The sequence below is a fragment of the Candidatus Cloacimonadota bacterium genome (assembly GCA_012522635.1).
Taxonomy (GTDB): domain Bacteria; phylum Cloacimonadota; class Cloacimonadia; order Cloacimonadales; family Cloacimonadaceae; genus Syntrophosphaera.
This window is the reverse complement of the sequence record JAAYKA010000036.1, coordinates 1-50,964: the sequence shown is the minus strand read 5'-3', so window position 1 is coordinate 50,964 and position 50,964 is coordinate 1. Positions and strand designations below refer to the sequence as shown.

43 protein-coding genes are annotated in these 50,964 nt (G+C 49.4%); 25 read left to right on the top strand and 18 right to left on the bottom strand.

Annotated features, from left to right (window positions below; genetic code table 11):
- Positions 1-493: 493 nt before the first annotated feature.
- The 10 genes from GX135_02275 to GX135_02230 form a co-directional block, all read right to left on the bottom strand.
- The gene (locus GX135_02275; GenBank protein NLN84915.1) at positions 494-1,291 is read right to left on the bottom strand and encodes a ZIP family metal transporter; all 798 of its coding nucleotides are present in this window, start codon (positions 1,289-1,291) and stop codon (positions 494-496) included.
- Positions 1,288-1,485 (bottom strand): hypothetical protein, encoded by a 198-nt coding sequence (locus GX135_02270; GenBank protein ID NLN84914.1) that lies wholly within the window; start codon positions 1,483-1,485, stop codon positions 1,288-1,290. The genes GX135_02275 and GX135_02270 overlap by 4 nt, the downstream gene beginning before the upstream one ends.
- A 168-nt stretch (positions 1,486-1,653) precedes the next feature.
- A complete protein-coding gene (locus tag GX135_02265) occupies positions 1,654-2,472 on the bottom strand; it encodes a peptidylprolyl isomerase (protein NLN84913.1) in 819 nt (272 codons plus the stop codon).
- 35 nt (positions 2,473-2,507) lie between these two features.
- Positions 2,508-3,248, bottom strand: a complete 741-nt coding sequence (locus GX135_02260) for a UDP-2,3-diacylglucosamine diphosphatase (GenBank protein ID NLN84912.1) — start codon at positions 3,246-3,248, stop codon at positions 2,508-2,510.
- 13 nt (positions 3,249-3,261) lie between these two features.
- Positions 3,262-3,933, bottom strand: a complete 672-nt coding sequence (locus GX135_02255) for a DUF4159 domain-containing protein (protein ID NLN84911.1) — start codon at positions 3,931-3,933, stop codon at positions 3,262-3,264.
- A complete protein-coding gene (locus tag GX135_02250) occupies positions 3,933-5,312 on the bottom strand; it encodes a PQQ-binding-like beta-propeller repeat protein (GenBank protein NLN84910.1) in 1,380 nt (459 codons plus the stop codon). The genes GX135_02255 and GX135_02250 overlap by 1 nt, the downstream gene beginning before the upstream one ends.
- A gap of 4 nt (positions 5,313-5,316) precedes the next feature.
- Positions 5,317-6,399 (bottom strand): radical SAM protein, encoded by a 1,083-nt coding sequence (locus GX135_02245; GenBank protein NLN84909.1) that lies wholly within the window; start codon positions 6,397-6,399, stop codon positions 5,317-5,319.
- Between the two features lie 16 nt (positions 6,400-6,415).
- Positions 6,416-7,294 (bottom strand): glycosyltransferase, encoded by an 879-nt coding sequence (locus GX135_02240; GenBank protein ID NLN84908.1) that lies wholly within the window; start codon positions 7,292-7,294, stop codon positions 6,416-6,418.
- Between the two features lie 27 nt (positions 7,295-7,321).
- Complete coding sequence (gene nusB, locus GX135_02235; protein NLN84907.1) at positions 7,322-7,792, bottom strand: transcription antitermination factor NusB; 471 nt, start codon at positions 7,790-7,792, stop codon at positions 7,322-7,324.
- A 2-nt stretch (positions 7,793-7,794) separates the two neighbouring features.
- A complete protein-coding gene (locus tag GX135_02230) occupies positions 7,795-8,256 on the bottom strand; it encodes a 6,7-dimethyl-8-ribityllumazine synthase (GenBank protein NLN84906.1) in 462 nt (153 codons plus the stop codon).
- 186 nt (positions 8,257-8,442) lie between these two features.
- Here GX135_02230 and GX135_02225 point away from each other — a divergent pair, with 186 nt between their 5' ends.
- The 16 genes from GX135_02225 to GX135_02150 all read left to right on the top strand — a co-directional run bounded on the left by GX135_02225 (position 8,443) and on the right by GX135_02150 (position 30,538).
- A complete protein-coding gene (locus tag GX135_02225) occupies positions 8,443-8,916 on the top strand; it encodes a PTS sugar transporter subunit IIA (protein ID NLN84905.1) in 474 nt (157 codons plus the stop codon).
- Positions 8,867-9,829, top strand: coding sequence for a PorV/PorQ family protein (locus GX135_02220; protein NLN84904.1), 963 nt, complete (start codon positions 8,867-8,869; stop codon positions 9,827-9,829). The genes GX135_02225 and GX135_02220 overlap by 50 nt, the downstream gene beginning before the upstream one ends.
- A 17-nt stretch (positions 9,830-9,846) precedes the next feature.
- Positions 9,847-11,976 (top strand): glycine--tRNA ligase subunit beta, encoded by a 2,130-nt coding sequence (locus GX135_02215; GenBank protein ID NLN84903.1) that lies wholly within the window; start codon positions 9,847-9,849, stop codon positions 11,974-11,976.
- Positions 11,954-12,955 carry a phosphate acetyltransferase gene (gene pta, locus GX135_02210; protein ID NLN84902.1) on the top strand — a complete coding sequence of 334 codons (1,002 nt, stop codon included), beginning with the start codon at positions 11,954-11,956 and terminating at the stop codon, positions 12,953-12,955. The genes GX135_02215 and pta overlap by 23 nt, the downstream gene beginning before the upstream one ends.
- 24 nt (positions 12,956-12,979) lie before the next feature.
- On the top strand, positions 12,980-14,182 hold the full coding sequence (locus GX135_02205; protein NLN84901.1) for a pyridoxal phosphate-dependent aminotransferase: 1,203 nt from the start codon (positions 12,980-12,982) through the stop codon (positions 14,180-14,182).
- 18 nt (positions 14,183-14,200) lie between these two features.
- Positions 14,201-14,416: a hypothetical protein gene (locus GX135_02200; protein NLN84900.1), complete on the top strand. Its 216-nt coding sequence runs from the start codon at positions 14,201-14,203 to the stop codon at positions 14,414-14,416.
- A 99-nt stretch (positions 14,417-14,515) separates the two neighbouring features.
- Complete coding sequence (locus GX135_02195) at positions 14,516-15,550, top strand: phosphoribosylformylglycinamidine cyclo-ligase (protein NLN84899.1); 1,035 nt, start codon at positions 14,516-14,518, stop codon at positions 15,548-15,550.
- Between the two features lie 669 nt (positions 15,551-16,219).
- The gene (locus GX135_02190) at positions 16,220-19,273 is read left to right on the top strand and encodes a TonB-dependent receptor (GenBank protein ID NLN84898.1); all 3,054 of its coding nucleotides are present in this window, start codon (positions 16,220-16,222) and stop codon (positions 19,271-19,273) included.
- A 65-nt stretch (positions 19,274-19,338) separates the two neighbouring features.
- Positions 19,339-20,139, top strand: coding sequence for a MotA/TolQ/ExbB proton channel family protein (locus GX135_02185; GenBank protein ID NLN84897.1), 801 nt, complete (start codon positions 19,339-19,341; stop codon positions 20,137-20,139).
- Positions 20,140-20,150: 11 nt separating this feature from the next.
- On the top strand, positions 20,151-20,624 hold the full coding sequence (locus tag GX135_02180) for a biopolymer transporter ExbD (protein NLN84896.1): 474 nt from the start codon (positions 20,151-20,153) through the stop codon (positions 20,622-20,624).
- Positions 20,625-20,633: 9 nt separating this feature from the next.
- Complete coding sequence (locus GX135_02175; protein NLN84895.1) at positions 20,634-21,059, top strand: biopolymer transporter ExbD; 426 nt, start codon at positions 20,634-20,636, stop codon at positions 21,057-21,059.
- A 13-nt stretch (positions 21,060-21,072) separates the two neighbouring features.
- Positions 21,073-21,723, top strand: a complete 651-nt coding sequence (locus tag GX135_02170; protein NLN84894.1) for an energy transducer TonB — start codon at positions 21,073-21,075, stop codon at positions 21,721-21,723.
- Between the two features lie 19 nt (positions 21,724-21,742).
- On the top strand, positions 21,743-24,838 hold the full coding sequence (locus GX135_02165; GenBank protein ID NLN84893.1) for a hypothetical protein: 3,096 nt from the start codon (positions 21,743-21,745) through the stop codon (positions 24,836-24,838).
- A gap of 10 nt (positions 24,839-24,848) precedes the next feature.
- Entirely contained in the window at positions 24,849-25,880 is a 1,032-nt protein-coding gene (locus tag GX135_02160) for a PorV/PorQ family protein (GenBank protein NLN84892.1), read from the top strand.
- Positions 25,881-25,916: 36 nt separating this feature from the next.
- On the top strand, positions 25,917-28,124 hold the full coding sequence (locus GX135_02155; GenBank protein ID NLN84891.1) for a T9SS type A sorting domain-containing protein: 2,208 nt from the start codon (positions 25,917-25,919) through the stop codon (positions 28,122-28,124).
- Positions 28,125-28,357: 233 nt separating this feature from the next.
- Positions 28,358-30,538: a T9SS type A sorting domain-containing protein gene (locus GX135_02150; GenBank protein ID NLN84890.1), complete on the top strand. Its 2,181-nt coding sequence runs from the start codon at positions 28,358-28,360 to the stop codon at positions 30,536-30,538.
- A 397-nt stretch (positions 30,539-30,935) separates the two neighbouring features.
- Here the strand turns inward: GX135_02150 and GX135_02145 are convergent, their stop codons facing one another.
- Genes GX135_02145 through GX135_02135 form a run of 3 tightly spaced genes read right to left on the bottom strand, consistent with a single transcriptional unit; the run spans position 30,936 to position 33,339 of the window.
- The gene (locus tag GX135_02145; GenBank protein ID NLN84889.1) at positions 30,936-31,856 is read right to left on the bottom strand and encodes an iron ABC transporter permease; all 921 of its coding nucleotides are present in this window, start codon (positions 31,854-31,856) and stop codon (positions 30,936-30,938) included.
- 11 nt (positions 31,857-31,867) lie between these two features.
- Positions 31,868-32,704 carry a cobalamin-binding protein gene (locus GX135_02140; GenBank protein ID NLN84888.1) on the bottom strand — a complete coding sequence of 279 codons (837 nt, stop codon included), beginning with the start codon at positions 32,702-32,704 and terminating at the stop codon, positions 31,868-31,870.
- The gene (locus tag GX135_02135) at positions 32,701-33,339 is read right to left on the bottom strand and encodes a L,D-transpeptidase (protein NLN84887.1); all 639 of its coding nucleotides are present in this window, start codon (positions 33,337-33,339) and stop codon (positions 32,701-32,703) included. Before GX135_02135 ends, GX135_02140 begins: the two co-directional genes overlap by 4 nt.
- A gap of 264 nt (positions 33,340-33,603) precedes the next feature.
- Between GX135_02135 and GX135_02130 the strand changes: the two genes are divergently transcribed.
- The gene (locus GX135_02130; GenBank protein ID NLN84886.1) at positions 33,604-35,376 is read left to right on the top strand and encodes a hypothetical protein; all 1,773 of its coding nucleotides are present in this window, start codon (positions 33,604-33,606) and stop codon (positions 35,374-35,376) included.
- Between the two features lie 55 nt (positions 35,377-35,431).
- On the opposite strand, the gene GX135_02125 is transcribed toward GX135_02130, so the two are convergent.
- The 5 genes from GX135_02125 to GX135_02105 all read right to left on the bottom strand — a co-directional run bounded on the left by GX135_02125 (position 35,432) and on the right by GX135_02105 (position 40,295).
- The gene (locus GX135_02125) at positions 35,432-36,319 is read right to left on the bottom strand and encodes a cation transporter (GenBank protein ID NLN84885.1); all 888 of its coding nucleotides are present in this window, start codon (positions 36,317-36,319) and stop codon (positions 35,432-35,434) included.
- Positions 36,316-37,296: a hypothetical protein gene (locus tag GX135_02120; GenBank protein NLN84884.1), complete on the bottom strand. Its 981-nt coding sequence runs from the start codon at positions 37,294-37,296 to the stop codon at positions 36,316-36,318. The genes GX135_02125 and GX135_02120 overlap by 4 nt, the downstream gene beginning before the upstream one ends.
- 65 nt (positions 37,297-37,361) lie before the next feature.
- Positions 37,362-38,609 (bottom strand): lysine 2,3-aminomutase, encoded by a 1,248-nt coding sequence (gene ablA, locus GX135_02115; GenBank protein ID NLN84883.1) that lies wholly within the window; start codon positions 38,607-38,609, stop codon positions 37,362-37,364.
- 8 nt (positions 38,610-38,617) lie between these two features.
- Positions 38,618-39,679 (bottom strand): L-erythro-3,5-diaminohexanoate dehydrogenase, encoded by a 1,062-nt coding sequence (locus GX135_02110; protein NLN84882.1) that lies wholly within the window; start codon positions 39,677-39,679, stop codon positions 38,618-38,620.
- A gap of 145 nt (positions 39,680-39,824) precedes the next feature.
- Entirely contained in the window at positions 39,825-40,295 is a 471-nt protein-coding gene (locus tag GX135_02105; GenBank protein NLN84881.1) for a hypothetical protein, read from the bottom strand.
- 160 nt (positions 40,296-40,455) lie between these two features.
- On the opposite strand from GX135_02105, the gene GX135_02100 reads away from it, so the two are divergent.
- The 8 genes from GX135_02100 to GX135_02065 all read left to right on the top strand — a co-directional run.
- Positions 40,456-41,646, top strand: coding sequence for an electron transfer flavoprotein subunit alpha (locus GX135_02100; GenBank protein ID NLN84880.1), 1,191 nt, complete (start codon positions 40,456-40,458; stop codon positions 41,644-41,646).
- Positions 41,643-42,287 (top strand): radical SAM protein, encoded by a 645-nt coding sequence (locus tag GX135_02095; GenBank protein ID NLN84879.1) that lies wholly within the window; start codon positions 41,643-41,645, stop codon positions 42,285-42,287. The genes GX135_02100 and GX135_02095 overlap by 4 nt, the downstream gene beginning before the upstream one ends.
- Before the next feature lie 119 nt (positions 42,288-42,406).
- Positions 42,407-44,677, top strand: coding sequence for an outer membrane protein assembly factor BamA (gene bamA, locus GX135_02090; GenBank protein ID NLN84878.1), 2,271 nt, complete (start codon positions 42,407-42,409; stop codon positions 44,675-44,677).
- On the top strand, positions 44,678-45,625 hold the full coding sequence (locus GX135_02085; GenBank protein ID NLN84877.1) for a radical SAM protein: 948 nt from the start codon (positions 44,678-44,680) through the stop codon (positions 45,623-45,625). It abuts the gene before it with no gap.
- Positions 45,613-46,311 carry a 2-C-methyl-D-erythritol 4-phosphate cytidylyltransferase gene (gene ispD, locus GX135_02080; GenBank protein NLN84876.1) on the top strand — a complete coding sequence of 233 codons (699 nt, stop codon included), beginning with the start codon at positions 45,613-45,615 and terminating at the stop codon, positions 46,309-46,311. Before GX135_02085 ends, ispD begins: the two co-directional genes overlap by 13 nt.
- A gap of 14 nt (positions 46,312-46,325) precedes the next feature.
- Positions 46,326-49,073, top strand: a complete 2,748-nt coding sequence (locus tag GX135_02075) for an SIS domain-containing protein (protein NLN84875.1) — start codon at positions 46,326-46,328, stop codon at positions 49,071-49,073.
- 5 nt (positions 49,074-49,078) lie between these two features.
- Positions 49,079-49,549 (top strand): 2-C-methyl-D-erythritol 2,4-cyclodiphosphate synthase, encoded by a 471-nt coding sequence (locus tag GX135_02070; GenBank protein ID NLN84874.1) that lies wholly within the window; start codon positions 49,079-49,081, stop codon positions 49,547-49,549.
- Positions 49,550-49,831: 282 nt separating this feature from the next.
- Positions 49,832-50,964, top strand: a 1,133-nt coding sequence (locus tag GX135_02065; protein ID NLN84873.1) for a hypothetical protein, incomplete at its 3' end; no start/stop codon positions are given.

Sequence of the window (50,964 nt, the reverse complement as noted above, 5' to 3'; positions counted from 1 at the left end):
TTTAATCATAAAGAGTTCAAACGATTATCGCTTTGGCCGCTTTAAAACTTTTAGCTGCGTTTCTTTGAAGTCAATCCGGCAGGTTTTGCCATGAGCACCACGGCGTAATGCTTATGGCTTTTTTCACCTAAACTCATATAAACAAAACAAACACTTTTTTGTCAAGTAATTTTATGCATGGATGACCCCATTTACAAAGATGTGAATGATTAGCTCAGCAAAAAAACTCAACTTCCGGAGACCATTTTGAAGTCTTTTTCAGGAATGATACAGAAATGAAGGAAATGTTTGCTCAATTCACCGAACACCTTGGTAGGGAAATCCCGGACTCCAACCCCTTTCCTGCTTCCTTCTTGATTTCAGCTCTGCTCTTCCTTTACTGATCCTGCTGACCCTCCCGAGCTTTTATCGGGGGGCTTTTGGGAGGGACACGTGTGGCTGCTCTGTTGGAATCAAGAAGGAGGCGGGCAGGATGGCGCGGAAAAGGGAAAAATTAACCCAGAGCCACATCCAAGAGCATCATCACGGCAAAGCCCAGCATCACGCCCAGCGTGGCAAGATGTGAGTGTTCACCGCTTTGGGATTGGGGGATAACTTCTTCCGCAACCACAAAAATCATGGCGCCAGCGGCGAAGGCAAGTGTATATGGCATAACGGGTTGAGCCACCATTACCATGGCAGCGCCCAAAAGGCCGCCCAAGGGTTCCACCATGCCGGAGAATTGACCCCAGAAAAAGCTTTTCCCGCGCGACATACCTTCACGGCGAAGCGGGATGGAAAGCGCCGCTCCTTCGGGCAGATTTTGAATGCCTATGCCCAAGGTGAGCGCAAGCGCTCCAGCCATCGAGGCTGAAGGCATTTCGGAAGCCGCCGCTCCAAAAGCCACACCCACAGCCAGACCTTCAGGGAAATTGTGAAGAGTGACCGCCAAAAACATGAGGGTGGATTTTCCCCAGGGGGTTTTCAAACCTTCGGGGTGGTCTTCGCCGTCCTTTTTGTGAATGTGAGGCAACAAAACATCAATCAAACGCAGAAAAGCGCCGCCCAAAAGAAAGCCGATTACAGCCGGGAGGGGATTGCCACCGCTCAGTTCGATGGCTGGAGCCAACAAAGACCAAAAACTTGCCGCAATCATCACACCGGCGGCAAAACCCAACATGGTGTCCATCACGGAGGGTTTGATGGATTTGAAAAAGAACACAAAAGCGGCGCCCACCGCGGTTAAAAACCAGGTGAAGCCTGTGCCCAGCAGAGCCAGCAGGATGGGATTTGATTCTGGAAGCCAGCTCACGCGTAGAATTTCTCGATAACTTCCAACATTTGTTGGATTACGGCGTTGGCGTCATCCACATCCAGAGTGCGTTTGTCACCATTGTCGAAAGTTAACACCACATTGCCCAAAACCTTGCTTATTTCACGGATTTTGGGAATCACAATATAGCTCTTGCCAAGTTGTTCATCATCATAAGTAAAAACGGCTTTCATCATGTCTCCAGTGTTTTATAGGACTTGACCCGCCCATCCGGATTTCCCGGGTTAATTCGGAAAAATCCGGATAGGAGGTCAGATGGAATGACGCTTCAGCGATTGCCAAAAAAAGAGATTATTATAAGTCTCCAAGCTATTGGCGTGGAGCGTATTCCGGGAAAAGGTTTATTTTTTATCCAACTGGATGGAATTGATAAAGGCTTGGTTTCCAACCTGGGGATTGTCGTTTTTATCGCGGGGCAGGCTTTCGATTTCATGCACCACATCCATGCCTGAAAGAACCTTGCCAAAAACGGTGTGTTTTCCGTCCAGCCAAGGGGTTCCGGGCTTTTTGGTAACGATGAAAAACTGGCTGCCATTGGTGTTGGGGCCGGAATTTGCCATGCAGATGTAGGAATAGAGCACGGGTGCCAGGAGAATCTGCTTGTATAAAGGTTCGCGGCGGCCGGTGCGCTGCAAATACCATTCAACGGTTTTGCCATAAATGGGCTCGGGGCCGTTTTGGATTTGCACCTGTTGGACGATGTCGAAGATATCCTTTTGGGGGTCTTTGGCGGTCTGCATGTAGGGAATGATGACCTCGGTCCAAATCAAGATGGCGGTTTCTTCGTCTTTCACCTCTCCGGTAACCTGCTCGCCGGCGCCATAGCATTCGTCTTCAAATTTGTAGCCGGGGCCTCCCTGACCGTCGTTGCTGCGGTCATCATCCTTGGTGTTGGGGTCACCGCCCTGAATCATGAAATCCGGGATAACGCGGTGGAAATAGGTTTTATCGTAGAAGCCTTCCCCGGCAAGTTTGAGGAAGTTTTCCACGGTTTTGGGAGCCAGGTTTGGCCAGAGTTCCAGCTCGATTTCTCCCAGGTTTGTAACAATGGTGGCAAATTTGGGTGGTACTTCAGGTTTCACTTTAATCTCCTCTTTGACCTCTCCGGCGCGCTTGAATCCATTGGTTTGGCAATTCAGCAGACTGAGACTGAAAGCCATCATCAGCATCACCAGAGCAATCTTCTGATAGGTTTTTAACATGGTTTATCTCCTTGTTCATGATAATATTTGAGGCTGATTTCGCCATCGATTATTTCCAGGTAGCTGCGGTGGCGGGTCCAGTCTCCGCTGTTGGCGTAAACTCCGCTGTCCATCCGCATTATTTCGGGTTTGTGGGAATGTCCCATGCAGACGATGTCATAACCTTTACGCTTGACCTTATAACTCGCGTGATGCTCCAAGCCTTCACTCTTTTTTCTTTGCATGAGGGCAGGAACCTGTCGGAAGCGACTGGAACGAGAGAGTTTGGCGCCCAGACGCAAAGCAAATTCCGGGTGGAATAAAGAAAAAATCCCCTTGCTGATGCGGAGGCGGATTAAGCCGCGTAAGATTTTGTAGCGTATATCGTTATATGTGTAAAGGTCGCCATGCGTGAAATACATCTTTTTTCCATCCGCGTTTATCACGTGGGATTGGTCGCGGACGATGGCGTTCAGGTGTTTACTGAAAAAGTCGTTGAACCAAAAATCGTGGTTTCCGCTAATCATCACGAGTTTGCAGCCGTTTTCGCTCAGTTCCGCCAAGCGGTGTAAAACGGGAAAATATTCCTTGATGATGAGGGATTTCCAATCGAACCAGAGGTCGAAAATATCGCCGTTCAGCACCAGCAAATCGTATTTACCCACAGATTCTTTCAGGAAAGATTGGAAAGCGCGGGCGTTTTCCCGGTCGGCGGCGTCCCAGGGCGCGTATTTTAGATGTACATCCGAAACCACACAAATGCGCATCTCAACCCCGGGTCAGCAGATAGTAGATGATGTTGCAGCCAAAGCGCAGCGCGGTTTCACGCAGCTCGGGCGGGTCCTTGTGGGTGTCGGGGTCTGCCCAGCCGTCGCTGATGTTGGTTTCGTAGGTGTAAAAACACATGAGGCGGCCATTTTCGTCGAAAATCCCAAAAGCTTGGGGCGGTTTTTCGTCGTGCTGGTGTATTTTGGGAAGGCCGGCGCCAAAATCGAAAAAACAGGTGAACAGAGGGAAAGTGCCGTCGAGTTCCACCAGTTCATATTCAGGAAAGACGCGTTTGATTTCACGCCGGAAGGAAGCATCCATGCCATAATCGTCATCAGCATATAAAAATCCACCGCGCAACATCCATTGGCGTAGATTTTCGATTTCACGGTCGTCCCAGCGGATATTTCCATGACCCGTGAGATAAACAAAGGGATATTCGAAAAGCTTTGCGTCGCTTGCTTTTACCACGCCCTGGTCGAGGGGAAAATTCGTGTTCAGAGTGGAATTTACAAAGCGCGACAGGTTTGGCAAAACTTCGGGGTCGTTATACCAGTCTCCCCCACCATCATATTGCAGCCGTGCAAATCCAGTGCGGGACACATTTCCCGTCACGGCAACAAGCGTGGCTGCAAAAAACAGCAGTAACAGAGCTAATATCTTGCGTTTCATCAATTTGTGATATTCAAATCCAATCGGATGAGTGAGTTTCCACTTGCCAAGTAAAGACAGCGGTTTTGGAGGTCGTAGCTGGAGATGAATTCAAGCTCTTTTGCCAGCGCAAACTCATCCATGATGCTGCCGCTGTGATTGTCCAGCACGGCAATACCGTGTTTTTGCGGGATGAGAGTAACGCTTTTATCCAGGCGCATATCCTGGCTTTGGGTAATCTCGATGGGTTTGAGTCCGGTGCTGTCCATCATCTTGGCTTGGATTTCTTTTTCCCAGATGATGCTGCCCTGTTGGTCCAAACCCAAGACTTTGCCATTTTCCAAGCCCGCCTGAAGGCTGTAAACCGTTTTTAAAAGGCTGGTGACTTGGGCATCAAAATTGGCTTCCCAAAGCGGGTCATTGTTGCCGGATTTGTAGGCGCGAAGAGTGTTTCCGCTTGCCACGTACACTGTATTTTTGTTGAAAGCGGGGGCGGCGGTAATCTTTTGCGGTAAATCCACACTCCAAGCCACATTCAGCTCGATGGAGCGGGCGGGAGTATTGACCGCTTTTCCGATGTTTTCGAAAATTTGGGCGGTTTTGGGCTGAGTCTTTCCGGTTACCCAAAAACGGACGCGCATGAAGGCGTGTTCCACAACACCCCTGCCTCCGAGCGCCATATATAAAATTGCCACAACCGTGCCCAAAAGCAGGATGAGGGTGCTGATTTCCAGCTTTGTGAAACGGCGTTTGCGGGGTTTTTCCAAAGCGGTTGAATGTTTGAGAATCAGCCACAGAGCGGGGCTGGCGTTTTGGAAGGATTCAATCAAAGGTCTCAGGCTGGAGGCGTCGGCATTGCCGCCACAGACGTTTTCCGCAATTCTGCCCGGAAGAACTGTCAGGATTTCGTTTTCGTCCAAACGGAATTTTTGGGGTTTGACCTGGATATCCTCATCCAGCAAACCTAAAAGATTCAATCCGCGCAGAGGTTGAATGTGGTGGTTTTTCCAGTTTTTGCCGATGCTTTTCAGCTTTTTCCCTTCGGTGTGAACGCAGAAAATACGGCCGAATTGGACAAAATAGATGTCGTGATCAAAGCTCACGGCAAAAAAGAGGGAGAGTCCTTTTTCGCGGAGTTCTGTGCGGCGCAGGCTGGCATGAAGCTTCCAATGGAAATCGTGGAAAAAGGTTTTCAGCCAGGATTCGATTTCCATCTTTCCTATTTCCAACACTTTGGCTGCCATTATTTCCAGTTTTACCATCGCCATGATTTCTTCGAGAGCCACGTCGTTTTCTTCATGCGCGGCGCAGAGAAACCAGCCATAACGACCATCCTTGGAGGTTTGAAGCTCGCAAATGCTCTGCGGAGGCCGGGAAAACTTACTTTGCAGGGTAATCATTATTTTAATTCCACCATTTTATCATGCTGCGCCAAAAGACGCGAGTGAGCGTGGGTAAATCCATCAGCATATTTGTGTAGGCAGCGTTTGCCAGAGGACACCAACACTCCTTTTTGTGGATGCTGCGGCGCTCCAATACCGCTTCGCGGTCAAACCAGATTTTGCGGAAATTATAGTTGTTTTTGCGCAGGTTTCCCAAGGGATTTGCCTTCACGCAACAGCTCCAGAGGTCTCCATCAGGCGATATCTGCGCTGAGGCAACTCCGGAATAGCAGGGCAAAACCTGGCGCTCGTCCCTCATGATGCGCTTCACGAGGTTGTAATATTCAATCCGAAACGCCATGGTAATCTTGTTCATGCCCTTGTAGCGCGTGTTTTTGATGCTGTGAATCAGGTAGTCGATGGCGGATTTGTATTCCACCAGACTGGGCGTGATTTGCAGCCCCATGGTATCCAGTTCCACCCGTTCCTCAGCGATTTCAGTGATGTAGGAATCCGGTTCCAAACGCATCAAACCGCTGGCGATGGCGGGAAAACTGTGCACGTTGAAGCGCGAAATCACAGTGTGGATGCCCACGGCGAGATTTTTGATGCGCAAGGCTTTCAAACGCTTGAGAGTGGAAAGGGCTTTTTTGTAGTTGCCGGGAACGTTGCGAATTTCGTCGTGCTGGCTTTCCAAGCCGTCCAAGGAAATGTTAATAATTATCTGGCTTTTGGGGCAGGCACGCGCGATGGCAGCGGTTTTTTCCACAATGGTGGAGGTGAGAATTCCATTTGTGGGAATATTAATGATGCGCGGGCGCGAGGCTTGATAAATCGCGGTCACAATTTCGGTGATGTCACGTCGTAAAAAAGGCTCACCGCCGCTGAAGGTTATCCAATATGGAGCGCGTCCTATTTTTTTGAAGGTTTTGGCATATTCTTCAACGCTGAAATTGCGCGCTTTCTTTTTCCAAACATTGCAGGTGCTGCAGCGGGAATTGCAGCTATAAAGCAAGCTGACAGTATAGCTTACGGGTAAAATACGCGGGAAGCCGATGTGTTTCATCAGCCAAAAACCTATCATTTTGAAAAGCAGTGAAACCATCAGGGAAGCCACTCCATCATTTTTTCAAATCCTTTGTGGAGCGAGCGATGTCCCAAGCGAAGGGGTTCTTTCCTTTAACGTGGAAATCCCAGGAGCCCAGTAGGCGACAATACATCTCCAAAGCCATGACGGCAAATACTTTGGGCGCTGAGGCGGGAAATTCCAACAATTCCGCCAGCAGAATCCTGAAAAGGGTGCCGCCATCCTGGGAAATCACGCTGTAATCCTGATGACGCTTCAGCCAGAGATGTCCGTTTTGGATGCGGCGGCGCTGTTTGATGAAATCCCTCAGGTTCAGCGGTCCCTTGTTATTGATGATGGCGTCTGGAACGTATCGCAGTTCAAGACCTTCGGAACGAACAATCGCCTCGATGCTGGCTTCATCCACAGCGGATTCGGCAGGGATGGAATCCATCAATTTGCGAAAAGCTATCATTTCCCCCAGTTTGGGCGAGATTAGAGCCATGCGATGATGCAAACGCCAGAGCAGATGCACCGCGAAGCCCATGAAAGTGTTTTGCGGGTTAACAGGCAAAGGCCTGCCACCACTGGCGCCCACTTTAGGGTCCAAAAAGGTGAGAGCAAGCTTTTCAATCGTTGTGGCTGCGGGAATTACATCACCGGAAATCACAATCAGGATGGGCGATGAAGCCTGCGCGATAAAGAGATTAATGGCGCTGGATTTGCCTTCGCGCTTGGCTTGACGGATAAGTTTTACCCGGGGTTCGCTTTGGGCAAAGGTTTCCACCAGTTCGTCCGTGCCATCTGTGCTGGCACTGGAAACCACGATGATTTCCGCTATTTCGGCACGGTTCAGCTTTTGGGCACAGAGTGCCTTGAGCAGCGGAATGATGTTCGCCGCTTCGTTGTGGGCAAAAACTCCCAGTGAACAAATTAGCTCGTCTTTTTTCAAAATACCGCCTCAGCCTGACAGGCCGTTGATTTTTTCCCGAGCGCGCATTTCTTTGTTAACAGAATCCAGCACGCCGTTTAGAAAAGCCACGGAACCCTCGCCACAAAATTTTTTGGCAATCTCGAGGGCTTCGTTAATCACCACCGGCGGTGGTGTGCCAGTGAACATAAGTTCGTAAACCGCTATATTCAGAATACTTAAATCCATTTTGGAAATGGCTTCCAGACTCCAGTTTTCGCTGTGTTTTTCAATTTCAGCCTGGATTTGCTCCAAGTTTATCACCGTGTTTTTAACCAAATCGTCGGCAAAATCCACCGCTCTCGCCTGGTTTTCAAGCTTGTCCAATTCTGCCACCTGAGCCATCAAATCTGGATAGCAGCTCAGCATCTGATATTCACGAAATTGCGGGTCAATCTCTTGAAAATCCAGAGCGTAAAGGGTTTTGGCCGCAAGTTCGCGGGCTTTGCGCCGCAGTCCCAAGGTTAAAATTCCGCCATCAGGTTCAGCATTTCCAAAGCCGCGCTGGCAGCAGCGAAGCCCTTGTTCCCAGCTTTGGTGCCGGCACGTTCCAGCGCCTGCTCGATGGTGTCAGTGGTTAAAACACCAAAAATCACGGGTTTGCCTTGGCTCAGCGCGACATGCGCCACACCTTTGCTGACTTCGGCGGCGACATAATCAAAATGTGGGGTTCCGCCCCTGATGACAGCGCCCAGGCAGATGACGGCATCGAATTCTTCCTTGGAGGCGGCTAATTTTGCCACCTGCGGAATCTCGAAGGCACCTGGCACCCAGATGGTGGTGATTTCCTCTTCCTTCACTTCGTGCCGGCGGAGGCAATCAAGCGCTCCTTCCAGCAGTTTTGTGCTAATCAGCTCGTTGAAACGGCTCACCACCAGGGCGAACCTGTAACCTTTTGAGGTAAGCTTACCTTCTATAGCTTTCATTATGTTAGCTCCTTTTTACAAGGATTTTTTTCAAGATATGCCAGATTATTATAAGCCCGGAATCAATCAAGGAAAATCTTTGCCGGGAACCCGAAAATCCATTTTTGAAAAGCGGGCGGCAAAATTTGGTTGACACAATGCCGCCGCCCAAAAAGCATGCCAATCACTATGGAAAATGCTGTGAAAATTAACGGACTCTTTGAGCCCGAGCTTGTGGAAATCATTGATGGCTTCCCCTCCAAGGCGGAATGCCTCGAATATCTGTGTTCCATTTTGGCGAAGAGCGGGTGCCTGAACAGCCCAAAACGCTTTTTGGACGCCGTGAACGGCAGGGAAGACATTATGAGCACAGGCATCGGCAAAGGTGTGGCCATCCCCCACGCCCGCGACCTCAGTGTAAGCTGCCTGAAAGCGGCAGTCTGCCTGTTGCGTAACCCCTTGGATTTTCAAAGTGTTGACGACCTTCCCGTGCATTTGGTTTTCATGATAGCCGTCCCTCAAAACTCGGGCAAGGAATATATGAAAGTTCTGCGCGCCATTTCCGAACATTTGCGCGAAGATGCAAACCGCCAAGCCCTGATAAACACAAATAACCCAGCGGAGCTCCACCATGAAGTTCTTAAAATTCAAGACCTTATTTCTGGCAGTCTGGACGCTTAGCGCCTGCCTCCTTTTCGCGGGAGTGAATGAAAACGCTGGCACCACAGGCTTTGCCAGCCTTAAAAATGTTCATTCCGCCCGCGCCATTGCGATGGGACAATCCCTCACCGGAGAAGCTGGCAGTCCCGACGGGCTGCATTTCAACCCCGCTTCCATCCTAAAAATGCAAGCCAACGAGGTTGGCAGCACCTTCACCAGTTCCTTTGTGGGTTCCCAGGGTGGTCAAATCCAATTTCTCTGGCCCAAAAACCGTTTCACAGCCTGGGGTTTTGCCCTCAAATATATGAATATGGGCTCCATCGAACGCACCGAAATGGATCAACATGGAAACCTTGTTTCAACCGGAGAATACTTCGGCGCCAACGACATCGTGGCTTCTGCTTCCCTGGCAAAATACATTTCCGACATGGTGGATGTGGGCGGCACATTGAAGGTGGTTTACGATCAAATTGATGATAAAAACGCGGCGGCGGCGATGATGGACTTGGGGCTCATGCACCATCCTGCAAATGAAAAACTGAAGGTTGGTGTCAGCGTGCGCAATCTGGGTTTTCAGCTTAAAAAATATTCCGAAACAAGTGGCAGAGAAGATTTGCCCCTCACTTTTGCAGCGGGACTCAGCTTCCAATTCAACCCTCAAGCCAAGGGAAATTTTGAAATTGGCAAAGCCACCGGAGAAAACATCGTGGCAAAGCTGGGCGTTGAATACGAGCCGCATCCAGCCTTGGATATCCGAGCCGGATTCCGTTCCAGCGCTTCAGACGGCTATACCGGCGGCACATTTGCCCTGCTTTCAGGATTTTCCCTGGGAGCCGGCTGGAAATGGAAAAACTACCGCGTGGATTATGGAGTTGCTTCCTACGGAGGCCTTGGATTGTTGAACCAACTTAGTCTGAGCATGACGCTGCCTTAAAAACAGGGAAAACAAAGATGCGGGATTTTTTGCTTGAAATTGGAATGGAGGAAGTGCCTGCCACTCAGCTCCGACCTGCGGTGGACTATATCCTCTCCTCCTTCGAAACCCTGGCCCGCGATTCCGGCTTGGAATATGCCAAAGTTCAGGCAAGTTCCAGCCCCAGACGTTTTTTCCTGCTGGTTTTTGGACTCCAGGAAAGGCAGGAAGATCTTGCCGTCCATAAAATCGGCCCCGCCAAGAAGATAGCCTTCAACGAAGCCGGAGAGCTCCTGCCCCCCGCCCTGGGTTTTTTGAAAAAGAACAACGCCAAGCCTGAAGACATCGAAATCGAAAGCTCCGCACGCGGCGAATTCATCGTTTTGAACCAAATCCAAAAAGGACGCCAAACCAAGGCCATTCTCCAGGAATGGATTCCCAGCCTCATCAGCCGCCTTCCTTTCGATAAAACCATGGTGTGGAATGATTCCCACCTCGCTTTATCCCGTCCTCTGCGCTGGCTTTGTGTGCTTTGGGGCGAAGAAATTATCGAACTGGAAATCGCGGGAGTGAAGAGCGGAAGCTTCAGTTTCGGCAACCGCTGGCTCGCCTTGGACAAACCTTTGAAGATAAACTCCCCGCAATCATATCTTGATATTTTAAAAGACAACCGCGTTTTGGCCGACCGCAGCGTCCGGCGTGAAAAGCTGCAAAATGAACTTGCCAGTGTGGAACTGCCTGCCGGGCATGAAATTGCGAAAGATGAGAACCTGACCGACACAAATACAGACCTCACCGAATCTCCAAGCGCGGTGGTGGCAGAATTCAGCCCGGAATTCCTCTCCCTGCCCCAAAGAATTATCAGTTCCACCATCAGCCAAAACCAGAAATACTATTGGGTGCGTGACGCAGAGGGAAAACTGAGCAACACCTTCGTTTTTGTGTCCAATGGTGACCCGGCTTCTGCCGAACTCATCCGCAAAGGCAACGAAAAAGTTGTCTCCGCCAGGCTTTCCGACGCTTTGTGGTATTTTGAGGAAGACACCAAAAAGCCGCTGGAAGAATGGCTGCCACAGCTTGAGGAAGTGGTTTTTCAATCCCAACTGGGCTCAATGGCGGATAAAACCAAGCGCATCATCCAAATCGCGGAGCATATCTGCCAGAAGCTGGGGCTTGACGAAAAAACGACTGAGCTAACCCTCCGCGCCGCAAAACTTTGCAAAACGGATCTGGTTACAAACATGCTGGGCGAAAAAGAATTTACCAGATTACAGGGCTACATTGGCCAACAATACGCGCTGGCGGCTGGGGAAAATCCAGACGTTGCGCAAGCCATCGGAGAGCACTACCAGCCAAGAGGTCCGAACGATACTTTGCCTGAAAGCGTGATTGGCGCTGTGCTTGCGGTTGCCGATAAACTGGACAGCGTTTCCGGTATCATCGGCATCGGCCAGGCTCCAACTGGTTCCGCAGACCCTTTCGCGCTCCGTCGCGCCGCAAATGGTGTGGTACAGATAATCGTTCAGCGAAACTGGAATCTGGATTTTTCCGAAATCCTGGATTTTTGCCTCGGGCTCATCAACAAACAAACCCAAACAGTACCCAGTGCCGCGGCAGACCTGCAGGCATTTTTCACCCAGCGGGTGCATTGGCTGCTCAGCCAGCTTAAACTGGACTACGACGTAATCGACAGCCTGAAACACCTTTCCCTGGGAAACCTTTCCGATCTGAAAAATCGAGGTCTCGCGCTGCAAAGCTACCGCGGACGGGATGACTTTCTGCGGCTGGTGATTGGGTTCAAACGTGTGGCAAACATCATCAATGAAGAAGACGATCTGCCACTTTTGGACGAAAGCCTTTTTGAAGAAGCCCCTGAAAGTGAACTGCACGCAGGATTAAAAAGCCTGCACACCCAAATTGACGCCAGCCTGAATAAAAACGATTATCATGAAGCAATCGCAAGCCTGGTGGAATATGGCGCCAGCATCGACGCCTTTTTCGACGCTGTACTGGTGAACTGCGAAAACCCAGCCTTGCGCAAAAACCGACAGGCATTGTTGCGGGATGTGAAAAAAGAATTTCTGCGTGTTGCAGACATCAGCAAACTGGTGATAGATAATGAAAACGTAAGGAATATAGAAAACAATGGACATAATCACAGAACTTAGAGCCAAAGCCAAGCCCCTTGAAGGGCGCATTGTACTGCCTGAAAGCCTGGACACCAGGACACTTCAAGCAGCAGACATAGTTATGCGTGAGGAAATTGCGGACATCATCCTGGTGGGCGACCCCGAGGCAATCAAGTCTCGGGCAGAGATTCTGGATCTCGACATCAGCCGTGCCACCATCTACAATCCAGCAGATTTCAGCGAAATCGACAAATTTGCAGACTATTACTATGAACGCCGCCGCGAAAAAGGCATAACCCGCGAACAAGCTGACCAAACCGTTTTGAAAGAGCTGTTTTTTGGCGCCCTGCTTGTGAAATTTGGCTACGCAGACGGAATGGTTGCCGGAGCTGAAAGCACCACAGCCGACGTCATGCGTGCCGCGCTCCAAGTTGTGGGCGTAACCCAGGGTGTAAAAACGGTTTCCAGCTGTTTCATCATGGTGGTTTTGGATTATCTGTGTCAAGACAGAGTATATTTCTTTGCGGATTGCGCGGTGGTGCCCGATCCCGATGCTGAGCAATTGGCTGATATTGCCATCAGCACAGCTTCCACCCGCAGAGCCATTTTGGGAGACGAACCAAAAGTGGCGTTGCTTTCTTTTTCCACCCGCGGCAGTGCCAAACATGAAAAAGTGGAAAAAGTTCAGTTGGCAAAAAAGATTCTCAGCGACCGCAAGGTGGATTTCGACTTTGACGGTGAATTGCAGCTCGACGCCGCCATCGTGCCCCACATTGCCAAAATGAAAGCTCCGGACAGCAAAGTTGCCGGAGACGCGAATACCCTCATTTTTCCAGACCTCCAAGCTGGAAACATCGGCTACAAGCTGGTTCAACGCTTCGCGAAAGCAGAAGCAATCGGCCCCATCATCCAGGGATTGGCGTCACCCGTTTGCGACCTCTCCCGAGGCAGTTCCCGCGAAGATATTGTGAATACCTGTGTCCTGGTGCTGCTGATGGCAAATAAAAAAAATAAATAAAATATAGAATATAAGGAAACCCAAATGGCGATCAAAATCTCCAACCGAATCAAGTTGGTGAAACCCTCACCAACACTTGCTCTCTCCGCCCGAGCCAAAGAAATGGCAGCGGCAGGACACGACGTCATTAATTTTGGCGTGGGTGAACCCGATTTCGACACACCCGAATACATCAAAAAATCCGCCCATGCAGCGATTGACGCGAACTTCACCCGCTACACGGCAAACGCGGGTATTATCGAACTGCGTAAAGCCATCTGTGGCAAATTCAAACGCGAAAATGGCTTGGATTACGACCCCAAACAGGTTCTGGTTTCTCCCGGCGCGAAAGCTTCCATCGTGAACATTCTCATCGCGGTTTGCGACGCTCAGGACCAGGTTTTAATTCCCGCCCCATATTGGGTCAGCTACCCTTCCCAAGCCATGTTGGCGAATGCCGAACCCGTGATTATTCCTACAAAAGAAGAGAATTCCTACAGGCTCACGGCGGATGAACTGCGCCACGCCATCCAGGAAAATCCCTGTGCCAAAGTGTTGATGATGAACAGCCCCAGCAATCCAACCGGGACGGTTTACACTCGTTCCGAACTGGAAGCGCTTGCCCAGGTTTGCGTGGAACACGACATCCTGGTAATCTCCGACGAGATTTATGAACGCCTTGTCTATGACGGCATCGAGCATGTTTCCATCGCAGCATTGGGACCCGAAATCAAAGAACGGACTGTGATTGTGAATGGGGTTTCCAAAGCCTATGCCATGACAGGATGGAGGCTTGGCTATGCGGTTGGTCCAGCCCACATCATTGCCGCCGCTGGCAGAGTTCAGGCCCACGCCACTTCCTGCGTGAATTCCATCACCCAAAAAGCCTGTGTTACCGCTCTCGATGAAGAAGATGATTCCATCGAGAAAATGCGCGCTGAATTTGAAAAACGCCGTGATTTTTTGTATCAAGAACTCAGCAAACTCCCCCACATCAGCGTGTTCAAGCCCCAGGGCGCGTTTTATATCATGCCAAACATCGATTGGTATTTAAAAAACAACAATCTGGGCATCACAACCAGCGGTCAATTCTGCGAAGCCCTATTGGAAAAACACTACGTGGCCTTGGTTTCCGGAGAGTCTTTCGGAATCGACAGCAATGTGCGCTTTTCCTATGCCAACAGCATGGAAAACCTCCAAAAAGGTGTTCAGCGTTTTGCCCAGTTCCTCAGCGAGCTGCGCTCATAATATTCTTTTGGAACAAACATGACTGATGTTGATGAAAAATATCGGGAACGCTGGCAAGACAAGCGAAAGAAGACCTACGACTGGAAACGCCTGGTCATCATGGTCTTGGCGTTAATCGCTATCTTGTATGCGCTGCACCGGTTAGATAATGTTGGGAAAAGCGATGAACCAAAGGTGGAATTCGTTGACCCCGGCAGCGAACAAAATGAACCAAATCCGGAAGGACAGCAATGAAGGTTTCGGATTTCAGCTTGACTGGGCTGTTTAATTTGGAAATGGCGGGCTTGCAGAAAAAGTCCGCCACTTCCGTGATTTGGTCTTGAGCACAAAGCAATGAACGACAAAAAACTGGATTACCGTAGCGCCGGAGTGGACATCCAAGCTGGCGAACAAGCCGTTGACAGCATCCGCGACCTGGCAAAAAGCACCTACAACCCAAACGTTTTGAGCGACTTGGGCAGCTTTGGCGCCCTCTTTGGGTTCAACAAAGAAAACTTCGCGGACCCCGTTTTGGTGGCCAGCACCGATGGTGTGGGCACGAAACTGCGTGTGGCAATCATGGCCGAACGTTATAACACTGTTGGCCAGGACTTGGTGAACCACTGCGTGAACGACATCCTGGTCCAAGGCGCAGAACCGCTTTTCTTTTTGGATTACATCGGTCTGGGCAAAATGGAGCCCGAAATCGTTCGCGAAATCATTTCAGGCATGGCCAAGGCCTGTCGGGAAAATGGTTGCGCCCTGATTGGAGGCGAGATGGCGGAAATGCCCGGATTCTATCAAAGTGGGGATTTCGACCTGGTTGGAACCATCGTGGGCGTGGTGGAAAAATCGCGTCTTTTGCCGGCTGGAAGAATTAAAAAAGGAGATATCCTTGCGGGAATTCCAAGCAGTGGACTTCAAACCAACGGATATTCCCTCGCCCGCAAGGTTGTGTTCGAGCGGCTGGGATTGGGCGTGAACGATTTTGTGCCAGAGCTTGGCGCAACGGTTGCCGACCTGCTTCTCAGCGTGCACACCAGCTATCTGCCGCTTTTGAGACCCCTGCTTTCCGATACACGCTTGCATGGTTTGGCTCACATCACCGGCGGAGGAATTCCCGGAAACTTGAAACGGATAATCCCGGAAGGTCTCTGCGCCTACGTGAGCTATGCCGACCACGAAATCCCGCCACTATTCAGATGGTTGCGGGAAAGCGGCGATTTGGACCGCGAGAGCATGTTGGAAACCTTCAATCTGGGCATCGGCATGATAGCTGTGATCGATCCAGCCTTCGCTTCAGAGTTTATACACGCGACTCAGGCACTGGTCATCGGAGAGATTGAGGAATGCCGCACTCCGGAAGACAAAGTTATTTTTATTGACTAATGGCGGCTTAAAGACAATCTTTTGTTACTTTCCCAACTGTTTTTCCCGCCTTGCTTTTAAGCTTTTTTCTTTGGTCTCATTTGCCAATTTCAATTCATGTTTACCGATGGATATATTCCATTCTTTTATGAAAAAGGGTGTAAACTGCCCGTTTTAGTCAGGACAATTTCTTGGTTCTTGGTCACTGCCTTATGTATCCCTTATGTTTTCCTTATGTTTATTAAGGCATTCTTATGGCACATATAAAGTTACGGCTTCATTCATGCGTTTTCAACTGGCTCGTTCCAAGAATAGTGTGATAAATTTGAAACACAAGCTGGTTCAATCAGCGTGCATATCAGGAAACAGAATTGATTCTATCGGTCATGCAAATTTGTTTTTTATGATTTTAAAAGATTGTCACAGGTGAAACAATGCCTTCATTTTCTTCGGGAAGGGTGGAAACTTTTGCCATATTAGGGTTTAGAGAGGTTCTGGAGATTGGCGCATTCGAACTTGCCCCGTTAAAGAAATCAGCCCAGAAGCTGAATCCAACAAAAAATGCTTGACGTTTTTGGGACAGCCAGATAATCGCATCCAACCGGGGAATAATGCTGTTCCGATTGGCTTGTTTCCTGTATATCAGATAGTTAAAGATTATTAAAGCCATATAAGAAGGGAGGTTTTTCGATGCGAAAAACTTTATTTATCCTGCTGTTTCTCAGCCTGTTTTGCTTAACCTTTTTGGACGCCGCCACCACTGGCAGGCTCTCTGTCCGAGTTCGTGACAGCCAAGGAAAGGCAATTGAATTTGTGAACGTTGTTGTTATGCGTGGCAGCCAGCGTGTCACAGGCGGACAGACTAATTCCAAGGGCACCGCCATAATCATCAATATTCCGCCGGGAACCTATTCGGTTCGTTTTTCCCTGATCGGCTACGACACTATTTCTTATAATGACGTCCGCATCCAGGTTGACCAAACCACCAACCTTTCCCCTGTGATGAAAAAAGCCGGGGTAACCCTTTCCACGGTTGTGGTCACAGCGGAACCGGACAAAGTTGGTAAAGACCGCACCTCCAGTGAACGCCAAATTGAAATGGACCGCATGAGCGACGTCTCGGTTAGCGACGTTGCCGGCATTGTCGCGCTTCAAGCTGGCGTGAGCAACATTGGTGGCGAGCTTCATATCCGAGGCGGCCGTGCCAACGAAATCAACTTCACGGTGGACGGAATGAGCGTTTCGGACCCGGTTGACGGTGGCAGCGCACTTCAGGTGGATACAGACGCCATCAGCGACATGAAGGTGATGACGGGAGGCTTCCCAGCCGAATATGGCAACGCTCAAAGTGGTGTTATCAATATCGTCACCAAGGACGGCGACCCATTTTATTCTGGAAAAATCGAGTATAATACCGACCATATCATCGGTAGCGGCCGCAATTCCGACGTGGTTAAATTTGCCCTGGGCGGCCCCATCTGGCCATTTGGAGGCGAAAACCTGCGCGAACGGCTCACATTTTACATCAACGGTGGTGGTGAATGGCTCGATGGGCGCATGAAAGATTATTACATTGCCGACCCCATGAACGACTACCTTTTCTTCGATGAATACCACGACGCTTGGCGCCAACTTCTGGAATATGAATACCCCGTTAACAATCCTTATGAGGATCGGACGAGGTTTTTGGGGCTGGATTTGGGTCATCGAAACTACAATGCCTACAACGTGAACCTGAAGACAAAATTTGTACCCAGTGCCACACAGCGCTTCACGCTTGGCGCGAGGGGAGATTTGAACGTTGATTACCCCTTCTCCTGGGGCAATCGCTATGCTTTGGATTATTATGCGACATCGCATACCGAGCAAAGACAATATATCGGCACCTACGATCATGTGTTCAGCAGCACCATGAACCTGAAACTCAAGGGGAGTTATTACCAAAAGAACAGTAACACCGGCCCCAGAGGAATCGATAGAGACAATTATATCTACATGAACATTGATCCGGAAAACCCCGGTGTGGACTATGTGGATAACGTGCTGCAAGGCTACCAGGGCTGGGATACAGTCGACCACGACAGTGATGGTGTTTTTAGTCCAGACTACGACGGCGACGGTCAAAGCGACGCTGAATATTTCCCCGCTTCTTTTTGGACCTACCGTATCGCTGGCGTGGAAGATCCACGCACCATCACAGGCTTTGCCCCTCCCGGAAGCATTTATCAATTCTATCAGGATGACATGACAACTTCCATCAACACCCGGGCAGATTTTGAATGGCAAATTAACGAAACCCATCTGGCAAAAACCGGACTGGAAGTTATTAAACACTCCATCAAAAAAGACCAGCTGCAAAGCTTCCTCACCATCTACGAAGATCGTTTCCAGGCAAGCCTGAAGCGCGTTTGGGACGGAATGGCAGGTTTTGAACCTGTTATAGATGAAGACGGCAACGTCACAAACGTGCCGGTTGAATTATATGATATGTATTTAACGGACGACGGCGTCGCAATCCCGATTTACAAACCGACAGATTACTATCGTGCTGCGAAGGAAGCCTCCGGAAAACGTGACGGTTATCAAGCCGATCCCTGGCAGATGGCATATTATATCCAGGATAAAATGGAATGGGAAGGCATGATTGTGAATGCTGGCCTGCGTTTTGACCTCTGGTATCTTGGCACAAAATATAAAGTTCTGCAAGACGACGCCACCTACCGAACCGTGGATTTTGACCCCAGCGAAAGGCTGCAGTTGATGGTTTCACCCCGTTTGGGTGTTTCTCACCCCATCACCGATCGCGACGTTTTGCGTTTTGCCTACAACTATCAAAACCAACTCCCTCAGATGCAATACATCTTCACCTCAAAAACGCCGGCTGATGCCAACGTTTCAGACCAGACGGTGACAGTTGGAAATACGATTCTGGAGCCACAGATTACTGTGACATATGAAGTTGGGCTTTCCCACCAGCTTTCAGATGACTATGTGGTGGATATGACCGCTTACTACAAAAACCTCTATAACTACGTGAGCACAGTAAAGGAAACCAAACCAGGGGAAGAACAGATTTTCTGGTATAAATTCATCTCCGAAGACTATGGTTCCGCCCGCGGTATCGACATCCAGTTGGAGAAATTGCTCTCAAACTTTAACACCTGGAGCGTTGCATATTCGCTTGCCTGGGCACATGGTAACAACTCTTCCACCGTCATCCAAGACGAAGCTACAAACCTGAGGGAATTTCCTCTGGATTGGGACGTGCGTCACAACCTGAACCTGAACTACACTTTCCGCATCGGACGCGGGGAAGAATTCTTTGTGCCTTTCACGGATTTCATCCTGCCTTTGGACGACTTTAGCGCGAACATCAACTGGAGCCTTGCATCCGGCTCTCCATATACTCCTCAAAGCATGGTTGGAAGCAGTATGCTGGATACAAATAGCGCCCGCAAACGCTTCACCCACCAGGCAAACCTGCGCCTCACCAAAGGAATCTCACTTTCCAACAAGATGAATATCAGGTTGTTCCTGGACGTGGAAAACCTTTTCAAAACCAAAAATATCCTCTCCGTGTATCCAAAAACCGGAAATGAATATGAAACCGGGGAAGACATTTCGGATCCAAACACGAACTACACCTATGCCGAACACCAGTTTGTGTATGACAAATATATCCGAAACCCCAGCATGTATAACGATCACCGCGGCGTCACTTTTGGCGTCTCGTTTAACTTTTGATAAATCCATGGAGGAAAACCAAAATGAGAAATAGCTTCTCGAAAATACTGACACTCATAATGCTGATGAGCCTGTTGCTGGTGGGAATTGCCTTCGCGCAAGAAGCCCCAGCCGAGCAGGTTGGCGAAGACGCCGTTGAACAAGTTGAAGAAACCGTGGAAGCTGCTGCGCCCGAAGAAGCGGCAGTTCCCGAGCAAGCCGTCGAAGAAATTGAACAGAAATCCGGCATCAGAGGCGTGGCTGAATTCTTGTTTGGCCGCTCATTGGTGAAGGAATTTGTGGACGGTGGCTGGGCGATGTGGCCCATCCTCTTTGTTTTGATCTATGGCCTTGCCTATTCCATCTGGAAATTCATCTCACTCATGTACGCGAAAGTGAATCTGAACAAATTCTTGGCAGAAGTCTTGCCCTTGATTAAGGACAAGAAAATCAAAGAAGCCACAGAATTTGCACAAAAGACACGTGGTCCCGTGGCAGCAGTTGTGTATGCTGGTCTTTTGAAGACGGATCGTGGCATCGACGCGGTTGAAAAGAACATGGAAAACGCGGCAATGATTGAGATGTCATACTTGGAAAAAGGCTTTGTGGAAATGACCTCCACCATCACCCTGGCACCCATGCTTGGATTCTTGGGAACAGTGGACGGTATGATTGTTGCCTTTGATGCCATCGCGAAAGCACGTTCAGTGGACGCCACCATCGTTGCGGACGGTATCAAAATCGCGCTTATCACCACAAAATACGGTCTGATTGCCGCTATCCCCATCCAGCTTTTCTATAACATCTTCACCACCATGGTGGACGGACTTGTGATCGACATGCAAAGAGCCTCAGAGAAGGTCACCGAAGCCCTCATCGAGTCCTGATAGGGGGAAAAATGGAAGTCACCCGTAAAAGAAGGCGAAAAGTCGAGATCCCAACGGCCTCGACTGGCGACATTGCCTTCCTGCTGATCGTCTTTTTTATGGCGACAACAAAGTTTGACGTCAAAGAAGGCGTGAAGGTTCAGCTTACCAAAGCAGTTGACCAGGCACAGCAAAAAGCTTCGGAAATCAAGCTGACGGACAAAGAGATGACCAGAATCGACATCATGGAAAACGGACAGCTGAGCATCAATGGAGCAGAGCCGATCACCATGTCGGATGCAGATCTGGACAAGCGTATCCTGGAAAAGATTGAGATGCGCGACGGTCTGAATAAGATGGAAAAAGATCCAGTGCTGAGATCCACGAAGATGCTGTTTTTGGTTAAAACCGACCCCGAAGCAAACTATGAACACATGGTGAGAGTGGTGGAGCGTTTGGTCACCTATCGTGACCGGGCGCTGATTTCCATCTCCACCTCAATATAGGAGCAAAGTATGGCCAAGATAATGAAAAAAGACGCCCCGGATGTGAGCATCCCCACCACATCCACTGGCGATATCGCCTTCCTGCTGTTGCTCTTCTTCATGGTCTCCACCGTTTTCGTGCAGGAAAGAGTTTTCTGGGTGCAGAGGGAACGCTTCCCTTCCGCAACTGATAACATCGAACGTATCTCCAGAAATGAATCTGCCACGATCTATATCACGCTGAAAGGAGACATCCTGATCGACGACTTTCCGCGCACCGTGGAAGACAATTCCATCATTAACGCGATGCAAGCCAAGGCGCGGGACATTCCCACCCTTCAAGTTTGCTTTCGCACCGACAGGGAAACGCCCTACCAAAACGTTAGGGACGTGATGATGCGGCTTCAGGATGCCGACACCCGCAATGTTGTCTTTGAAGTTCAAAGAAAACTGTGAGGAGGCAAGAGACATGACAATCGGAAGCCACGACTGGAAAGACCACAGCAACGCGCAATTCAGCAAGTCGGTTGCATTGGCAATCACGCTAATGCTTTTCGCTTTTTTGATTACAGCGCAAGTGGATACCCACAGAAAAAGTGAAAACACTGTGATGGCAGAAATGACTGAAGCGCCACCGGACGAGCGTCAAAAAGAAGAAGACGTTCAGGAACAAGAGATCCATATCGATATCCCCGTCTTCAGTGAAGAGCTTGCCACAGACGCCAGCCCAGAGCTTCAGGAGCAGAGACTCGAAGCCCTGAAAGCTTTTGGCGACATCCAAGCCACAACGAGTACCTCCATCCAATCCGGTGGGGACGACAAACCATTCGACTTTGTTCCCTACGAGGATTCCCCAGTCCCCTTGGGCAGAATCAGCCCAGTTTACCCGGATTTTGCCAGACGGGCAGGGGTGCAGGGAACTGTGATGCTGGCGGTGGATGTCTATAAGGATGGCAGCGTTGGCAACATCAGGGTTGTGAAATCCGTTCAATCCGGGCCAGGAGGCTTGGATGAAGCCGCCATCAATGCCATTCGCGGTTTGCGTTTCCAACCTGGTAAAAGCGGTGGAAACGCGGTGGATACGACCGTTAACATACCTGTCGAATTTAAGTTAAATTAAGATATATTGGGAGTATTGAATGAAGTTTTACAAATTTGCGTTCTGCCTGCTGCTGGCACTCCTGGCAACGGGTGTTGTCCATGCAGCAATGGCAGTTCCTTCTTCAGGCACCAAGAAGCTGGATCTTAACGTTTACCATAACGTTGGAAACATGTGGCTGCGAGTTAGCAACTACGGTTTCTTCGGTTCCGGGGACGACATTGTTCCCCAATATCCATCCTTGGAATATCCAGGTGGCAGCGGATATGACTTCCTCTACCAGGGTGCCCTGTGGTTCGGCGCGAAGAAATATCGACGCGACGATGCCGGCAGGAAACTCTATTGGAAAGCCATAAACCCCAGCGCAGACAGCTCTGGAACCGTCGCTCAAGGAACCCCGGATTGGAGACCTTGGATGAAGCCAGTGGTGGATACCCTTGTAACAGTGGGATTCGATGGTGACTATGATCTCTACGAATTCCTGCCCGCCTACAACCCCCTTGTGGCAGGAAACGCCAACGCGACAGACCTTTACAATGCCTACAACGCATTGGATGGAGTCGCTACAGCCAGCACCCGCTACCAAAAGCGTGGGGTTGATGATGACGGTGATGGTATCATCGACGAAGATGGCGTGGGCTACACATTCCCGCTGAGGGCTGCGGATGAATTGCCCGCCCAATTCAGCAGTTTTGGCGGACTATACATTCACCAAACCCACAACTTTGGCATCATCAATGAGGGATACAACTCCGAAATATGGTTCCCATTGGGATTCATGGAGCTATCCGACACCTCAAACCCCACCTACTGCTTTACAATGCCTTATGATGATGATGGAGACGGACTGATCGATGAAGATGGCGCCCCGGTTTCTGAGCAGGATTTTATTTCCTACTATTACGACTACTGCCCTCTGGGCACAGTTGGAGACAGAGACCTGGGAGGCTCCAGAAGCCGCAACCTCCATGTGCCATTGAACTTGCGCGTTCGCCAGATGTCCTATCAATGGAGCTACGACTACATTAAAAACCTGGTTTATGTGGAATTCAACATCACAAACATGAACATCGCCACTCAGGACACCTTGTTCGATTGCGCCATGGGAATTTACATGGACTGTGACGTGGGTCCCCAGACCATGGGTCCAGAAAAAGCATCCGACGACCTTTCAGGATACGTGAAAGGAACCGGTTATGAATTTGCCTACACCTACGACGCCGACGGCGATGGAGGCTTGTCAACCGGTTTGGTGGGTGCCCGTGTTTGTACACCAGACCCGGAACAGCTCCAATTCCACTGCTGGTATTGGAAGGTTGGTGACGGCCCTGATGATTTCAAACCGTTGAATATGAACTACGCGCCCAAGCGAACGGCAAACGAAAAATATTGGCTTTTAACGGGTAGAAACCCCGATGAAAGCAAATTCGCGCCCCTGCGTCCGGAAGCGGCAGACCAGATGGAATATGAACAGCCATCTCCAACCGACACGCGTTTCCTTTTCTCCTTCTATGGAGACCAAAAAGGCATGACTGCGGCCAGCGATCAATCATGGAACCTTGCACCAGGGAAAACCATGAAAATCGTGGTGGCCGTGTTCCCTGGTAAGGACAAGGAAGACCTCAAGCGTACCGCGCGCTGGGCAAAAGAGATTTACGGCGAGGCCCAAACCCTGACCACGGTTGTTTTGCCGGATACTTTCCCCCACTACAACCCACCTGAACCACCTGAAATTCCAAAGCTTTTTGCTGAAATGTCCAACGGTGGAGATTGCATCGACTTGTATTGGGACAACCGCAGTGAATTCTCTTATGATACCAAAACTGTCAGCAGCGCCATCATAGGATGGCAGCATCCTGGCAGCGCAAACCTCATCCCCGGAATAGACAGCGATCCCAATTCTGTTGATTGGGCAAGCTATCCTTCCGAATTCCACCCCGCGGCTCTTTCAGACACCTTGAGTTACAACATGAACGCCTTGGTTAATCCTTTCACGGCATACCGATTGCGTCACGACTTCCAAGGTTATTCAGCCTGGGGACGTAGCGGCAGTGGCTCACAAGAAGCCTGGACAATGATTGAGCGCTGGGACAAGGTTGACACACCGCAAGACCTGATCGACTATGAAGTTAACTACGGCACTCAACAATTTATTGATTTTGGCGGTTACCTCGGAATCGATAAAGGCCTGCCAAATCCCAACCAATGGAAGAGTGATCTGACAAACGATGAAGCGGCAAATTATTATACCAAATTCACCGTGTTGGACGAAAACTATATGTTCACGAGCAATCCACCGGATCTGTTTAATGGTTGGCCCATCTATAATCCTGATGTGGATTGGAGTGTGGATATTGAAAGACAAGCCCAGGTCATTGCCGATGAATATGCCGGTCTGCCGATTAATACCGTTAAAATGATGCAGGCAAGGCTTTTCAAACACCCCGAAATCCGCAACGAAATCTTTGATGAGCTTTACGACTCAAAGTTGATCCCCCTGCCCGGACACGGTGGCCAGATCTACATACCCAGCAATCCCGATAATCCTGAAGATTATGAGGGCTTGTATGATCTTAAAGACCAACGTTTGGCCCGTAGATACTACCACTCACAGATCTTGTATCCTCCCAAAGGCGTTGAATATTACGTTGCGGTAACAGCCTATGACCGCGGCATTCCTTCAAACGACTTGAATTTCCTGGAAACTGGCCGCGACGCAGATGCCAACATGAAGATTTTCTTCCCCGGCACTCTCGCAAAAGAAAACATGGATAATATTTATGTGGTGCCAAATCCCTACATCGGAAGCAGCACCTTCGACGGCAGACGCCCCAAAGATGAAAAAGGTGATAAGAGCCGCAGACTGTGGTTTGTGAATCTGCCCCAGCAATGCAAAATCAGCATCTACACCTTGGCTGGAGACCTGGTTCAGGAGATTGATCATGATGGAGCCTACAACGCCGATATTATAACGGTGTCCAAGGCTGCAAATCATGGTCTCACCGCTTCCGGTATCCATGATTGGGATCTGTTATCAAAGCATAACCAAATCGTCGCGCCCGGAGTCTATATCTACTCCGTGCAAAACAAGGCCGACAACAAGACAAAAGTCGGCAAATTCGTACTGATTAAATAGGGGAGGAATTGTGAAAAAACATAGCCTTGTTATCCTGGCCATCAGCCTTCTGCTTTTGCCCGGTCTTCTGAGTGCCAAACCTTTTGGCAAGGTTGGAACCGCGGCCCTGCAATTCCTCAAACTGGGTGTGGATGCCCGCGCCATCGGCATGGGTGAAGCCTACACAGCCGTGACGGATGATATTTCCTCTGTATATTGGAATCCAGCCGGACTGGCCCCTGCCTTCGAAAACCAGGTTCTGGTTTCCCACACGAACTGGCCTGCCGGAATTATGCATGATTTTGTGGCGGGAACCTATACCAATGGTGTGCAAACCTTTGCCGCCTACGGATCCGTTCTCCACATGGACAAAATCGACATAACCGACGAAGAGACCTTTGGACCCACCGGGGAACAATTCACAAACAGTGACCTGGCCTTTGGTCTCAACTACGCTCAACAATTCACAAACAAGTTCTCCGCCGGTGTTGGCGTAAAATACCTGCGGGAAAACCTCTACACTTTCAGCGTGAACAGCTATGCCTTCGATGTTGGTTCCATGTACAACACCGGATTCAAAAACATCAAAATCGGCATGGCGCTGCGCAACTTTGGCCCTGATGTCCGCTACAGAGTGGACAACGATGGAGACGGACTTATCGACGAAGACCCCTTTGATCTCTTCGACAATGATGGAGACGGACTTATCGACGAAGACGGACCGGAAATTGAAAGCAAAATACCATTGAGCTTTTCACTGGGAATCAGCGGTGATATCATGCGCACCAACACGTCCCACTGGATTGTTTCAGCTCAGTTGGACAACGTGATTGACCGCATGGAAACCTGGAACCTCGGCACCGAATATAAGATGGGCAACCTCTTCCTGCGTGCCGGCTACCAAATTAACTATGATACAAACGGCTTCAGCGCTGGGCTTGGATATCAAATCCCCACCCGCTTTGCCATTATTCATGTGGACTACGCATACACAGATATGGGCGCCCTCGCAGAAAATTTCTTGAAAAGCGCTCACCGCCTGTCCATCAAATTCAAATATTAAATGATGACCCTATTAAAGAATAATATGGAGGAAAGAATGAAAAGAACCATAATGGTCATATTAACCCTTGGCTTGGTGTTCTCCTTCGCTTTTGCAAAAGAGATGCAGCCAGGAACAAACCTTAAAGTGCTGCCCACACCAGAACTGGATGTAAACAAGATCCAGGCAGCACCCAGATATGGCGATTCAGCTGCCAAAACTGCCCCGCAGTACACTTTCATCACCACCCCCACTTCAATTATCACAAACTACTACGACTACATGATTGGCAGCTACAACGGCTTGCCCCTCAGAGTGATTCCCCAGGATCAAGGTGGCGGATACTTCATGGCTTACCATGGACGCCGTCAACCCACCACAACCCGCCGCGCCTTCTACGCCCACTTGGATGAATATGGCAACGTTGTGAACAACAACGAAATCACCAGCGTCCAAAACAACGAAGGCTATGCCACCGTGGCTGTGGACCCTGTTTCTGGAAAGCCCCTGTATGCCTGGCATGGCAATCATGACAGCGACGCTGAATTGGAAGTACAGTTTGCTTCCGACGCCTTCATCGCTGGCATTTCCGGCCTTTTCAACGACGTGCAAGTTGCCATCGACAACCCGCAAACCATCACCGCTCCAAACGGAACAAGCACCAACAACAATGAATTCATCTGGCCCACAGCTCAGGTCGGCCCTTCCCCCGTGGATGGCAAAAGAAGAGTGTATATCGCTGCCAGAAACTCTGAATCCATTGCGTATGGCCCTTCCGAAAACCTTCAGATTGCCTATGCGGATTTTGACGGCGATGAGATTGAAATGGGCATGCCCATGGTTTGGAATCACATCACCATCCCGGAAATGAACGCCTGGAACATGGATACCAACGAATGGCGCCGCCCCTTCCACGCTCTCACAACCGACAATGCCGGCAATCTCTACTATGCTGGATACCACTTTGCCACCGATGGTGATGGAGTGGATAACATCATCGAACCTGACATCGACATCTTTGTGTGTCCGAACTATGGTCAGGGAACCTGGAGCCGCGTGACCGCGTATAGCTGGAAACAAGCTTGGAATCCTCCTGGAACAATAGGTGGAGACGGCTATTTCCAAGATGACGACGGTGCCGTTCCGGATGATGAACTGATTTACAGCTTGGCAAACTCTTCTCATATCAACGCCAGTGTTGACGATTATGGACGCGTCCACGTTTTTGGCGTTTGGGCGCTTTCCACCAAGGACAGCGGCTATTGGCCCCCCTACCAGGTTGTTAAAGAATTCGTTTTTGATCCTGCCGATCAAAGCATTGTCGTGAACGACGTGCATCCTAAAAAGCATCCCGACGACGATTACAACGAAACCTTCATCCCTTGGGACATGGAAGCTCCTTTTGGCGAGCCCGAATACAGCCAGGCTGAGGATGGCAACTTCTATCTGGATATGGCCCTGCTTTATGGCCACCCTGGATTCACCTGGCCCTTCCCCCACTGGGATAGAACCGCTCACAGTGATGCCATGTTCTTCCACTACAACAATACCAAAATCACCGATTCCAACGGACACGGCATGATGGCAGCGGTTTGGCAGGATTGCCAACGCGCCTATTGGTATAACATTGACTCCGATGTGGACTATATGGCCTATTCAAACACCCCCGAGATTTTCATCGCCGTGACTTCGGACAATGGTGCCTCCTGGAGCGAGCCCATCAAGCTGAACAACCAGGAAATTCCTGAATTCTCCGGCATCAAACCCATGTGGGTTTATCCCGCTGACCACGTGCTTTACACTGGCATGCAGGGTAACAACAAGGTTGGAAAACTGGGTATTATGTTCTACAACGACTTCACCTGGGGCTCCAATGCCATCGATCCTTCCTACCACCCGAACCCAGACGGCGGCGAAGTAATGTTCATGGAACTGGAAATTGTTTTCCCGATTGGAACTTCAGCCGACGACCCAACCATTCCTTCTGTCAGCAATATGCTGCGTCAGAACTATCCCAACCCCTTCAACCCTGAAACCACCATCAGTTTCGACCTGCCCAAAGCTGGAAACGTGAACCTTGGCGTGTACAACACCAAAGGTCAGTTGGTGAAAACCCTTGTGGACGGAAACCTGAACAACGGACGCCAGAGCTTCGTTTGGAACGGTACCGATGCCCAGGGTCAGCCTGTTTCCAGTGGTCTCTATTTCTATCGTCTCAGCACGAACGGCCAGGTGGAAACCAAGAAAATGATGCTGATGAAATAAAGCATCCCCAATATATCTGAAGACCCGGAAACCTTCCGGGTCTTTTTTTTGTCTTCTGCCCACCCTCATCGGATGTGGAATTTCCCTTGACAATTATTTACCGCTCAAAATACTGATGCAGAGATGGATTCTTGTTTTGCTCAAAATGATAACTCCATTCCAAAATAGATTGTGTGATTTTTGATCCGGCCTGCCGGATTCAGGAAAAAGAAGACTACAGACAGGAGAGAGATATGAAACGTATTTGTTTACCCACCCTTATCCTTATGCTGCTACCGGGCTTGCTTTTGGCAGGCGCCATGGTTCCCGGCCCGCAGCCCAAAGCTCTTGCATCCCCACCCGGATACAGGCTGTCAGCCAACAGGTATGTCCCGGCCTACACTTTCACAAAAAACCCCACTGCCATCATCACAAACTATTATGACTACATGATCGGCAGCTACAACGAAATCCCGCTCAACGTGATTCCCGCTTCCGAAGGCGGCGGATATTTTATGACCTACCATGGACGACGCCAGGCAACCTCGACCCGCCGCATCTTTTACACCCACTTGGACGATGTTGGCAACGTTATCAACAACAACGAAATCACCAGCATCCAAAACCATGAAGGCTTTCCAGGCATGGCAGTGGACCCCGTCACAGGAAAACCCATGTATGCTTGGCACGCGAATATTGATGATGACGCAGATCTTGAAGTTGAATTCACCTCAGATGCCTTCATGGCAGGAATCTCAGGCCTCTTCAACGACATCACTTTGCTTAGCGACTCCCCCATCGAGATCCATCCTCCAAACGGAAGCCCCACCAACGATAACGCCTTCATCTGGCCCTGCATGGTAATCGGGCCATCTCCCCAAGCTGGCAAGCGTCGCGTTTACGTGGGCATGAGAAACAACACTTCCCACGCCATGAGTGGAAACCCCAGCGAAAACATGTATATCGCTTTCGCGGATTTTGACGGCGACGATATCGAAATGGGCGGAAACCTGGTTTGGAACTACACCTCCATTCCCGAGATGGACGCTTGGAACCACGATACTGTTGAATTCCGCCGCCCTGCCGGAACTTTGACAGTGGACAACGCTGGAAACCTCTATTGGGCTGGACACCACATTGCTTATGATGAGGATGATAACTATCTGGACGAAGGCGATATGGATGTGTTTAAATGTCCCAACTATGGAGAAGGCACCTGGATCCATTACAGCGCCTACGGAGATATTCCAACCGTTAATCCGAATCAAGCACCTAATGATTCAACCGGCTATTACACCGACCCTGACAATGGAGATATCCCTTACGGTGACAACGGAGAAATGTATTTCGGCATCATTAATTCCGGTCATATAAACGCCGTGGTCGGAAACGATGGCAAGCTTCACGTGCCCAGTATCTGGGGTCTTAGAACCTACAACGGTTACTACTATCCAGCCCTTCAATTCGTGAAGGAATTCATTTTCGACATTCAAACCAACGAATTCCAAATCAAAGACATTTATCCGCAACAAGATCCAGATGACGACTTTAACCTGACCTTCACGCCCTGGGATATTGAGGCGCCCTGGGGAGATGTGGATGAATACGGAGGCGATGCCTCCAGCGGTTACTATCCGCTGATGGTGACTGCGTGGCCTTTCCCCCACTGGGATCAAACCGCCCACGATGACGCCATGTTCTTCCACTACAACGGCGTAAAACTCTCCGAACCCAATGATCACGGCATGATGGTCTGCGTTTGGCAGGATTCCCAACGCGCCCGCTATTATAACTACTATTCAGAAACCGATTATCTCCCCTACGCCCAAACCCCTGAAATCTTGATTTCTGTTTCTCCCAATTATGGTCACAGTTGGAGCGATCCCATCAACCTGAATAATGTGGAAACACCCGAAATGAGCGGTATCAAGCCCATGTATGTCTATCCCGCGGATTCAGTAATCTACACCGGTATGCAGGGTAATAACAAGGTTGGCAAAATTGGATTCATGTTCTACAATGATTACACTTGGGGTTCACACGTAAACTCCCCCGCCTATCACCCAAACCCTGACGGCGGCGAAGTGATGTTTATGGAACTCGAAATAGTATTCGCGCTGCATGACCCTGCGGTGGACGACCAAAACATTCCCCCTGTCAGCAAAATGCTGCTGCAAAACTATCCCAACCCCTTCAACCCTGAAACCACCATCGCCTTCGACCTGCCCCAATCCGGCACAGCCAAACTGGAAATCTACAACACCAAGGGACAGCTCATTAAAACTCTGGCCAACGGCCAACACGATTTCGGCCGCCATTCCTACGTTTGGAACGGCACCGACAACCAGGGAAACAGCGTCTCCAGCGGTCTCTACTTCTATCGCCTCAGCGCCAATGGTCACAGCGAAAGCCGCAAAATGATGTTGATGAAATAATCCTAAACCCAAATTCAAGACAGACCCGGATTTCCCTTCCGGGTCTTTTTTTTTGCTATCATGATAATTTGGATAAATTGGGTTTGTTGGGTCTGGCTTTGCAGCTATTTTTCTGTTTCTAACATATTGGTCACCACGGCTTTAGGACTCAATCATTCCCCAGTTTAGCCCGTTCTCTCTGGATGAAAACCCCATCGAATTTATCTATTTCAGGACGGCGCACTCTTGACTCGAGGCCTTAATCACTTCTTAATCAAGCCTTAATCAAGCGTTAATTATTAACGCTTGATTAAGGCTTGATTATCACTTGATTAAGAGCTTGGAACAAGGAAGGGAAAAGGTAAAGACATACGAATCAATAAGATGGATTAAAAAAATGTGTTTGGAGGGCCAGCTCTTACTTTTTCAGCATGAGCCAGATGAAGAAGGGACAGCCCACCGCGGCTGTGATGACCCCCACAGGGAGTTCGATGGCGGCGATATTTTTCGCGATAAGGTCGCAAAACAGCAGAAAAATGCCCCCGGCAGCCAGGGACCAGGGATAGACCCGTTTTTGCCCGGAAGGGATGAAAAACCGCACAACGTGAGGGATTATCAGCCCCACAAAACCAATGATGCCGGCATAGGAAACCGTTATTCCGATGAGCAGGGAAGTGAGCAGGAAAATCTCTTTGCGGGTGCGCGCCACATCGATGCCCACGCTTCCGGCATATACGTCTCCTCCGCTCATGATATCCAAGGCGGTTGAACGGAAATAAAGCCAGACCATTATCAACAGCGACAGCCCTGCCAATATCAGGAAAAACTGCCATTCAGAACGGGTAAAAACATGCCCCAAGTTACCCATCAGGGTTCCCAGGATAATCATCGTATCTTTTTGAAACAGATACATAATCAGCGAGATTCCCGCCGAGAAAAACATCCCGGCAATCACACCCGCAATCAGCAAACGGCTGCGATCGAAACTGCCTTTTCTCTGAGCCAGATGCCAGACCAAAAAAAGCGTTGCCGTCGCACCGATAAATCCGCCCAAAGGCATCAGCAAGCTGAAACCCAGAACCCCCAGCAGAATGGAACCGAAAGCAGAACCAGAGGAGATTCCCAAGATATAGGGTTCCGCCAGAGGGTTTGCCAGCATGAGCTGATAGACCGAGCCGATGCCAGCCAGCGCCATGCCGGTGAAAACTGTGAGAATGAGACGGGGCAAACGCAGTTGCAGAACGATGTTGCCATCTGCCCCACCTCCAAAAAGATACAGCAAAACCACAAGCAAGCCGGCAAAAGCGAGCAAAATGGCAAAAAGGTGGTTTCGCTTCATTAATCTCCGCTTCAGGGATAGAAAAGCCGATTCAGGCGTCTCAAACCTTCCAAGGCTCGCGGCGTGGCGCGCAGAATCAGATCGGGGTCGATGTCTTTTTCAAAATAAATCCGCTTGTTTTGGATGGCGGGAATATCTTGCCATCCTTTGCGGGAAAGAATGGATTCCAGACTGACTTCCGAATAGCAGATAATGATATCCGGATTCGCCTTCACCACGTCTTCTGCGCTGATGCGGGCATAATCTCGCTCCAAAACGCTGAAGATATTATCCCCACCTGCGCTTTCAATCACTTCTCCCACATAGGATTCGTCGGAAACGCTCATCAACGGATCGCGATAGATTTCCAGATAGACCTTGGGTTTGGGCAGATCCGCCGTTTGGGACCTCATTTCAGCAAACCCCTTGCGCAGGCTGTCCGCCACCGTGGCTGCTTGTTTTTCCCTCTGGATCAGACTTCCAATCTCAACAATGATATTGGGCAGGTCATCCAATTTACGGGGATGGAAAGTGTGAACCTGCAAACCAGTTTTGGCAAGCTCCGCAGCCAGGGCTTCCTGTTCCAGACCAGCCGTGAAAACCATATCTGGCTTTAAAGCCAGCACTTTTTCCATGTCAACGGCGCCAAAATTACCAACCTGGGCAAGCTCCGCCAACTCTGGAGGATAGTCGCACTCACGGGTGACGCCAACCATAAGTTCCACGCCATCCAAGCTGGCGATTATCTCCGCCAATTCCGGCGACAGGACAACAATCCTCAGGTCACCCTCATTGGAGGCGTTTTTCCAGCAGCCGCCCAAAAGCAGCAAAACCAAAAAACCGCCCAGCAAAGTCGAAATTCTTTTCAATTTAGTATATCCACCTTTATCTGTTTGTAGTCGTCAATCCACGCCATTTCATTTTTTATTTCCGTGATGTCTTTATTTGTGAGCCTCACACATCCATGCGACACGTTTCGTCCGACACTTGATGGCGCGCTGGTTCCATGGATGCCAATGCCAATCCAGCTTCCCTTGGAAAAGCTGCCACGCCCTGTGTTCAAAGATATGAACCAGGGTCCATAAACTCCAGGCCCACTCTGTTTTCCAGTGAAGGGAGACGTGAAGCGCCAAGTGCTGGAACTATAGATTCCGGTAACGTAGTAGTGTCCTTCCGGTGTGGCCATATCGTTTTCGCGGGTTTTATCCTTTGCGTTTTTTCCGCTTGCCACCGAGTATGTTTTCATAAGTTGCCCGTCTTTATATAGATGCAGTTTATGTTTGCTCTTTTGAATGATGATATAGTAGCCTGTGTTAACATTTCTTGGCTCGCGATTGTTCCAAGCCTCGAGACTGTCCGTATAGGCCGGGAGGATTTTTAAAACGCCGTGTTCAGTATAAAGGCTTTCCTCAAAATCCAAACCAACCTGGCCCCAGACTGTGCCGACAAAGCCAAGCATCAGCAAAATGAAAAGCAGAATCCTGCCATCTCGAATATGTCTCAATTTTTCCACCTCTTTTTTGATCCATATATTTCACACCCCGTTCACCATTACGGGAAATTACATTTGGCGGCGGGTGTGATATTTGTCAACTGCTTTTTGTACTCCGCAAATTATCAAATCCTGCAGATAATCCCTCTGGCTCCAAAATCTCGTGGAAAATGTATCATGATTTTTTCGGTTGACGTATTTGCGCATGGTAAATATACGGAAACTTAGCCCCATCTTGGGCTTTAACAACTATATCGCTATTTCAGGAGAATAATAATGAAACGCATAGTTTTGCTGATGTTGGCGCTGTGTTTTGTGGCGCTGTCAGCTCAAAAACCCGACCCCAAAGCCACTGTTGGCAAGATTGATGACAAGACCTACACCTACGCGGAATACGAGAAGATTTTGAGCAACTACTTTAAATACCATCAGGATCAAAAAGGAAAACCGCTCACCGACGACGAGAAAATCGACCTGAATAACCGCTGTTGGGAAGAATTGGTGGGACGCTATGTCTACGATAAAGCCATAAAAGCCGGAAAAATCAAGCTCACAAATCAAGAGTTGCTCCGTGAAGCCAAAAAGAACCCACCCGCCGCGGTGAAAAATATTCCAGATTTGAAAACCAAGGGCAGATTCGATAAAAAACTTTATGAAAAAGCTTTGGATGAAAACAAACAATTCCGAGAAGCGGTAATCGCCGAAGTGAAAGCCCTGTATCAATATACCAAGCTTTTGGAAACCATCCGCAATGAAGCCACTATATCAGAAGAGGAAATTCGGCAGGACTGGGCACACAACGCTGAAACCGTGGATGCCAAAATCATCTTTTTCGACGCGAACCGCATGGCCAATGTGGTCGCCAGTGATGATGAAGCCCGCCTTTTCTATCAGGAAAGGATGGAAGAATACCGTAAGGACGATTGTCGGCGCTACAGTTTTGTGAAGTTTTCCGGTGGGCCCAGCACGCAGGATTCCCTGCAGGTGCGGGAACAGGTTTGGCAGCTTTATCATGAACTGCTTGAGGGAGCGGATTTCGCAGAGATGGCACAAGAACACTCTGCTGATCCAGGCTCCGGCGCTACTGGCGGTGACCTCGGCTGGTTTGGCCGCGGCAGAATGGTGCCTGTTTTTGAGGAAACGGCTTTTGCAACCCCCGCCGGGCAAATCGCGGAACCGGTTTTGTCCAACTTTGGTTGGCACATCATTGAAACCCTGGACCGGCGTGGTTCTGGACCCAATGAGGAAGTCTCTGCCCGCCATATTTTGATTCGCATCGAAGCCAGCCAAACAACAGCGCAAAACATGAAAAAGGAAAGCCTTCAACTGCATGAGCTTGCAAGAAAAAAGGGCTTGGAGACTGCCGCGATTGAGATGGGCGTGGAAGTTCAGGAATCCGGCGTTTTCCAAGCAAAAGATGCCTTTATTCCCGGTATTGGAAGGGATTCAGCGTTGACAGCTTTCGCGTTTGAAAACGATGAGGGAGCATTGGCAGAGCTGTATTATTCCCCTTCCGGAGACGCTTTCGTTTGCGAATTATCCGGCGTTTATCCCACATATTATCCCAGCTTTGAAGAAGAAAAAAACAGAGTGATGAACAACGCGACCAGCGCCAAGCGAGGTCACACCATGAACGCCATGGTTCAGGATTTCATTGCCAAACTCAGCCCCGAACAATATCTACAAGGTGCGGAGCGGGATAGCATCCTGGTGGTGGAAATCAGTGGACACAAAAAGGGTGACAATATCAGCTCTGTTGGCAAACACGCAGAGATTGAAGAAGCACTGTTCAACACTCCGGAAGGTACTTTCGCACCCCTGATCAGCGAAGCGATGCGCTGGTTTTTGGTGAAGGTGGAAAAACACCAGCAGCCCGACAATGCTATCTGGGAAACGAACAAAAAGAACTTGATTTCAGAAGCCAAAGACAAGGCTCGCCAGGATCACCTAAATGATTGGTATATTAAAGAACGCCAAAAGGTTAGCATCATCGACAATCGCCGTGATTATTACGATCTTGGTTCTGCCGGAAGGATTATCCAGTTATAGATTAAAGCCCATATTTGTTTGAGAGCCGGTGGTTTTTATGCCGCCGGCTTTTTTGTTATTGCCCTTCAGGATGGAAATGAATCATCACCCGCCGCAGCCCGCTTTCGTAATGTTCCATCAGTTTTTTTTCAACTTTGTGAGCAATCACATGACCCTCATTCACGCTGATATCGCCATCCACACAGATGGTCAGCTCCAATGTGTAGGTGGTTCCAAAGCGATGAATGCCAAGCTCATCAATGCAGCGCACCCCATCCACGGACATGGCGATTTCCCGCACCTGATTGCCAAATTCCTTGTCTGGAACGGCGTCCATCAGTTCAGCGGAAGACTCCATAATGATGGAAATACCAGTTCGGAAAATGAAAATGGCGACAACCGCGCCCGCCGCGGGATCCATCCAAATCCAGCCCAAACGCGCAGCCACCACACCCACAATCACAGCGGCGGAAGCCATGATGTCATTCAAATGGTCATCAGTCAAAGCTTTAAGCGTGGGATTTCCTGTGTAGCGCCAGTTTTTTTTGCTGACCATGTAAAGCTGGATTTTGAGAATAAATGTGATCGCTGCTATCACCAGCACCCAAATTGAAGCTTCTCTGATTTGTGAGTGCCCCACCGCGAGTCCATATATTTTGTTTATGGATTCGAAGAAAATGGCGATGCCGGTGGTGATGATGAAAGCGCCCACCACGATGGCGGAAATGCTTTCGAGCTGTCTGTGTCCATAAGGGTGTTCATGGTCTGCGGGTTTGTTTGCCTGACGCATGAAAATCTTGACCGCAACGTAGTAAACCACATCGGAAGTGGAGTTTATACCATCCGCCAGCAGTGCCTGTGAATGCCCAAAAATACCGAACACGGTTTTCAACAAGGCAAGAATCACATTGCTGAAAAGACCGATGTTCACCGTTTTGGCGGTTAGACGGTCACGATCTCTCATGCCTGCAACTCCCGTAAATCGGGTAAATCCATGTCTGTAAAAGCTTGGCGAAGTTTGGCGCGAAAATCTGCCGCGTCGATGGCACGGCTGCCAACTGCATGGGAATTTATGGCCCAAGCCTTGATTTTGAAAGGAATCAACACTTCCGGATTGCATTCTTCCACGAAACGTTCCAGATTTGTTAATCCGAGTTTTAAACATTCCGGATGACGTAACAGAATACGGACTTTGGATTCAATGAAAGTTGTTCGCAGCGTTTTATATACCGAATCTGTCACAGCTCCGGGGATGTAGATGGATTCCACTTTGCCTTCCAGAAGCTTTTTCAACTCTTTTTCGTTGCCAAACATGGAGCTAATCTGGGTTCGTTGCCAGGCACCATCCTGGAAAAGATGAATGCTTTCGGAAGCCAGCAGCAGCGCTGTTTTCGGCTCCGGATTTGCGGGAACGGGGAGTTCGTTTAATATCCGCAGCCGTCGGATTTCATTTACGATTGAATCCAGGCTGCCAAAACTGGCGCCAATCACGGCTGCAACGGCGTCCACGGCTTTTGAGAGAGCGATGGATTTTCGATCCAGAGAGCCATCAATCAACACCTTGCCGGCGCCCAAGGAATTCATGGTCTGCAGCACCCTGATTTGATCTTTCACCGAAGAGGGTCCGGTGATTTCAGTCTGCAATTCAACCAGGCTTTTTGCCAGCCAAAGCTGTCGTTTTGCGGAGCTTTCAGGAAGTTTTTCCATGATGTCAACACCGCTGCCGTGGTCATCCAAGGTCTTGGTATCACAGCAAAAAATGGTATTCGGACCCAGTTTTACCGCTGGCTTGGGAGTTTTAAAAACGCTGTCGCGTTCCTCACCGTCTATTCCAGTGCTAAAAACACCCCAAGTCCCGCTTTGGCGCAGGCTGAGAAGATGGTTGAGCAGGGTGGTTTTTCCCGCGTTTTTGCTGATGCCGACAATGGCAATCGAGCGCAAGCTGGGCTCCAGGACCCAATCAAAAGGGCCCTGTCCTGCTCCTTTGACCATGAGTTTTTCCGGTCTTATTTTTTGCGGCGCTTGTTGCGACGTGTGTCAGCGGGACCAATGGAAACTTTTTTGCCACGCAGAAGCTCCATCACGCCTTCAGTGGAACGTCTTTCGGTTTTACTGAGCGCCTTGAATTTCTTGTTGTCCTGCTCTTCAAATTCCGGTTCTGTGTAGGCGGTTATGAAGCCTTCATAGTTGCGCAAAACCACCCTACCCGGCATCTGGGAAATGAGATAATTCGGCATCACGGGGATTTTTCCGCCACCGCCAGGAGCGTCCACAACGTAGGTGGGAACGCAAAGCCCAGAAGTGTGCCCACGCAGGGATTCCATAATCTCAATCCCTTTCGAAACGGGGGTGCGGAAGTGAGAGATTCCATCCGACAGGTCACACTGGTAGATGTAATAGGGGCGCACGCGATTGCGTACCAAACCATGCACCAGTTCCTTCATCACGTCAACGTGATCGTTGATGCCTTTTAACAGCACGGATTGGTTGCTCAGCACAACGCCGGCATCTGCCAAGCGTGCCAAGGCATCCGTTGCTTCTTTTGTAATCTCGTTGGGATGGTTGAAATGCGTGTTCAGCCACACAAACTTATACTTTTTGAGGACTTCGATCAAGCCATCGGTAATGCGCTGCGGCATCACCACAGGCGTGCGGGTTCCCAAACGCACGATGTCCACGTGTTTAATCTCAGCCAAGCGTCCCAAAACTTCGTCAATGCGCGCATCGCCCAAGGTGAGTGGATCGCCGCCGGAAAGAATTACGTCGCGAACCTCTTTGTGTTCGCGAATGTATTCTATGGCTTTGTCAACGTCCTTTTGGGGCATGGGCGCGTCGGTTTCACCAGCTTTTCTCCTGCGTGTGCAATGACGGCAATACATTGAACACTGGTCTGTCAGCAAAAGCAAAACGCGGTCTGGATAGCGATGAGTCATTCCAGGCACGGGCGCGTCGGCATCTTCATCCAGCGGATCGGGCATATCAGAAGGATCCCGTCTGCTTTCTTCAATACGTGGTATGGCCTGCAGACGCACAGGGTCATTGGGGTTTTTGGGGTCAATAAGCGAAAGATAATATGGTGTGATCGCCATACGGAAAGAGAAACTCTTGGACTTTGCCACGGCTTCCTCTTCGGGCAAGAGCTGGATGTATTGTTTCAGGGTTTTAAAATCAGTGATTCGGTTACGTAGCTGCCAGTGCCAGTTGTTCCATTCTGCGGCAGTGGCGATCGAGCGTATTTTTTTTAATTCCGCCATAATTTACCTCACAAATCGGTATATCTTTCTTTGAAGAGCTGCATCAAAACTGGGTTTCGGCGCAGCAGGTCGATGGAAATGGCTGCGTGGCTGCGGGCATATCCATTGCCCAAAATCATATCCACGTCCGCACCGATTCCTTCCGCGCCCAAAGCCGCTTTGGTGAAAGAAGTGGCCATGGAAAAGAAATAGACGATGCCGCGGTCTTTGCAAGCCATGATGCAGGGAAGCTCGGTATCTTCGATGTTTACAACGTTTATCACCACATCCGCCATCTTGCCATCAGTGAGGCGCGCAACTTCTCTTTGGATGGTGAGCGCGTCGGTGGCATCAGACAAAATCACCTCGTGACAGCCAGTGTCCTTCAAAGTTTGGATGTAATTCGGATTGCGGACGATACCAATCACCTTTCCGGAAACACCGACTCTTTCACGGGCAACGGCGTTGCAAAGTACCCCGCTTTTACCATTTGCGCCCAAGATTACAACTGTGTCACCGGGTTTTGCCAAGCGCTCAACCTGAGCAGGCGCGCCAGCAACGTCCAAAACGGAAAGCGCCAAGTTTTCATCCATATCGTCAGGAAGCTTTGCGTAAATGCCACTGCTGAAAAGGATGGCTTGACCTTCGATTTCAACTTGATCTTTATCCAGCAGGACACGCTTGACCTTGTCGATTTTCAACGGCGTCAGTGAAAGTGAGACCAAGCTGGCGACTTTGTCTCCCACCTTAATCTGGTCTTTCATCTCGAAATTTGGGCCAATCTGAGCCACGCGCCCAATCAGCATTCCTCCGGAACCTGTGTCCTCGTTTTTGTGTTTGCCTGTGCGGTTCACCAAGTCGATTGCGTGTTCGCCAAAGGCTTTTTCGAGGTCGGTGTGGCCTTGCGCGGCAAGTTTGTTTTTAATCTGGTGGAAAGACGCGGAATCCACATTCAGGCGAATCACGTCGATAAGCAGTTCATTATCCCAGATTTCGCTCATATCATTGTTCAAAACCCGCGCCGGCTGGGGCAAAACGCCCTGAGGCTCAATTACACGGTGTGTTCCAAAACGGCAGCCGCCAGTTTTCATTTTCAACTCCCTAAGATGCTGTGATCTATTGTTTTAATTGATTTTAATCTTTAAAGACATATTTTAAAACCCACGCCTTTTGTCAAGCACAATGCACGCTCATCAAGGTTAAAGCGCATCAGCGACCAGCCTTCTTTGCGGCATTCTAATCTTGTGGCAAAATAAAGAGTTCGGGGCGGTTAAAATCGTAATACATCACCCTCAGGCTACCAGATTCGCTGTAGGAATAAATCGCCAGGTGGGTTTCGTCAAAAATCCAGCCCACCATCTCACGTTCATGATCCACATACACCGCATCACCATGCATTTTATGTAGCCAGTCCAACACAGATTGATCTTGTTCTTTGGAGTTTTCGGCATTGTATTCAACGCTCCAACCATGGATCAAACCTGTATCTGAATCCACATACACAATCACAAAATCCACCCAGGGGGAAAGCTCCGTTTCATAGAGAACGGCATTGCCCAAAACCTTGCTGGCAAAAAAGCCCTGGTTCGCCAATAGTGAATCAGCAAAATCAAGTTCATCCAAAAAATTTAAGCCATAGAGGCCGCCCTGCGCGGCGAGGCCAAAGGCTAAAATCATGAGTATCAAGCTAATCAATAATTTCTTCATCGTGTTTTACCATATATCTTCATGTGCGCATCAAATCCGGCGGCGCTCCAGACGTCAACAAAAATCCCCATATTTGCACTGACACGTCCTGTTGGAAGCAAAATCTGTCTTGACAAGAATGCGGCTTGCAAATCCTTTTTCCCTACATTAGGAGAAAATCATGATTGAAGTTATAGAACAAATTTGCGTGGGTTGCGGGGCTTGCATCCAAGCCTGTGCCTACGACGCAATCCACCTGGAAAACCAGATTGCGGTCATTGATCAAGATAAATGCACCCTTTGCGGAGCCTGCGTCCAGGCTTGTCCCTTCGACGCCATCGTAATCAGAAAAAGTGGCGAAGTTCCCACCGATAAAGACGATTACAGAGGCATCTGGGTCTATGCGGAACAAAAAGATGGCGTAATCGCTCCCGTAGTTTTTGAACTACTTGGCAAGGGCCGAGACCTCGCAGACCAGATGGAAACAGAGCTCAGCGCTGTTTTACTGGGCGAAAGAGTGGAGCATTTGACCTCGGAACTCATCGCCCACGGCGCCGATCAGGTGATTTTGGTGGATGACCCCCAGCTCAGCGGATTTCGTGACAGCCGCCACGCCAAAGCGCTCACCGAACTTTCCCGCGAATACAAGCCCGCGGTTATCTTGGCTGGGGCCACAGTTGCGGGTAGATCCTTCATTCCACGCGTTGCAGTGCAGCTCCACACAGGCCTTACTGCGGATTGCACCGGCTTGGAATATGATCCCGAAACTCAAAACTTGCTGCAGACACGCCCCGCTTTCGGAGGCAACATCATGGCCACGATTGTCACCTCCAATCATCGACCCCAAATGGCAACCGTACGCCCCAAGGTGATGAACGCGCTCGAACGGGATGACAGCCGCTCTGGAATCGTGATCCAAAAACAGATCATTTTTGATTTTGAAGAAGATGACTGCGCCTGGCTCGGCTTTGAGGCCGAAAAAACCAGTCTCGTGAACATCACTGAGGCAAATATCATTGTGTCCGGCGGCAGAGGGCTGAAGGAAGCCAAAAACTTTGCCCTTTTGGAAGAACTGGCGGAAGCGCTGGGTGGAGCGGTGGGCGCATCACGTGCCGCGGTGGATGCTGAATGGATTCCATATTCACATCAGGTTGGTCAAACCGGAAAAACCGTAAAACCTACAATCTATATTGCCTGCGGAATCTCCGGTGCCATTCAACACCTGGCTGGAATGTCATCTGCCGACTATGTTATTGCCATCAATAAAGATCCGGACGCGCCCATTTTCAAAATTGCCGATCTGGGCATCGTGGGTGACCTTTTCGAGGTTGTGCCCGTGCTCACCAAAATGGTGAAAGAACACAGGCAATGACGGCTTTTTCAGATTCGCCAACGCTCGACGTCTGTGAGATATTTTACAGCCTGCAGGGTGAATCATCTTTTGCGGGACTTCCCTGCATTTTCATCCGTCTCAGTGGCTGCAACCTGCACTGCAAATGGTGCGACACACAGTATGCCTGGGAACCCGGTACACCCATGGGAATCCCGCAGATTCTGGATCAGATACGCGCCTATCCCACAAAACTTGTCGAAATCACCGGAGGCGAGCCCCTGCTACAGGATGGCTGCCCAGATTTGATGCGGTCTCTTGGGGCACACGGATATACTGTGCTGCTCGAAACCAACGGCTCCATTATATTGGACAAGGTGCCGCCCCAAGTGATTAAAATCGTGGATGTTAAATGTCCCGGCAGCGGACACGGTGATTCTTTCCTAATAGAAAATCTGACTTATTTAGAGCCGCATGACGAGCTGAAGTTTGTGATCGCCGATCGAAGCGACTACAACTTTGCGCAGGATTTTATCAGGAAAAACAACCTGAAGAGCAAGCAGCTCATTTTTTCGCCGATTGTTTCTTTCCTTGAACCCAAAATCTTGGCACAATGGATGCTGGAAGACGGATCTGGCGCGAGACTGCAACTTCAATTGCACAAAATCCTGAGCATTGCCTGAGCTTTCATAACCACCAACAAGACACATAATTACCAGCCTTGCAATTCAAAAACAAAAAAAACACTTTACTAAAATGGCACCTTGGCAGAAATAGGCGCCAACTCTACTGTGGAGGAAGAATGCAAATTTTAAGACCTCGTCTCCTGGTTTGCCTGGTGCTGCTACTTGGTGTTGGCAGCCTGTTTGCCGTCGGAGAAACGATCTACGAGATCGTTGTGCGCGGAAACAAGGCTGTCTCGCCGCAGATGGTGACCACTTCGATCACCCTGCGCACCGGCGACGCGCTTGACCCGGAAGAAGTTGCCCGCTCAATCAAGCAACTGTATAAGATGCGGATGTTTTCTGACATCCGGGTTTTCACGGAACCATATATGGCCGGCGTGAACCTGATCGTGGAAGTGAAGGAAAACCCGGTTTTGGCATTTGTGGAATACAAAGGCATGAAAGCCGTGAAAAAAGAACGCCTGGATGAGCTTGTCACCGTGAGGGTGGGAACATTTTGGTCGGATTTTCAGAAGCACGATCTGGTAAGCAAACTCACATCCGAATACCACAGCAAGGGTTTCAGCAACGCCAAAATAAGCTTGGAAGAGACTTTTGATAGCGATGGCAAAATCCGCGTTTTGGTCAACGTTGAAGAAGGCAACCGTTTGGCAATTAGCGCGGTGACCTTTGTGGGAAACGAGAATTTTGACGACAAGACACTGCTTAAAAGGATGAAGACCAAACCCGCGAATATTTTCCGTTCCGGACGCTTCGAACAGGATAAATTCGACCAAGATCTTGTCAAACTGGCCGATTACTACAAGAAAAACGGCTATATCGACGTGGCTATCGGACCACATGAGCTGATTTCCACCGGCGAACGCACCCAGGAACTGGTCCTTCAGATTCGCGAGGGTCAGAGATACACATTTTCTGGCATAAGTGTGAGCGGAAACGAGCATTTCACCACAGAAAAAATCAGCGAAGTTTTCACCCTGAAACATAACGAACCCTTCGACCAGACAAAATTTGACGAACAATTGGCACGAGTTTATTCGCTTTATTTCGATGAAGGATTCATCTATACTGAGATTTCCCAAGATATGCAGCGCGCGGATGGAACACTTAATATCGCACTGAAAATCAACGAAGGAAACCGCGCTCGCATCCACCAGATACACATCACTGGCAATAAACGCACCAAAGATAAAGTGCTGCTTCGCGAGCTGGATATTGCGCCGGGAGATTATTTTCGCCAAAGCCAGGTGATTCGAAGCCAGCAGAACATATATAACCTGGGATTTTTCGAACCGGATATCCGGCTGGATTACACACCGATAAACTCTGATGGAGACATTGATTTGCAGATCGATGTAATTGATAAATCCAGCGGTACAGCCAACGTCGGTATGGGTTACAATAGCCAGGACGGTTTTGTGGGCACGCTTTCCCTGTCCATGAACAACATCATGGGAAACAACTGGTCAAGCAGCTTGGCTTGGGAGTTTGGCGGTAAAACCCAAGATTTCCAAGCAAGTTTCACAAACCCCAACCTTTTTGACAGTGACGTGCTCTTGGGAACCTCGCTGTATTATACCACCAAGGATTGGAGCTCTTTTTATTACAAGATTTACACCCGTGGTGCCAGCCTGCGTTTGGGGCGTTATCTACCCATTGCGAACCGAACTCGCCTCGTGGGTGGATATTCGCTGTATTCCAAAAAATATGAAATCACAAACCGAAACCTTTTCGACCCGGTAACGAACCCCACTTTGGCGGAGCTGGACACCCTGGGCTGGCGCTACACCAGCGCATTGAGCGCCACCATTGGCAGAGACACCCGAAACAATATCTACTTCCCCACCCGGGGCACCCAGCTCACCCTATTTTCCGAGGTAGCGGGCGGGCTCTTGGGCGGCAACTTCGATTACTTCAAACAGATAGCCCAAGTGAACTGGTATATGGAAATGTGGCATCAGCTTACTCTGCGCACAAAATGGCGCTTTGGCTATATCGCTCCATATGGATCATCCAAAGACGCGCCCCCGGATGAAAAATTCTATTTGGGCGGCACTGGTGTGGATGGAATCCGCGGCTATGCAGACCGAAGAATCGGAGTTGACGAAGATGGCGACGGCATTATGGATACAGGCGGAACCCGTGAAATCATCTTTTCTACGGAACTGGCCTACCCCATCGGCAGCGACCAAATCATCGGACTGGTTTTCCTGGATGCCGGCGATTGCTACAACCGCTTGCGGGACTTTAACTTCCTGAAATTTAAAAAAGGCGTGGGTGCCGGAATCCGCATCCAAAGTCCTTTTGGCTTGATTGGATTCGACTATGCATACAACCTGGAAGAGGGGACTTGGGAGCCCCACATTCAATTTGGAACAACGTTTTAAATGAAATACAAACACCTTTTTGGACCCGTCCACTCCCGTCGTCTTGGTTTTTCCCTCGGGGTGGACTTGGTTCCCTTCAAATATTGCCCTCTAAATTGCGTCTATTGTGAGATTTACAGCACTGACCATTTGACCCTGACCCGGCAGGAATTCTTTCCGGTGGAAGAAATCCTGGCAGAATTGCGGCACTTTCTGGCAGAGCGGCCAAAGCTTGACTATGTCACCTTTTCAGGAGCCGGAGAACCCACTTTGCACAGCCAAATCGGCCAAATTATTCGAACCATAAAAAAGGAATTTCCTGAATATCAACTTGCCCTGCTGACAAATGGTGTTCTGCTTGGCAACGCAGAGCTGAGAAAAGAAATCCTGCCCTGCGATCTTATTCTGCCATCTTTGGACGCCTGCCGCCAGGAAAGCTTTGAAAAAATAAACCAGCCCCATCCTGGTCTGACGGCTCAAAAACTGGTGGAAGCGCTCATTGCCCTGCGTGAGGAGTTTTCTGGACAAATCTGGCTGGAAGTCTTTATCATCGAGGGAATTAACGACACTCCAGAAGAATTGGAATGCCTGGCGCCCGCCATTGCGAAGATTAAGCCGGACCTCGTGCAACTTAATTCCCTGGACCGTCCTGGCTCTGAAGAATGGGTTGAAGCCGCTGGTGAAACCGTTTTGAACCGGGTGAAAAAATACCTGGTTGAACGCTTGGAAGTGCCAGTGGAGATAATCGCAAAATCCCACCATGAGAACTTTGAAACGCATGTGCCGCAGGATATTGGTCAAGCCATGGAAGCCACTTTGAAGCGACGCCCTTCCACAGCGGAAGACCTTTCCAAAACCCTGGGTTTACACATCAATGAAATCAGCAAGTTCCTGCGACAGTTTAACTTGGAAGGAAAGGTATCCATCAAACGCGAAGAGCGAGGAATTTTTTACTCATGGAAACACTAAGCACAGCCATCATCACAGCCGCGGGTTCGGGAAGCCGCATGGGTGGAATCGTCCGCAAACAATGGCTCAGCTTGGGCGGCATCCCCATCATCATCCACACCCTGCAACGTTTTTTTAATTCCACCTACATTGATAATATCATTATCTCCGCGCCGGAAGACGAACAGGACTATTGTCAGAACATGGTGCAGGAATATTTTGAGGATTCACAAAAGCCCTGGTTGGTGGTGCCAGGTGGTTTCGAACGGCAGGACAGCGTGTTCAGCGCTCTGCAAAACTGCCCGCCGGGAACGGATTATGTGTTCATCCACGACGCTGTGCGGCCTTTTATCACAGAAGAGCTGCTGGGTGATCTTTTTGAAATGGCAAAAAAACACAAGGCCGCTGTTCCGGTTGCCCGGCTTAAAAACACGATTAAAAGCATCGAGCAAGACCGCATCCTGGAAACAATTCCACGCCACAAACTTGTGCAGGCTTTCACCCCGCAAGTGTTTTCATACAAACTGATTATGGCTGCCTACGAGCGTGCCTATCAAGAAGGTTTCATCAGCACCGACGACTCTTCCCTGGTTGAATATCATGGAGGAAAGGTGCGCTATAAATTCTGTTCTGATCTGAACATCAAAATCACCGATGAAGTTGATCTGTTTTTTGCCAAACAGATTCTGGATAACAATTTGATTTAGAGGAATATCTGACTATGCAACGCATTTTAAAAAATTACAACAGGGCACTGCGCCGTCTTGCATCACTTTTTGGCACCATTCGCGTTCCCTTGTTTTTGCCCGGTTTGGGCTGTGGAGTTTTGGGGCTGGCTTTGCCAAAAGTTTCCGTCGATATGGGAAAATATGCGTCTCGATTGTTGAAAGCATTGGAATACAGGGGGTTCGACTCCACTGGCGCCGCCTTCCAAGGTGAAGACCAAAATATCGTTTTACTGAAAGACGTTGGCGCGCCCAGCACCCTGGTTAAAACCTTGGGAATCGAAAAACAGAGTGGAAAACTGTTCTGTGGACAGGTCCGTTGGGCCACTTTCGGCGCGGTTACCAAACAAAACGCGCAACCGCATGAGGTGAAATGCAAACGTCACCTCTATGGCGCCCACAATGGCAATATCACAAATACAAATGACCTCAAAATCTGGCTCACGGCAGAAGGACACACCATTCTTTCTGATAACGATGGCGAAATGCTGGTGCACAGTGTGGAACATTTTTTCGACATCGAGATGGACAAGGCTGGAAACCCGGAAGACCCCAAGCTTCGCAAGGCCTGCATGCGCCGCGCTGTGGTGAATACCGCCAGCCGGATTGTGGGTTCCTACGCCGCCGTGATCACCGATCCCGTCACCCAAACCATGTGGGCCATCAAAGCCGGCAGCAGCCTCTATTTTGGCCATGGCGAGCTGGAAGGCATGAGCTTCGGTCTTGCTTCCTCAGACCTCACCGCGGTTTTGCGTTTCACAAAAATGGTGGTAAATCTGCGGGAAGGTGAGTTCGTTGAGTTCGATTCATCCTACTACCAAGTTTACGCCCAAAAACCCCTGCATTTTAAAAGCGTTGGCAAAGACGACGAAAACTATGCCCCTGGAGACACAATCCCAACCAGAGCAGCTCTTTCCAAGCTGCGCGCTGAAGATGTTGAGCTCCAGCCGGAATTTGAATATTTCATGGAGCAAGAGATTTACGCTGAACCAGAATCCGTGGGTAAATTGGTCAAACTATTCCAAGGCGGCTCAAATTCTGGACGCCGCATGTTGGAGCTGATGGACAGCGAAAACATCCGCGAACATTTAACCGAAAACATGAGGGAAATTCTGGATAATACTGATCCAGACAAAGCCAAAGATTCTTTTGATGCCTTGATTGACTCCGGCGAATTTGCCTCTTTCTTCGAATTAGCCCGCACTTCCTACCAGGCCATTTTCGACGTTGTCGTACGCGAGGATTTTGAACAAAAATATCTGTTTTCCGCAGATAAAAATACACTTATCGACCTGATTGGCGAAGAGTTCGATGTTCGCAGAATGATTTTGGCAAAAGCCTTTGATTCGCTTTCCGAAATGGACAGCGTGGAAGATTTCGAGCTAAAAGTGCGGGAATTTTTGCAGAGAATGAAAATCACCCTGCAGAAAAACCGCATTGCCTATTCAATCGCCTGCGGAACCAGCTATCACGCCACCAAAGTGGGCAGTCTTTTCTTCAACGAAATCGCCGGTGTGGAAATCATTCCCATCCTGCCCGGTGATTTTCGTGGTGAATATTCCCACAGCATGAAGGATCATGACTTCATTATCGGAGTATCGCAATCCGGTGAAACGAAAGATTTGATCGACATTTTCAACGACATCACGCAACGCAAGCTGGATGTGAGCAAAGCCGTTTTGGTGAATAATGTAAATTCCACCCTCGGCATCGAAAAGAGCGATCTGGCTATCCCAATCTATTGTGGACCAGAGACAGCGGTTCCCGCCACCAAAAGTTTCATGAACCAAATCGCGCTTTTCTATTATTTGGCCATCCGCACAGCCCGAATGAAGCTGGAGGAAGACATTGACGGCTTGAACGATGAACAAATCAAAGAGAAAAAAGCCCAGTTGGAATACAGAAGCCAAACCCTGTTGCAAATCCCGTCTTTAATCAAGGAAACCCTTGATAATACATCAGATGTGATTGATTCAATCGCGGCAAAGATTTATATGGAGCCCTCGCTGCATATTTTGGCCACGAAAATTAGCGGTGTGGCCATGGAAGGCGCGCTCAAAATCCGCGAAACCGTGTTAAACCACGCGGAGGGACGCGAAGCCTCAGAATTCAAACACGGGCCAAACACCATTCTGGGCAAAAACACCGTCTATGGTTTCAAACATGTTCGCAACTTTGTGCGTTCCCTGCGTGAGATAATGGATTTTATCGATACTGAAGGCAACAATCGCGGTCTGCCTCCTCAAAAAATCATGGAAGTGAACGCCGCTTTGATGGATCATGTTTTCTATCGTAACCGACCCTTCAACCTTACCCCCAATGCAGAAAAACTGTTCCACGACGCCATCCACAACCGCGATTTCTATGCCTCGCTGGACCGCAACTATCCTCTCATCTATGTGACCGGACCGGACGAAAGGGACGTAAACCTCACAGTTTCACAGATTAACACCCATAAAATACGTGGCGCGGATACTTTCGTGATTGCGGAAGAGGATGAACATCTGCTCCGAAACGCCAGTTCCATCCCCCGCGAAGGCCATTATTATGGTTGGGGTTACGTGATGCTGCCACGAACCGGTGACAGCCTTCTGACCTGCTTTTCAGCCACTGTGGTGCTTCAGCTTTTGGCGTTCCGCATGAGCGTGCGCAAAATGAAGAGATTGGACAGGCTGGGCATGCCCGATCACGGTGTGCATCCAGACGTACCCAAAAACGTTTCCAAATCCATAACCGTGGATTAATAAGTATGCGCGTCGGTTTTGGTTATGACGTTCACCGCCTCGCAAGCGGTCGCAAACTAATCTTGGGAGGCGTGCAAATCCCGTTTGAAAAAGGCCTGGATGGTCATTCAGACGCGGATGTGCTGCTACACGCGATTACAGACGCGGTTTTGGGTGCCCTGGCATTGGGCGATATCGGCAGCCTTTTCCCAGATTCAGACCCCGCTTTCAAGGGCGCGGATAGCCGCGTCCTTCTGCGTAAAGTGTGGGAGTTGGCACAAAACTGCGGCTATAAGCTGCAAAATTTGGATTGCACAATTTGCGCTGCTCAACCCAAACTTGCTCCACACATCTTGCAAATGCGGGAAAATATCACTTCTGATCTCGCGTGCCCTCTCGGCGCTGTGAGCGTGAAAGCCACCACGGAAGAAGGTTTGGGCGTATCCGGGGCAGGTGGCATCAGCGCTTATTGTGTGATTTTGCTGACCAAAATTTAAAATATCGGAAGGAACTTCTCGCGTTCATAAGATAAGAACGAGTCTGCTGATTTCAAGCAAATATGCCCCTAACACTATGCCTGGCTTATAGTTAGCCTTTGAAACATAAGGAAGACTAAAGGGGGCAGCCTAGCGAGTGTCAGTTTTCAGCCATCTCTGCGGCTGTCCACACCCCTTCCCGCAGAAAAGCAAAACCGGTTTCAACTCTGTTTGCCGAGCAAAAAACTTGACAGGATTGTCGGGGTCAGGGGTATAGTAAAATAAATGTTTGGGAGGTTTAGTTTGCGCGAATATATCACGATTCCTTTTAGTGATGATCTGACTAAAACTGCATTGGAACAGGCTCAGGGCTCCACGGTTTTTGTTTTTCCAACCCATGTTTCCGCGTCCCGGGCAAGGCATGAATTCATGCGGAAATGGGCTTTGCAGGAGTGCGATTTTATCACCATGCAAGAATTCAAAGAATCCCTTCTGCTGCCATCTGAGCCTGTGGTAAGTGACGACAGAAGAATGCTTTGCCTCTATCAAGCTCTCAGTTCTGAGCACAGGGAATACTTCCATATCAACGGATTTTTCGACATTGTGGAATGGGGCAACCAGTTTTTTCAGTTTTTCGAAGAGCTTTGCGACGAAAACCTCGATGTGGAAACCTTGCGTAACTCTCAGAGTTTGAACCACTTCAACCTGCTGGAATGGCAGGAAAACTATTTGAGCAAGGTTTTGGAAATCCGGGCAAATTATCAGGAACTGCTCTGTAAGCTTGGTTTCAGCGACCCCATTTTTTTCCAGAACAAAGATAAGACCAACATCGTTCACACTGGAATCCGTTATGTTTTTGTGAACCAATACTATTACAGCAAATTGGAAAAGTCTTTGATTGAAGCGGTGGAGGCCGCGGGAAATGAAATCATCATCATTTCCCAAATGTTGGAAGCAGCTGAAAAAGGGCTGACACCCTCTGAGATTGACCTGCAAGACCTTGAACCGGAAACCTATCGTCTTCGCAATCTTGAGGTTCTGGAATTTAAAAACGCGGATCAATCGGTTCTCTATTTTTTATCAAATCACGCCTTAAATGAAGAGGAAGCCGCTGATTCTGTTCTGGTGGACAGCCATTTTAACCGTGCCAGTTACCGCCATCTTTTTGACCCCAGACGGTTTGCCATGTCTGAAAAACAGAGCATCCAGACCAGCGGTATCTATAAGATGTTCAACATGTTCCGCCAACATCTGGATGCAATGCGCGGCACTTTGGATGAATCTTTCCTGCCCCTGAGATTAATTCTGGATGCCTGTTCGCAAGAAGTGTTTCTGAACTTTTATGGGCTGCAGAATAGCCAAAAGAACAGCCTGCTGGAAGAGATAAAAGTTCTGCTGAAAAGCGATATCCTCTACGTTGATACCAAGTTAAAGCT

What these genes read in the sequence shown, in the direction of transcription:
- GX135_02270 (NLN84914.1), bottom strand. Translation starts at nt 1,485, where the DNA reads ATGAAAGCCGTTTTTACTTATGATGATGAACAACTTGGCAAGAGCTAT.
- GX135_02265 (NLN84913.1), bottom strand. Translation starts at nt 2,472, where the DNA reads ATGGCTTTCAGTCTCAGTCTGCTGAATTGCCAAACCAATGGATTCAAG.
- GX135_02255 (NLN84911.1), bottom strand. Translation starts at nt 3,933, where the DNA reads ATGAAACGCAAGATATTAGCTCTGTTACTGCTGTTTTTTGCAGCCACG.
- GX135_02250 (NLN84910.1), bottom strand. Translation starts at nt 5,312, where the DNA reads ATGATTACCCTGCAAAGTAAGTTTTCCCGGCCTCCGCAGAGCATTTGC.
- GX135_02245 (NLN84909.1), bottom strand. Translation starts at nt 6,399, where the DNA reads ATGGTTTCACTGCTTTTCAAAATGATAGGTTTTTGGCTGATGAAACAC.
- GX135_02230 (NLN84906.1), bottom strand. Translation starts at nt 8,256, where the DNA reads ATGAAAGCTATAGAAGGTAAGCTTACCTCAAAAGGTTACAGGTTCGCC.
- GX135_02220 (NLN84904.1), top strand. Translation starts at nt 8,867, where the DNA reads ATGAAGTTCTTAAAATTCAAGACCTTATTTCTGGCAGTCTGGACGCTT.
- GX135_02215 (NLN84903.1), top strand. Translation starts at nt 9,847, where the DNA reads ATGCGGGATTTTTTGCTTGAAATTGGAATGGAGGAAGTGCCTGCCACT.
- pta (NLN84902.1), top strand. Translation starts at nt 11,954, where the DNA reads ATGGACATAATCACAGAACTTAGAGCCAAAGCCAAGCCCCTTGAAGGG.
- GX135_02205 (NLN84901.1), top strand. Translation starts at nt 12,980, where the DNA reads ATGGCGATCAAAATCTCCAACCGAATCAAGTTGGTGAAACCCTCACCA.
- GX135_02200 (NLN84900.1), top strand. Translation starts at nt 14,201, where the DNA reads ATGACTGATGTTGATGAAAAATATCGGGAACGCTGGCAAGACAAGCGA.
- GX135_02195 (NLN84899.1), top strand. Translation starts at nt 14,516, where the DNA reads ATGAACGACAAAAAACTGGATTACCGTAGCGCCGGAGTGGACATCCAA.
- GX135_02190 (NLN84898.1), top strand. Translation starts at nt 16,220, where the DNA reads ATGCGAAAAACTTTATTTATCCTGCTGTTTCTCAGCCTGTTTTGCTTA.
- GX135_02185 (NLN84897.1), top strand. Translation starts at nt 19,339, where the DNA reads ATGAGCCTGTTGCTGGTGGGAATTGCCTTCGCGCAAGAAGCCCCAGCC.
- GX135_02180 (NLN84896.1), top strand. Translation starts at nt 20,151, where the DNA reads ATGGAAGTCACCCGTAAAAGAAGGCGAAAAGTCGAGATCCCAACGGCC.
- GX135_02175 (NLN84895.1), top strand. Translation starts at nt 20,634, where the DNA reads ATGGCCAAGATAATGAAAAAAGACGCCCCGGATGTGAGCATCCCCACC.
- GX135_02170 (NLN84894.1), top strand. Translation starts at nt 21,073, where the DNA reads ATGACAATCGGAAGCCACGACTGGAAAGACCACAGCAACGCGCAATTC.
- GX135_02165 (NLN84893.1), top strand. Translation starts at nt 21,743, where the DNA reads ATGAAGTTTTACAAATTTGCGTTCTGCCTGCTGCTGGCACTCCTGGCA.
- GX135_02155 (NLN84891.1), top strand. Translation starts at nt 25,917, where the DNA reads ATGAAAAGAACCATAATGGTCATATTAACCCTTGGCTTGGTGTTCTCC.
- GX135_02150 (NLN84890.1), top strand. Translation starts at nt 28,358, where the DNA reads ATGAAACGTATTTGTTTACCCACCCTTATCCTTATGCTGCTACCGGGC.
- GX135_02145 (NLN84889.1), bottom strand. Translation starts at nt 31,856, where the DNA reads ATGAAGCGAAACCACCTTTTTGCCATTTTGCTCGCTTTTGCCGGCTTG.
- GX135_02130 (NLN84886.1), top strand. Translation starts at nt 33,604, where the DNA reads ATGAAACGCATAGTTTTGCTGATGTTGGCGCTGTGTTTTGTGGCGCTG.
- GX135_02125 (NLN84885.1), bottom strand. Translation starts at nt 36,319, where the DNA reads ATGAGAGATCGTGACCGTCTAACCGCCAAAACGGTGAACATCGGTCTT.
- ablA (NLN84883.1), bottom strand. Translation starts at nt 38,609, where the DNA reads ATGGCGGAATTAAAAAAAATACGCTCGATCGCCACTGCCGCAGAATGG.
- GX135_02110 (NLN84882.1), bottom strand. Translation starts at nt 39,679, where the DNA reads ATGAAAACTGGCGGCTGCCGTTTTGGAACACACCGTGTAATTGAGCCT.
- GX135_02105 (NLN84881.1), bottom strand. Translation starts at nt 40,295, where the DNA reads ATGAAGAAATTATTGATTAGCTTGATACTCATGATTTTAGCCTTTGGC.
- GX135_02100 (NLN84880.1), top strand. Translation starts at nt 40,456, where the DNA reads ATGATTGAAGTTATAGAACAAATTTGCGTGGGTTGCGGGGCTTGCATC.
- GX135_02095 (NLN84879.1), top strand. Translation starts at nt 41,643, where the DNA reads ATGACGGCTTTTTCAGATTCGCCAACGCTCGACGTCTGTGAGATATTT.
- bamA (NLN84878.1), top strand. Translation starts at nt 42,407, where the DNA reads ATGCAAATTTTAAGACCTCGTCTCCTGGTTTGCCTGGTGCTGCTACTT.
- GX135_02085 (NLN84877.1), top strand. Translation starts at nt 44,678, where the DNA reads ATGAAATACAAACACCTTTTTGGACCCGTCCACTCCCGTCGTCTTGGT.
- ispD (NLN84876.1), top strand. Translation starts at nt 45,613, where the DNA reads ATGGAAACACTAAGCACAGCCATCATCACAGCCGCGGGTTCGGGAAGC.
- GX135_02075 (NLN84875.1), top strand. Translation starts at nt 46,326, where the DNA reads ATGCAACGCATTTTAAAAAATTACAACAGGGCACTGCGCCGTCTTGCA.
- GX135_02070 (NLN84874.1), top strand. Translation starts at nt 49,079, where the DNA reads ATGCGCGTCGGTTTTGGTTATGACGTTCACCGCCTCGCAAGCGGTCGC.